The 42,974-nt window shown below is 69.9% G+C and carries 41 protein-coding genes and 1 pseudogene; 27 read left to right on the top strand and 15 right to left on the bottom strand.

The genetic code is table 11. The annotated features are described in order from the left end of the window. Nucleotides 1-801 precede the first annotated feature (801 nt). Together BQ8420_RS09035 and BQ8420_RS09030 are read right to left on the bottom strand one after the other, a co-directional pair. Nucleotides 802-1,056: a hypothetical protein gene (locus BQ8420_RS09035; RefSeq protein WP_143847165.1), complete on the bottom strand. Its 255-nt coding sequence runs from the start codon at nt 1,054-1,056 to the stop codon at nt 802-804. A gap of 64 nt (nt 1,057-1,120) precedes the next feature. Next, nucleotides 1,121-1,861, bottom strand: a complete 741-nt coding sequence (locus BQ8420_RS09030; RefSeq protein WP_304528886.1) for a GntR family transcriptional regulator — start codon at nt 1,859-1,861, stop codon at nt 1,121-1,123. A gap of 135 nt (nt 1,862-1,996) precedes the next feature. Between BQ8420_RS09030 and BQ8420_RS09025 the strand changes: the two genes are divergently transcribed. The 25 genes and pseudogenes from BQ8420_RS09025 (at nt 1,997) to BQ8420_RS08905 (ending at nt 28,053) form a co-directional block, all read left to right on the top strand. Then, nucleotides 1,997-2,998, top strand: a complete 1,002-nt coding sequence (locus BQ8420_RS09025) for a Gfo/Idh/MocA family oxidoreductase (RefSeq protein ID WP_087097380.1) — start codon at nt 1,997-1,999, stop codon at nt 2,996-2,998. A gap of 32 nt (nt 2,999-3,030) precedes the next feature. Further along, nucleotides 3,031-3,972, top strand: coding sequence for a 5-dehydro-2-deoxygluconokinase (gene iolC / locus BQ8420_RS09020; protein WP_087097389.1), 942 nt, complete (start codon nt 3,031-3,033; stop codon nt 3,970-3,972). Between the two features lie 22 nt (nt 3,973-3,994). Beyond that, on the top strand, nt 3,995-4,879 hold the full coding sequence (locus tag BQ8420_RS09015) for an aldolase (protein WP_087097388.1): 885 nt from the start codon (nt 3,995-3,997) through the stop codon (nt 4,877-4,879). Further along, a complete protein-coding gene (gene iolB / locus BQ8420_RS09010) occupies nt 4,876-5,763 on the top strand; it encodes a 5-deoxy-glucuronate isomerase (protein ID WP_087097379.1) in 888 nt (295 codons plus the stop codon). Before BQ8420_RS09015 ends, iolB begins: the two co-directional genes overlap by 4 nt. Further along, nucleotides 5,760-7,676, top strand: a complete 1,917-nt coding sequence (iolD, locus tag BQ8420_RS09005) for a 3D-(3,5/4)-trihydroxycyclohexane-1,2-dione acylhydrolase (decyclizing) (protein WP_087097378.1) — start codon at nt 5,760-5,762, stop codon at nt 7,674-7,676. Before iolB ends, iolD begins: the two co-directional genes overlap by 4 nt. 19 nt (nt 7,677-7,695) lie before the next feature. Beyond that, on the top strand, nt 7,696-8,646 hold the full coding sequence (locus BQ8420_RS09000; RefSeq protein ID WP_087097377.1) for a TIM barrel protein: 951 nt from the start codon (nt 7,696-7,698) through the stop codon (nt 8,644-8,646). A 41-nt stretch (nt 8,647-8,687) separates the two neighbouring features. Next, a complete protein-coding gene (locus tag BQ8420_RS08995) occupies nt 8,688-9,665 on the top strand; it encodes a substrate-binding domain-containing protein (RefSeq protein WP_087097376.1) in 978 nt (325 codons plus the stop codon). A 2-nt stretch (nt 9,666-9,667) separates the two neighbouring features. Then, on the top strand, nt 9,668-10,732 hold the full coding sequence (locus tag BQ8420_RS08990) for an ABC transporter permease (protein WP_087097375.1): 1,065 nt from the start codon (nt 9,668-9,670) through the stop codon (nt 10,730-10,732). A gap of 2 nt (nt 10,733-10,734) precedes the next feature. Then, nucleotides 10,735-11,568 carry an ATP-binding cassette domain-containing protein gene (locus BQ8420_RS08985; protein WP_087097374.1) on the top strand — a complete coding sequence of 278 codons (834 nt, stop codon included), beginning with the start codon at nt 10,735-10,737 and terminating at the stop codon, nt 11,566-11,568. A gap of 66 nt (nt 11,569-11,634) precedes the next feature. Continuing rightward, nucleotides 11,635-12,687 (top strand): LacI family DNA-binding transcriptional regulator, encoded by a 1,053-nt coding sequence (locus BQ8420_RS08980; protein WP_087097373.1) that lies wholly within the window; start codon nt 11,635-11,637, stop codon nt 12,685-12,687. A gap of 48 nt (nt 12,688-12,735) precedes the next feature. Next, a pseudogene (locus BQ8420_RS08975) lies at nt 12,736-13,382 on the top strand (zinc ribbon domain-containing protein). 253 nt (nt 13,383-13,635) lie between these two features. Beyond that, nucleotides 13,636-14,952 (top strand): extracellular solute-binding protein, encoded by a 1,317-nt coding sequence (locus BQ8420_RS08970; RefSeq protein WP_087097372.1) that lies wholly within the window; start codon nt 13,636-13,638, stop codon nt 14,950-14,952. Between the two features lie 65 nt (nt 14,953-15,017). Continuing rightward, the gene (locus BQ8420_RS08965) at nt 15,018-16,007 is read left to right on the top strand and encodes a carbohydrate ABC transporter permease (RefSeq protein WP_087097371.1); all 990 of its coding nucleotides are present in this window, start codon (nt 15,018-15,020) and stop codon (nt 16,005-16,007) included. Then, a complete protein-coding gene (locus tag BQ8420_RS08960; protein ID WP_087097370.1) occupies nt 16,000-16,839 on the top strand; it encodes a carbohydrate ABC transporter permease in 840 nt (279 codons plus the stop codon). The genes BQ8420_RS08965 and BQ8420_RS08960 overlap by 8 nt, the downstream gene beginning before the upstream one ends. A gap of 204 nt (nt 16,840-17,043) precedes the next feature. Beyond that, nucleotides 17,044-18,042, top strand: a complete 999-nt coding sequence (locus tag BQ8420_RS08955) for a substrate-binding domain-containing protein (protein ID WP_087097369.1) — start codon at nt 17,044-17,046, stop codon at nt 18,040-18,042. A gap of 49 nt (nt 18,043-18,091) precedes the next feature. After that, on the top strand, nt 18,092-19,612 hold the full coding sequence (locus BQ8420_RS08950) for a sugar ABC transporter ATP-binding protein (protein ID WP_087097368.1): 1,521 nt from the start codon (nt 18,092-18,094) through the stop codon (nt 19,610-19,612). A 14-nt stretch (nt 19,613-19,626) separates the two neighbouring features. Beyond that, the gene (locus BQ8420_RS08945; protein ID WP_087097367.1) at nt 19,627-20,637 is read left to right on the top strand and encodes an ABC transporter permease; all 1,011 of its coding nucleotides are present in this window, start codon (nt 19,627-19,629) and stop codon (nt 20,635-20,637) included. Between the two features lie 21 nt (nt 20,638-20,658). Continuing rightward, nucleotides 20,659-21,747 (top strand): zinc-binding dehydrogenase, encoded by a 1,089-nt coding sequence (locus BQ8420_RS08940; protein ID WP_087097366.1) that lies wholly within the window; start codon nt 20,659-20,661, stop codon nt 21,745-21,747. After that, complete coding sequence (locus tag BQ8420_RS08935; RefSeq protein WP_087097365.1) at nt 21,744-22,949, top strand: DUF4380 domain-containing protein; 1,206 nt, start codon at nt 21,744-21,746, stop codon at nt 22,947-22,949. The genes BQ8420_RS08940 and BQ8420_RS08935 overlap by 4 nt, the downstream gene beginning before the upstream one ends. 9 nt (nt 22,950-22,958) lie before the next feature. Continuing rightward, on the top strand, nt 22,959-23,714 hold the full coding sequence (locus tag BQ8420_RS08930) for an SDR family NAD(P)-dependent oxidoreductase (protein ID WP_087097364.1): 756 nt from the start codon (nt 22,959-22,961) through the stop codon (nt 23,712-23,714). A 25-nt stretch (nt 23,715-23,739) separates the two neighbouring features. Next, nucleotides 23,740-24,471, top strand: coding sequence for a FadR/GntR family transcriptional regulator (locus tag BQ8420_RS08925; protein WP_087097363.1), 732 nt, complete (start codon nt 23,740-23,742; stop codon nt 24,469-24,471). Then, entirely contained in the window at nt 24,468-25,613 is a 1,146-nt protein-coding gene (dgoD, locus tag BQ8420_RS08920) for a galactonate dehydratase (protein ID WP_087097362.1), read from the top strand. The genes BQ8420_RS08925 and dgoD overlap by 4 nt, the downstream gene beginning before the upstream one ends. 13 nt (nt 25,614-25,626) lie before the next feature. Further along, nucleotides 25,627-26,487, top strand: a complete 861-nt coding sequence (locus BQ8420_RS08915) for an SMP-30/gluconolactonase/LRE family protein (RefSeq protein WP_087097361.1) — start codon at nt 25,627-25,629, stop codon at nt 26,485-26,487. Further along, on the top strand, nt 26,484-27,464 hold the full coding sequence (locus BQ8420_RS08910; RefSeq protein WP_087097360.1) for a sugar kinase: 981 nt from the start codon (nt 26,484-26,486) through the stop codon (nt 27,462-27,464). The genes BQ8420_RS08915 and BQ8420_RS08910 overlap by 4 nt, the downstream gene beginning before the upstream one ends. Further along, the gene (locus BQ8420_RS08905) at nt 27,457-28,053 is read left to right on the top strand and encodes a bifunctional 4-hydroxy-2-oxoglutarate aldolase/2-dehydro-3-deoxy-phosphogluconate aldolase (RefSeq protein WP_087097359.1); all 597 of its coding nucleotides are present in this window, start codon (nt 27,457-27,459) and stop codon (nt 28,051-28,053) included. Before BQ8420_RS08910 ends, BQ8420_RS08905 begins: the two co-directional genes overlap by 8 nt. A gap of 17 nt (nt 28,054-28,070) precedes the next feature. Here the strand turns inward: BQ8420_RS08905 and BQ8420_RS08900 are convergent, their stop codons facing one another. The 5 genes from BQ8420_RS08900 to BQ8420_RS08880 all read right to left on the bottom strand — a co-directional run bounded on the left by BQ8420_RS08900 (nt 28,071) and on the right by BQ8420_RS08880 (nt 32,069). Further along, the gene (locus BQ8420_RS08900; RefSeq protein WP_087097358.1) at nt 28,071-29,168 is read right to left on the bottom strand and encodes a M20 family metallopeptidase; all 1,098 of its coding nucleotides are present in this window, start codon (nt 29,166-29,168) and stop codon (nt 28,071-28,073) included. A gap of 42 nt (nt 29,169-29,210) precedes the next feature. Next, a complete protein-coding gene (locus BQ8420_RS08895; protein WP_087097357.1) occupies nt 29,211-30,461 on the bottom strand; it encodes an AI-2E family transporter in 1,251 nt (416 codons plus the stop codon). A gap of 291 nt (nt 30,462-30,752) precedes the next feature. Further along, nucleotides 30,753-31,145: a VOC family protein gene (locus tag BQ8420_RS08890; RefSeq protein ID WP_087097356.1), complete on the bottom strand. Its 393-nt coding sequence runs from the start codon at nt 31,143-31,145 to the stop codon at nt 30,753-30,755. A 60-nt stretch (nt 31,146-31,205) separates the two neighbouring features. Next, nucleotides 31,206-31,415 carry a hypothetical protein gene (locus tag BQ8420_RS08885; RefSeq protein WP_087097355.1) on the bottom strand — a complete coding sequence of 70 codons (210 nt, stop codon included), beginning with the start codon at nt 31,413-31,415 and terminating at the stop codon, nt 31,206-31,208. Nucleotides 31,416-31,544: 129 nt separating this feature from the next. Then, entirely contained in the window at nt 31,545-32,069 is a 525-nt protein-coding gene (locus BQ8420_RS08880) for a pyridoxamine 5'-phosphate oxidase family protein (RefSeq protein WP_200815864.1), read from the bottom strand. Between the two features lie 165 nt (nt 32,070-32,234). Between BQ8420_RS08880 and BQ8420_RS08875 the strand changes: the two genes are divergently transcribed. Beyond that, the gene (locus tag BQ8420_RS08875; protein ID WP_235006011.1) at nt 32,235-34,805 is read left to right on the top strand and encodes a M14 family zinc carboxypeptidase; all 2,571 of its coding nucleotides are present in this window, start codon (nt 32,235-32,237) and stop codon (nt 34,803-34,805) included. 109 nt (nt 34,806-34,914) lie between these two features. Continuing rightward, a complete protein-coding gene (locus tag BQ8420_RS08870) occupies nt 34,915-35,376 on the top strand; it encodes a GNAT family N-acetyltransferase (protein ID WP_087097385.1) in 462 nt (153 codons plus the stop codon). A gap of 67 nt (nt 35,377-35,443) precedes the next feature. On the opposite strand, the gene BQ8420_RS08865 is transcribed toward BQ8420_RS08870, so the two are convergent. From BQ8420_RS08865 to BQ8420_RS08830, 8 genes are all read right to left on the bottom strand, one after another. Further along, nucleotides 35,444-36,076, bottom strand: coding sequence for an MBL fold metallo-hydrolase (locus tag BQ8420_RS08865; protein WP_087097354.1), 633 nt, complete (start codon nt 36,074-36,076; stop codon nt 35,444-35,446). Next, the gene (locus BQ8420_RS08860) at nt 36,073-37,158 is read right to left on the bottom strand and encodes an S-(hydroxymethyl)mycothiol dehydrogenase (protein ID WP_087097353.1); all 1,086 of its coding nucleotides are present in this window, start codon (nt 37,156-37,158) and stop codon (nt 36,073-36,075) included. Before BQ8420_RS08860 ends, BQ8420_RS08865 begins: the two co-directional genes overlap by 4 nt. A gap of 97 nt (nt 37,159-37,255) precedes the next feature. Continuing rightward, nucleotides 37,256-37,861, bottom strand: coding sequence for a response regulator transcription factor (locus tag BQ8420_RS08855; RefSeq protein ID WP_200815863.1), 606 nt, complete (start codon nt 37,859-37,861; stop codon nt 37,256-37,258). Next, nucleotides 37,858-39,012, bottom strand: coding sequence for a sensor histidine kinase (locus tag BQ8420_RS08850; protein WP_087097351.1), 1,155 nt, complete (start codon nt 39,010-39,012; stop codon nt 37,858-37,860). Before BQ8420_RS08850 ends, BQ8420_RS08855 begins: the two co-directional genes overlap by 4 nt. 124 nt (nt 39,013-39,136) lie before the next feature. Continuing rightward, nucleotides 39,137-39,958 (bottom strand): alpha/beta fold hydrolase, encoded by an 822-nt coding sequence (locus BQ8420_RS08845; RefSeq protein WP_087097384.1) that lies wholly within the window; start codon nt 39,956-39,958, stop codon nt 39,137-39,139. Between the two features lie 200 nt (nt 39,959-40,158). Beyond that, nucleotides 40,159-40,962, bottom strand: a complete 804-nt coding sequence (locus BQ8420_RS08840; RefSeq protein ID WP_087097350.1) for a peptidoglycan recognition family protein — start codon at nt 40,960-40,962, stop codon at nt 40,159-40,161. Nucleotides 40,963-41,239: 277 nt separating this feature from the next. Next, nucleotides 41,240-41,587: a DUF3817 domain-containing protein gene (locus tag BQ8420_RS08835; protein ID WP_087097383.1), complete on the bottom strand. Its 348-nt coding sequence runs from the start codon at nt 41,585-41,587 to the stop codon at nt 41,240-41,242. Between the two features lie 74 nt (nt 41,588-41,661). Then, nucleotides 41,662-42,974: transposase (locus BQ8420_RS08830; RefSeq protein WP_200815862.1), on the bottom strand; the 1,313-nt coding region annotated here is incomplete at its 5' end.

The following is a 42,974-nucleotide window of genomic DNA, read 5'->3' as shown; positions in this document are numbered from 1 at the left end:
GCGCTGGGAGGAAAGATCATACTCTGATTATATGCCAATGCCCCAAAGAATGGCAGTCCTACTCCCGGGTATATTACTTCCTTTTCTCAGGGCGCCGGCATACCTATCATGGAATGGCGTCCATTGCGGGTTATCCACAACCCCTCTTTCCTGCCATTCCCCCCACCGGTGCCGGCTACCGCTGGGACGCGGACCACCACCCGACCCACCTGTAGCGGGCCCTTCGTGACCCCACCGGTCACGTAGTGGCGACGCGCTCAACGAGACAACGAGACGGTGGGGTAGGGATTCGGCCGGCTGCGGCCGGACTGGGCGGAGCCCGGCGGCCCGTCAGGGCCCGGGCCGAAGGCCCGGAAGGGCTTTTGGGTCCCTGACCCCACTCCCCGCTTCCCCGATAGCCGCCAACTGCCGTCGTAGCGAAGCGGGTCAAGGTGGAGCGCTCTCTCGGCGAAGCCGCCCCAGCGACGACCTTGACGCGCGTAGTGGAGACGGCCACAATCACGCGGCGGGGAAGGGGGAGACCACCGCAACCGCGCCCGACAACCCCAAGGAACACGACCTCAGGCGCCCCACCAACACACCCCATCCCGCCCGACAACTCCAAGGAATTCGACCTTAGGCACCCCCCACACACACCCACCGTGCGAGACCACGAGAAGGCCCCCACCTCAGGCGCCCCCACCAGCACACCTGTAAAACATTCACCCACCGAGCCACGCAATTTCCGTCACCCGCCGTCACCCGCCGTCACCCGCCGGCACCCGCGCTTTCCGACACCCGCGCTTTCCGGCTCCCGTGGTTTCAGGACCAGGATTCGGTGAGGGCAGTGATGACGACGTCGGTGTCGATGATGACCACCGCCATCTCCCAGTGCCGGCCCCCGGCGAGGAAGTCGACGATGTGTACGTCGCCGAGCCGGTGTTCCCGCCAGGATGACGGTTCCCGTACGTCAAGCACCTCGGTGGGGGCGGGGGCCCGTAAGGGCTGCGCGTAGGTCCGGAACGGTCTCCAACGGCGCCACTTCAACCGCTCCTGCTCGGGAGCGGCCAAGTGCATGACGAACACCCCTTGGAAAAAGGCCCTTTCGTGGCGGAGGTGGGCGAGCTCGGGGTAGGACGGATCAGCCGGTGAGGGTGAGTTCGAAGGAGTACCGGGAGGCGCGGTAGACGTGGGAGCCCACTTCCACCACACGACCGGTGTCGTCGTAGACCACTCGCTCCATGGTGAGTAGCGGTGCGCCCGGCGGCTCGTCCAAGGCCTCGGCCTCGGTGGGGGTGGCGTTGCGCGCGCCGATGCTCTGCGAGGCCATCTTCAACGTGACTCCGGCGGCGCGCAGCAGGCGGTAGAGCCCCTGTGCGGAGAGCTCGCCCTCGTCCAACTCCACCAGGCCCAGGGGCAGGTGGTTGCGCATCAGGGCCAGGGGTTCGTCCTTGGCCAGACGCAGACGTTCGAGCACGTACACCTCGGTCCCGGGGGGTAGTTCCATCTGCGCCGCGACGGGGTCGGGCGGCACCTCCACGGCCAGGCGCAGCACCCGGGTGCGGGGTTCCTCGCCCACGCGCGCCAGGTCGTCGTAGAGGCTGGACAGCTCCACCGGGCGGCGTACGCGGGGGCGGATCACCTGGGTGCCCACGCCGCGTTTGCGCACCAGCATGCCGCGGTCCACCAGGTATTCGATGGCCTGACGCAGGGTCGGTCGGGACAGGCCCAGCCGTTCGGCCAGCACGAGTTCGTTCTCCAAGCGGGTGCCCGCGGGCATCTCGCCCGACATGATCCGTCGTTCCAGCTCCTGGGCGACCTGGAAGTAGAGCGGCACGGGGCTGCTGCGGTCCAGGTCGATGGACAGAGGGCTGTGGGTCACCGGTGCTACCTCGTGGACGGGGAAACGGAACATGAGGTTACTACATCAGTATGTCTAGACAAAGTATTGACATCGGGAAGAGTGAAGGGTGAGCATAAGTCCCTGATGTGATAGGCGCTACACCCAGGGAGCCACATGCGCATTGGCCTGGTCGGAACCGGACGCATCGGACAGTCACACGCCGCCGCCCTTCGAGCCCGCCCCGAGGTGGCCGAACTCCTGCTCGCCGACGTCGACGTCGACCGTGCCCGCGCCGTCGCGGCCAAGGTCGGTGCCCGGTCGGTCGAGGTTGACGCACTCCTTCGCCCCGGCGCCGTGGACGCGTTGGTGATCGCCGCCGCTACCCCCGCCCACCCCGCGCTGATCCGGGCCGGGATCGCCGCCGAGGTCCCCGTCTTCTGCGAGAAACCGGTCGCTCCCACGGTCGCGGAGACCGTCCGGATACTGGAGGAGGTCCAGCGCGCCAAGACCCCGGTGCACGTCGGCTTCATGCGCCGCTTCGACCCCGGGTACCTGCGCGCCCACAGTGCCGTCCGCGCGGGCGAACTCGGCGACCTGCATCGGGTCCACGCCCTGACCTGCGACATGGCGCCGCCACCCGCCGGATACATCGCCTCCTCCGGTGGGTTGTTCCACGACTGCCACGTGCACGACTTCGACATCCTGCGCTGGGTCACCGGACGCGAGGTCGAGGAGGTCTTCGCCTACGGGGCCAACCGGGGCGAGTCCTACTTCGCCGACCACGGTGACGTCGACACCTCCGCCGCGGTGCTGCGCCTGGACGACGGCACCCTGGCCACGCTCCAGGGGTCCCGGTACAACGGGGCGGGGTACGACGTCCGCATGGAACTCGCCGGCTCCCGCTCCACCCTGGTCGTCGGACTGGACGACCAGGTGCCGCTGCGTTCGGCCGAACCCGGGGTCGACTTCCCGGTGGGCGACCCCTGGGAGGTGTTCTGGCCCCGCTTCACCGCCGCCTACGAGGCCGAGATCGGTGCGTTCGTCGCCATGGTCGCCGATGACGCCCCCAGCCCGTGCACGGTCGCCGACGCCTTGGAGGCGGTGCTGATCGCCGAGGCCGCCGACCTGTCGCGTCGAGAACGCCGTCCGGTCCGTCTGACGGAGGTGCGGCCGTGAACGATCCGGACCCGCGGACCGAGGTGATCACCATGGGTCGGGTCGGTGTCGACATCTACCCGCAGCAGGTGGGGGTCGGCCTGGACGAGGTGGAGTCGTTCGCCAAGTTCCTCGGCGGCAGCCCCACCAACGTCGCGGTGGCCGCCGCCCGCCACGGGCGCGCCTGCGCCGTCATCACTCGCACCGGCGACGACCCCCTGGGTCGGTTCGTGCACCGGGCCCTGCACGGTTTCGGGGTGGACGACCGCTTCGTCACCGCCGTGCCGGGCACCGCCACCCCCATCACCCTGTGCGAACTCTTCCCGCCCGACGACTTCCCGCTGTACTTCTACGGCCGCGACCCCGCCCCGGACCTGCTCGTGGAGGCCGACGAACTCGACACCGGCGCCATCGCCCGAGCCGACCTGTTCTGGGCCACCGGCACCGGACTGTGCCGCGAACCAGGCCGCACCGCCACCCTCACCGCGCTGCGCGCACGCGAGCGCCGTCACCCCACCGTCCTGGACCTGGATCACCGCCCCATGTTCTGGGGCTCGCGCGAACAGGCGAGGCAGCACGTCTTCGAGGCGTTACCCCTGGCCACCGTGGCCTGCGGGAACCTCGACGAATGGGAGACGGCCGTCGGTACCCGCGACCCCGTCGAAGCCGCTCGCCGGGGCCGTGAGCTGGGCCTGTCCCTGGCCGTGGTCAAACAGGGCCCCGACGGGGTGTTGGCCGCCGACGACACCGGCCTGCACCGGGCACCGCCGGTTCCGGTGGAGGTGGTCAACGGGCTCGGCGCCGGGGACGCCTTCGGCGGGGCGCTGTGCCACGGCCTGCTCGCCGGGTGGCCCACCGAACGCACGCTCCGGTTCGCCAACGTCGCCGGCGCCATCGTCGCCTCCCGCCTGGCCTGTTCGGACGCCATGCCCACCACCGACGAGGTGCTCACCGTCCTGGAGACGACCGTGGAGGGGACGCCCCGTGTTCGATGACGCGGCCCCTGCCGGCCACACCATCACCCGAGAAGGCCTCCGGGAACTCACCCGCGCCCGGTTGTACCGTCCCGCCGCCATCACCGAGGCCGCCGACGGGCGAAGACGTCCCACCGGCCCGGTGGGCCCCTCGGGGCGGGCGCTCATCATCGCCGCCGACCACCCCGCCCGCGGATCCTTGCGCGCGGGGGAGCGCTCCCTGGCCATGGCCGACCGCGCCGACCTGCTCTCCCGCCTGTGCACCGCCCTGGCCCGCCCTGGAGTGACCGGGGTCCTGGGCACCGCCGACGTCTTGGAGGACCTGCTCCTGCTGGGCGCCCTGGACGGCAAGGTGGTGTTCGGATCGATGAACCGGGGAGGCCTGGCGGGCGCCTCCTTCGAGGTCGACGACCGTTTCACCGGCTACACCGCACACGGTCTGGCCCGCTCCGGTTTCGAGGGCGGCAAGATGCTGCTGCGCCTGGACTACGCCGACGACCGCACCGCCCGCACCCTGGAGCACTGCGCCCGGGCCGTGGCCGACCTGGCCGACAACGGACTGGTCGCGATGGTGGAACCCTTCGTGGCCCGGCGGGCGGACGGCCCCCGCGAGGGGCTGCGCAACGACCTGTCCACCGAGTCCGTCACCCGCGCCGCCACCATCGCCGCCGGACTCGGTTCCTCCTCGGCGCACACCTGGCTCAAACTCCCCGCCGTCGAGGACATGGAGCGTGTCGCCGCCGCCACGACACTGCCCACGGTCATTCTGGGCGGTGAGGTCGCCGCCGACCCGGACGCCGCCTATGCCCGCTGGGCCAAGGCGTTGGAACCACCGACCGTCATCGGACTGGCCGTGGGCCGGTCCCTTCTGTACCCGGCCGACGACGACGTCGAGGCCGCCGTCGACACCGCTGTGGGGTTGCTGTGAGCACCGAACACCACCTGTCCGCGCTGAGCACCGCCCAGCCGCCGTTCCGTACCGTCGTCACCCCCGACACCGCCGGTTGGGGATACTCGGGCCTGCGGGTGTTGGAACTGGCGCCCGGGCAGTCGGCCGAGATCACCACCGGGCACTCCGAGACTCTCGTCCTGCCGTTGGAGGGCGGGTGCACGGTCGCCCTGGACTCGGTGGTCTTCGAGGTGGAGGGGCGCGACGACGTGTTCTCGCGGGTGAGCGACTTCGTGTACCTGCCGCGCGGCGCCCGCGCCACCGTCGCCAGCCGGGGCGGAGGCCGCTTCGCCCTGCCCGCCTCGCGCTGCGACCGGGCCCTGCCGGCCCGGTACGGCGCCGCCGAGGACGTTCCCGTGGAGTTGCGCGGGGCCGGACAGAGCAGCCGCCAGGTCAACAACCTGTGCCTGCCGGGCACCTTCGTCGCCGACCGGCTCCTGGTGTGCGAGGTCCTGACCCCCTCGGCGAACTGGTCCTCCTACCCGCCGCACAAACACGACGAGGCCACCGCCACCGAGTCGGAGCTGGAGGAGATCTACTACTTCGAGGTCGCCGACGGACCGCACGGGCACGGCGTGGGTTACCACCGGGTGCACGGCACCGAACGGCGACCCATCGAGGTCATGGCCGAGGTGCGCAGCGAGGACGTGGTCCTGGTCCCGCACGGGTGGCACGGCCCGTCCATGGCCGCGCCCGGATACGACATGTACTACCTCAACGTCATGGCCGGCCCCGGAACCGAACGGGCCTGGAGGATCAGCGACCACCCCTCCCACGCCTGGGTCCGGGACACCTGGGCCGAACAGCCGATGGATCCGCGGCTGCCGTTGTGCTCGCATCGAGGCAGAGGAGGTCGGGCGTGAACCAGCCCGTAGCGACCGATCCCACCGACCCGGGCGACACCGTCCGGCTCACCACCGCCCAGGCCCTGGTGCGGTTCCTGGCCGTCCAGTACACCGAACGCGACGGTGAACGCCACCGCCTCATCGCCGGCGTGTGGGGCATCTTCGGCCACGGCAACGTCGCCGGTATCGGTCAGGCCCTGCTCCAGGCCGCCCTCACCGGCGAAGCGGACCTGCCCTACCACCTGGCCCGCAACGAACAGGCCATGGTGCACACCGCCGCCGCCTACGCCAAGGCCACCGACCGGCTGTCCGCCTACGCCTGCACCGCCTCCACCGGCCCCGGTTCCACCAACATGGTCACCGGCGCCGCCCTGGCCACCACCAACCGGGTCCCCGTCCTACTGCTGCCCTCGGACATGTTCGCGAGCCGCGCGGTCGACCCGGCCCTGCAACAGTTGGAGGACCCGCGCGCCGGGGACGTCACCGTCAACGACGCCCTGCGCCCCGTCTCCCGTTACTGGGACCGCCTCACCCGGCCCGAACAGCTCGTTCCCGCCGCCCTGGCGGCGATGCGGGTGCTCACCGACCCCGTGGAGACCGGCGCCGTCACCCTGTGCCTGCCCCAGGACGTCCAGGCCCAGGCGCACGACTGGCCCCTGGAGTTCTTCCGTGAACGCCTCTGGCATGTGGGCCGCCCCCAGCCCGAACCCGCGGCCCTGGCCCGCGCCGTCGAGGCCATCCGCGCCTCCCGCCGCCCTCTGCTGGTGGCCGGGGGAGGGGTGGTCTACTCGCGCGCCACCGCCGAGCTGCGCGACTTCGCCGAGGCCACCGGTGTCCCCGTCGCCGATACCCACGCAGGCAAGGGCGCCCTGCCCTGGGACCACCCCCGGGCCGTGGGCGGGCTCGGCGCCACCGGGGCGCGCTCGGCCAACGAACTCGCCCGCGAGGCCGACCTGGTGATCGGCGTCGGCACCCGCTACGGCGACTTCACCACGGCCAGCCGCACCCTCTTCCAACACCCGAACGCGCACTTCGTCAACGTCAACGTCGCCCGCTTCGACGCCGCCAAACTGGCCGCGACCGAGGTCGTCGCCGACGCCCGCGCCACCCTCACCGCGCTGCGCGAGGCCCTGACCGGGTGGCGGGTGGACCCCGACCACGAACACCGCTCCCGCGCCCTGGCGGCGGACTGGGTCACCGAGGCCGATCACTCGCGTCGCGCCGGCCTCCACGGCGGTCTGCCCGCGCAGAGCGCCGTCATCGGCACCCTCAACGACGTCCTGGACGACCGCGACGTCGTCGTCAACGCCGCCGGGAGTATGCCCGGCGACCTGCAAAAACTCTGGCGGGCTCGGGACCCCAAGGGCTACCACGTCGAGTACGCCTACTCGTGCATGGGCTACGAGATCGCCGCCGGCCTCGGCGTGAAACTGGCCGCCCCCGACCGGTCGGTGTTCGTACTGGTCGGTGACGGTTCCTACCTCATGCTCGCCCAGGAGATCGCCACCCTGGTCGCCGAACGCGTCGCGATCGTCATCGTCGTGGTCGACAACCAGGGCTTCGCCTCCATCGGCTCCCTGTCCGAGAGCGTGGGATCCCAACGCTTCGGCACCGGCTACCGCTACCGCGATCCCACCACCGGACTGCTGGACGGCGCCCCACTGCCGGTGGACCTGGCGGCCAACGCGGCCAGCCTCGGCGCGCACGTCATCCGGGTGGAGGACCCGGGCGACCTGCCCGGCGCCCTGCGCGAGGCCCGCGCCGCCCACACCACCACCGTCGTCCACGTACGGACCGACCCCCACGCGCCCGGACCGCCCACCACCGCCTGGTGGGACGTGCCCGTGGCCGAGGTGTCCACCCTCGACACCACCCAGCGCGCCCACCACGAATACGAGCGGCACCGGAGCACCCGCCGCCACCACCTGTGAGCCCCCGCGAGGAGCAGCCATGACCGACACAGCGGCACACACCGGACCCCGCACCGTCCACGACCACCTCGTCCTGGGCTCGGCCCCCGACTCCTGGGGTGTGTGGTTCCCCGACGACACCCTCCAGATTCCCTGGCCCCGGTTCCTCGACGAACTCGCCGACTCCGGTTACGGGTGGCTCGAACTGGGCCCCTACGGCTACCTGCCCACCGACCCCGCCCTGCTCGCCGACGAGGTCGCCCGTCGGGGTCTGCGCGTCAGCGGCGGCACCGTCTTCGGGGACCTGCACAACGCGCACAACCGCGAGGACACCTTCGCCACCGCCCGCACGGTCGCCGAGCTCACCGCGGCCGTGGGCGCCCATCACCTGGTGTTCATCCCACCCATGTACCGCGACCAGCGCACCGGGGAGTACACCGAGTCGCCCACCCTGGACGCCGACCAGTGGACGCACCTGACCCGCACCGCCGACGAGCTCGGCCGGATCCTGCTCGGCGAGTACGACGTGCGCCTGTGCCTGCACTCGCACGCCGACACCCACGTGCGCACCCAGGAGGAGATCGAACGGTTCCTGGACGCCACCGACCCCGACCTGGTGTCGCTGTGCCTGGACACCGGACACGTCGCCTACGGGGGCGGCGACGCCGTCGACCTCATCCGCCGCTACGCCGAACGCGTCGGCTACGTGCACATCAAGCAGATGGACCCCGAGATCCTCCGCCAGGTGGAGACGGAGGGGTTGAGCTTCGGTGAGGCGGTCCGGCGCGGGGTGTGCGTGGAACCCCCCGCCGGGGTGCCCTCGCCCGCCTCCGTGGTCGACGCCCTGGCCGAGGTGGACGCGCGCGTGTTCGTCATCGTCGAACAGGACCTGTACCCCTGCGGGTTCGACGTGCCCCGCCCCATCGCCGAACGCACCCGCCGCTACCTCAACGGGTGCGGTCTGGGCGCACGCCACCAGCGCCTGCCCTGAAACCACCGCACACCTATTCGACAGATCCCCCGGAGGCCACGATGCAACGCACACCCACCACCCGGGCCATGGCCCTGGGAGCCCTCGGCGCGCTCCTGTTCGCCACCGCCTGTAGCTCCGAGGGCGGCCGAGAACAGCCCGCCGACGACGCCGAGACCGTCGACCTGACCATCGCGATGATCACCCACCAGGTGCAGGGCGACACCTTCTGGGACATCGTGCGCAACGGTGCCGAGGCCTCCGCCGAGAAGAGCGGCGTCGAACTGGAGTACGCGGCCGACCCCGAGGCCGGCGAACAGGCGAGCCTGGTGCAGAACGCCGTCGACCGCGGCGTCGACGGCATCGCCATCACCCTGCCCAGCCCGGAAGCCATGGAGGGGGCCCTGGCCGCCGCCGAGGCCGCCGACATCCCGGTGGTGGCCCTCAACTCCGGCATCGAACAATGGCAGGACCTGGGCGTACAGCAGTACTTCGGCACCGACGAGCACCTGGCCGGCGAGGCGTTCGGCGAACGCCTCGACGAGGAGGGCCTGGAGAACGTCGTCTGCGTCATCCACGAACAGGGCAACGTCGGCCTGGAATCACGCTGTGAGGGCCTGGCCGAGGAGTTCGACGGCGAGTCCGAGACGCTCTACGTCGACAGTGCCAACATGCCCGAGGTGCGTTCGTCCATCTCCGCCCGTCTGGAGGAGTCCACCGACGTCGACCTGGTCGCCGCCCTGGGCGCTCCGGTCGCCATCACCGCCTTGGACGCCGTCGAGGACGCGGGCAGCGAGGCGGCCGTCGCGACCTTCGACACCAACGCCGAACTCGTGACCGCCCTCCAGTCCGGCGACGTGCTGTGGGCCGTGGACCAACAGCCCTACCTCCAGGGCTACCTGGCGGTGGAGTCGCTGTGGCTGTACCGCACCAACGGCAACACCTTGGGCGGTGGACAACCCGTCCTGACCGGCCCGGCGTTCATCGACGAGACCAACATCGACGAGGTCGCCGAGTACGCGGAGAGGGGAACGCGCTGACCATGGGCAGCACAGTGGCACCCAAGGTGCCTCCCGCCGCCGAGGGCGGGGAGAAGACACTGCGCGTGGGCCGCCGGGGCCCACTACGCCGCTTCCTGACCCGCCCCGAGGTCGGGTCGTTGCTGGGCGCCGTCGTCGTGTTCGCGGTGTTCTTCACCATCGCCGAACCCTTCCGCACGGGTTCGGCCATGGCCACCATCCTCTACGCGGGCTCCACCATCGGCATCATGGCGGTGGGCGTGGCCCTGCTGATGATCGGCGGCGAGTTCGACCTGTCCGCCGGCGTGGCCGTCATCACCTCGGCGCTGACCGCGTCCATGTTCGCCTGGTGGTTCTCGCTGAACGTGTGGGTCGGCGCCCTGTTCGCGCTCGCGATCTCCCTGGCCGTGGGGTTCCTCAACGGGTGGATCCTCACCCGCACCCGACTGCCCAGCTTCCTGGTCACCCTGTCGATGTTCCTCATGCTCCAGGGCATCAACATCGCGGTCACCCGCCTGGTCACCGGGGGAGTGTCCACCCGCGACATCTCCGACATGGACGGGTTCGAGTCGGCGCGGGCGGTGTTCGCCTCCACCTTCTCCCTGGGCGGGGTGTCGGTGCGCGTCACCGTCCTGTGGTGGCTGCTGTTCGTGGCCCTGGCCACCTGGGTGCTGGTGCGCACCCGCGTGGGCAACTGGATCTACGCGGTGGGCGGCGACGCCGAGAGCGCCCGCGCCGTCGGTGTCCCCGTCGCCCGCGTCAAGATCGGCCTGTTCATGACGGTGGGCTTCTTCGCCTGGTTCTCCGGCATGCACCTGCTCTTCGCCTTCAACACCGTCCAGTCCGGCGAGGGTGTGGGCAACGAACTGCTGTACATCATGGCCGCCGTCGTGGGCGGGTGCCTGCTCACCGGCGGGTACGGCACGGTGATCGGCGCCGCCATCGGCGCGTTCATCTACGGCATGACCCGCCAGGGCATTGTCTACGCCGGATGGGACAACAATCTGGTCATGTTCTTCGTCGGCGCGATGCTGCTCGCCGCCGTCGTGATCAACGGCTGGGTGCGCACCCAGGCCAACCGGAGGTGACCATGGGCAACGACGACACACCCCTGCTGGAGCTGCGCGGCGTGCACCGCCACTTCGGCAACATCCGTGCCCTGACCGGTGTCGACCTGCGGGTCCACGCCCGACGGGTCACCTGTGTGCTCGGTGACAACGGTGCCGGGAAGTCCACCCTCATCAAGATCCTCTCCGGCCTGTACGCCCCCACCGCGGGGGAGTACCTGGTGGACGGCGAACACGTGGCCCTCACCTCGCCGCGTCAGGCCCTGGACCGGGGCATCGCCACCGTCTACCAGGACCTGGCGCTGGTTCCGCTCATGCCGGTGTGGCGCAACTTCTTCCTCGGTTCGGAACTGCGCCGAGGCCGGGGCCCGCTGTCGATGCTCGACGTGGCGCGCATGCGTTCCATCGCCGACACCGAACTGCGCAAGATGGGCATCGACCTGCCCGACATCGACGCGTCCGTGGGCCACCTGTCCGGCGGGCAACGCCAGGTGGTGGCGATCGCCCGCGCCATCTACTTCGGGGCGCGGGTGCTCATCCTGGACGAGCCCACCGCCGCGCTCGGGGTCAAACAGTCCGGGGTGGTGCTCAAGTACGTCAACGCCGCTCGCGAGGCCGGGCTGGGCGTCGTGTTCATCACCCACAACCCCCACCACGCCCACCTGGTCGGTGATCACTTCACCGTGCTCAAGTTGGGTGCGGTGGAACTGGACGAGCCCCGCGAGAACCTGTCCCCGGAGGCGCTCACCCACCACATGGCCGGGGGCGCCGAACTCGACGCCCTGCAACACGAGCTCCAGGGCGGAACCGCCCCGCCCGTGGAACCGCTGCACGACGAACCGCGCTCCCAGGGGTGAGTCAGGGGTCCGCGCCCGGATACGGCCGAATCGGGTGTGGACCCCGGTCCCACTATCATCCCCCCTATGACGAGTGGGAACACGGGACGAAAGCGTCCCACGATCAGTGACGTCGCCAGACGAGCGGGCGTGTCCAAGGGCGCGGTGTCGCGGGCGTTGAACAGCGGCACCGGGGCCAGTTCAGACACCCGTGAGCGCATTCGTCAGGCGGCGGTGGACTTGGGCTGGAGCCCGAGTTACGCCGCACGAGCGCTCAATGGCAAGCCGCTGGGCACCATCGGTCTGGTGGTGCGCCGTTCCCCCGAGATACTCGACTTCGACGCGTTCTTCCCCTCGGTCCTGTCGGGTATCGAGTCGGTGCTCTCCGGCGAGGAGCACGCCACCGTCATCCGCTTCGTGCCCGACACCCGGACCGAGACCGCGACCTACGAGCGGTTGTTCAATGACCGCTTCGTCGACGGTTTCCTCGTCACCGACCTGCGGGTGGACGACGGCCGTCCCGAGTTGTTGCGCCGTGTGGGCGCGCCCGCCGTCGTGGTCGGTGTGCCCGAGGGCTCCACGGACCTCCCTTCCGTCACCATCGACTCCGAGGAGGCGATCCGCGGTCTCGTGCGGAGCTTCGTCGAGGCGGGCCATCGTCGTATCGCCCATGTCCAGGGCGCTCCCGACATGCTGCACGCGTTCCAGCGCAGGCGCCACTGGGAGCAGGCGGTCCGCGAGTTCGGGCTGGAACCGGGCCCGGTCGAGGAACAGGGGGGTTACACGATCGAAGGTGGAGCCCGGGCCACACAGCGCCTCATCGACCTGCACGTCGACGAACGCCCCACGGCCATCTTCTACGGCAGCGACATCATGGCCGTCGGAGGCTACTCGGTATTGGGGAAAGCCGGGCTGGTGGTTCCCGACGACATGGCTGTGGCCGGGTTCGACGACATTCCCCTGGCCTCGTTCGTCTCGCCGCCGCTGACGACCGTCCGTAGCAGGCACCGAGCATTGGGCAGCGCGGGGGCCCGCATTCTGCTGGACATGCTCAAGGGACAGGAACCGCCGCTGTCGACAGTGCTGACCGGTGGGCTTTGTCTGAGGGAGTCCTCCGGGCGGCCGGGTCCACTCGGGTAACGGTTCCACCCCCCGCGTCCTGGTCGGGGGTGGTCAGCGTGTTCGGTGATGAAGCTGGTGGTGCGGGTCAAGCTGCCGCCTTCGCCGGAACAGGCGCAGGCACTACAGGCGACCCTGCGTGCCTGCAACGAGGCCGTCTACCACGAGTTGAAAGCCAGGTTCGTCTTGTCGGCGCAGCCGACGATGCGGGTACTGGGCAAGGTGTGCGATGCCTACACCACCCGGCAGGCGAACCTGAAGGCCGGGAACCTGGGCCGGAAGGGCTCCCCGCGCCGTCAGCGGGCCACCTCCACCGGGGACCGGTTCGTCGGACGCCACCTGAACCGGCAGCGCAGGCAGCAGAACGAACTCCGCGCCAAACGGGTGTTGAAGCGTCTGCGTCGCCGGGAGGCGCGGCGGGCGCGGGATGTGAACCACACGATTTCCAAGCGCATCGTGGAGCGGGCCGAACGCACCGATCACGGGATCGTCCTGGGGGACCTTCGGGGCATCCGTGGCCGGCCTACACCTCTCAGACGTGCTCGGAGTGCGACCACACCAGCAGACGCAACCGGCCCACCAGAAACCGGTTCGTCTGCCGAAGCTGTGGTGTGGTGTTGCACGCCGATGTCAATGCTGCACGCAACCTCGCCCACCGAGGCGAAGTGGCGTGGATAGCGGGGCGTTGGTCAACCGCCCCAGCACCCTCCACATAGGAGGTGTGTCGGACGCGGGAGGTGGGATCCATCCACCAGGTGGGCGCCTACCCGCAAGCCCGTGGACTTCAGTCACGGGTAGTTGACAACCACCTCTCCTGTGTGCGTAAAATCCCATTTACACTTGCGAAGTAAACCGGTTTACCTGATTGGTCGGATGCCGATCGGAGAACACGTGGCCGGTCGATTCCCTTGCGCTTCGAACCGTCGGTGACGGGCGGGTGCGCATGACCAATAGGAAACGGAGACGGTCGTGAAGATTTCCGCCAGAGCGGTGTTGTCCGCTTCGACCGCGCTCGGACTCGTCGCCGCATTGACCGCCTGCGGTCCCGACGAAGGTTCCGAGGGCGACACCCTGACCTATTGGGCCAGTAATCAGGGCGCGAGTGTGGAGGAGGACCTGGAGGTCCTCCAGCCCGCGCTCGACCGCTTCACGGAGGAGACCGGAATCGAGGTCGAACTGGAGGTCGTCCCCTGGAGTGAGTTGTACAACCGCGTCCTCACCGCGGTCAGTAGCGGCAATTCGCCCGATGTGCTCAACATCGGCAACACCTGGGCGGCCAGCCTTCAGGAGACGGGTGCCTTCGTGCCCTTCGAAGGCGCGGAACTGGAGGCGGTGGGCGGAGAGGAACGCTTCGTCACCAGCAGCTTCGCCACGGGTGGCGCCGAGGGACAACCCCCGACGTCGGTGCCGCTCTACGGCCTGTCCTACGCGTTGTTCTACAACCCCACCATGTTCGAGGAGGCGGGCATCGAAGAGCCGCCCGCGACGTGGGAGGAGTTCGTCGACACCGCGAACGAGTTGACCCGTGACACCGATGACGATGGTGAGATCGACCAGTACGGATTCGGGCTGGAGGGCGGCAACGAGCGTCAGAACTCCCACATGGCCTTCATCCTCGGTCGACAGCAGGGCGGACACCTGTGGGCGGAGCAGGGGCCCACCTTCTCCTCCGACGAGCAGGTCGCCGCGGTCAAGCAGTGGGTGGACCTGATGGCCACGGAGGACGTCGTCGACCCCAGCAGCGCCGAGTTCAGCGACGGCACCCAGGCCATCAGCGACTTCGTCGATGAGCGCTCGGCCATGATCATCGTGCAGGGCAGCGCCCGTACCACCATGGCCGCTCGCGATTTCGACGACTACGAGATCGCCGAGGTGCCCGTACTCGACCCACTCCCGGGGGAGCCGGTGCAGAGCATCGCGGCCGGCATCAACATCAGTGTCTTCAACGACACCGACGACCAAGAGGGCGCGTTGCAGCTGGTCGAGCACCTGACCAGCCCGGAGGAGCAGGTCTACCTCTCGCAAGAGTTCCAGACGCTGCCGGTGGCCACCGAGTCCTACGACAACGAAGACCTCCAGGACGAGTCGATGGACACCTTCCAACGGATCCTCTCCGAACACTCCGAACCGATGCCGTTGATCCCCGAAGAGGGACAGATGGAGACGGTGCTCGGTGCGGCGATCGGTGGGATCTTCGCCGACATCGCGACCGGAAGCGAGATCACCGAGGCCGACATCCGTCAGGCCATGGAGGACGCCGAGGCCGAGATGGACGCCGCGAACTGAGCGCGGAGTACCCCGTCGGCCGTCTCGCCCACGAGGTGGGGCGGCCGACCGATGGAGGGCACCAGATGTCGTTCACCGAAGAACCGCGGTCCGGTGCCGTGCCCGAGTCCGGGTCCGCGCCCGAGTCCGGGTCCGGCCGGAAACGGTCGCGCCGACCGGGCTGGTTCCTGCCGTACGGCATGATTCTGCCGGCGGCGGTGCTGGAGTTATCGATCCACATCATCCCCATGCTCCTGGGGATCTACATCTCGTTCACCTCGCTGACGCAGCTGACCATCCGGCGATGGACGACGGCGCCGTTCGTCTGGTTCGACAACTTCGTACGCGGTCTCGATCCCGGGAGCGCCCTGGGCAACGCCCTGTTCGAAAGCCTGATCCGCACCATCGTCTACACGGTGCTGGTGGTGGGGTTGTCGTGGGCGCTGGGCATGGCGGCGGCCGTCGCGCTGAACACGAAGTTCCGGGGGCGCGGCGTGCTTCGCACGCTGTTCCTGGTGCCTTACGCGCTGCCGGTCTACGTCGCCGCCATTCTCTGGGCGTTCATGTTCAACCAGCGCGATGGCATGGTCAACCGCGTACTCGTGCAGGACCTGGGCCTGTTGGACGAACGTCCTTTCTGGCTCATCGGTGAGAACGCGTTCTGGGTGCTGGTGATCGTGTCGGTGTGGCGCCTGTGGCCGTTCGCGTTCTTGATGTTGTTGGCGGCGCTACAGAGTATTCCCGCGGACGTGTACGAGGCCGCCGCCATCGACGGCGCCTCGACCTGGAAACGGTTCACCAATATCACGCTTCCCATGATCCGACCGGCGAATCTGGTCGTCCTGCTCGTCATGGGGTTGTGGACGTTCAACGAGTTCAACATCCCCTATCTGCTCTTCGGTGATACCTCGCCCGAGAGCGCACGGTTGATATCGCCACTCATCTATGAGCATTCCTTCGTCAACTGGAACTTCGGGTTGGGCGCCGCGATGAGTGTGATGCTGCTGGTCGTGCTGATCGTCGCGTCGGCGATGTACGTCCGAATGGTGCTGCCCAAGGGGAGTGGCAATGATTGAGACCAAGGGGTTCCGTTGGTTTCGAAGGGTCGTTCTGACCTTTCTCACCGTGTTCACCGTGCTGCCGCTGTATGTGCTGGTGGTGACCTCGGTGAAGCCATTGGAAAACGTCCGGGGGACGTTCACGTGGTTCCCCGACCGGCTCACCTTCCAGCCGTTCGTGGACATGTGGACGACGATCCCCTTGGCGAGCTACCTCGTCAATAGCCTCATCGTCACGACCACGGCGACGGTCCTGTCGCTGCTGGTGGCGGTGCTCGCGGCCTATCCACTGTCGCGGCTGCGTTTTCGCGGCAAGAGGCTGTTCAGCATGACGGTGCTCTCGACGCAGATGTTCCCGGGCATCCTGTTCCTGCTACCGCTCTTCCTGATCTTCGTCCGGGTGGAAGACCTCCTCGGTATCGAGCTCACCGGTTCCTACCTCGGGCTGATCATCACCTATCTGACCTTCGCCCTACCGTTCTCGATCTGGATGCTGGCCGGGTACTTCAGCGCCATCCCCGAGGGGTTGGAGGAGGCGGCGATGATCGACGGCACGACCAGGGTCGGTGCCCTGGTCCGTGTCATCCTCCCGGTGGCCAGGCCCGGCATCATCGCGGTCGGTGTGTTCGCGTTCATCACGGCTTGGGGCGAGGTGCTGTTCGCTTCGGTGTTGACCGACACCGAGACCCGCACGCTCTCCATCGGGCTCAAGCTCTACACCAGCCAGACCGACACGCTGTGGAACCAACTCTTGGCGGCATCGCTGACCATCTCCCTGCCGGTGGTCATCGCCTTCATGCTGATCCAGCGCTACCTCGTGTCCGGGCTGTCGGCGGGCGCGGTGAAGTAGCGCGAGGAGGTGCTCCGGGGAGGCTCCCGTTCGGGGAGCCTCCCCGACGTGCGTTCAGGGCGGGGGTCACCCCCGCACGCACCCGTAAAATAATTAATTAGTATTTATTATTGACGTTACCTGGGTCACTCTGCGATGCTCATGCACAGTTGAGAAAGGCGTCCGTGCAGGTGAGCGGTGCGCCCTATGTCAAGGAGGACCCCCATGGGCAGACGACCGCCACGCCTCTCGGGCCGTGCGCTCGCCACGCTCGCCGCCGTCATGTGCGTGCTGACACTCGCCGGATGCGGCGCCCGGCTCGGAGAGGACGGCCGCATCGGCGTGGTCTACATGGACGCGCAGGGCTTCTACGCGGGAGTCCGTCAGGGCATGCAGAATCACGCCGAGAACTCCGGACGCGAACTCCAACTCCTGGAGCTCAACGCCCGCGGCGACGCCTCGGAGGAGAGCACCTTCGTCGACGTCGCCTCATCGGCCGACGTCGACGCCCTGGTGCTGTCACCGGTCTCGGCCACCGCCTCGATCCCGGCCCTGCGCCTGGCCCACGAGAGCGGCGTGCCGGTGATCTGCTACAACACCTGCATCGAGGACGAGGCCGCCCAGGAGTACGTGACCTCCTACATCCTCGGTGACCCCCACGAGTTCGGGCGGCTGCTCGGCGACTCCGCCGCGGACCACTTCGAAAGCGAAGGGGTGCGGGACCCGCAGATCGCCGTCGTCAACTGCGAGTTCGTCGAGGTCTGCGTGCAGCGACGCGAAGGATTCGAGGACGCGCTCTTCGACCGACTGCCCGACGCGCAGATCGTCGCCAACCAGGAGGGCGCCACCATCGACGAGGCCGTCGACGTGAGCGAACGACTCCTCACCGCCCACCCCGACCTGGACGCCTTCTACGGCGAAGCCGGCGGGGCCACCATGGGCGCGGTCCGCGCCGTGGGCAACCGCGGTGCGGAGGGCGAGGTCGTGGTCTTCGGCAGCGACATGTCCACCGACGCCGCCCGCGCGCTGTCGGACCACACGATCCTCAAGGCCAACGTCGACATCTCCGGCATCGAGGTGGGACTCCTGGCCGGTGAGACGGTCGAGAGCGTCATCGCGGGCGAGAAGTCCGACGAGTTCGTCACCCCGGCCCCGATCGACCTCTACACCACACCCGAGGACGGCGAGGAGTGGCTGGATACCCACCCGGAGGGCATCCCCTGACGACCCTTCGAGCCACCCGTCCCACCTTCGTCCCACCCATGGAGCACCCATGAGCGACAACCCCACCGAGGCGGCGCCCGCCACCGAGGTCGTGGCCCGCGTGCGCGGCGCGACCAAGAGTTACCCCGGAGTCACCGCACTGGACCACGCGGACTTCGAGGTCCGGGCCGGAGAGGTCCGCGCCCTGCTCGGCCGCAACGGAGCCGGCAAATCCACCCTGATCCGTCTGTTGTCCGGAGTGGAGACACCCGACGAGGGCGAGATCGAGATCGGCGACCTCCTCCTCGGCGACGGAGGGATCCGCCGTTCGGCGGAGCTCGGCGTGGGCACCGTCTACCAGGAACTCAGCCTGGTCCCGGAGCTCTCCGCCGCGGAGAACCTCTACCTCGGGTCCTGGCCCAAGGAACACGGACGCATCGACTACGCGGCCATGACGTCCGGTGCCGAGGAGATCTTCGCCGAACTCGGCGTGCGCATCTCGCCCGGCACCCGCGTCGGAGAGCTGCCCCTGGCTCGACAACAGCTCGTCGAGATCGCCCGCGCCTTCCGATCCAGGCCCCGACTCCTCATCCTGGACGAACCCACCAGCGCCCTGGCCGCGGCCGAGGCGGAGGCCGTCCTGGAAGCGGTCTCGCGGGTGGCCGAACGCGGGGTGGGCGTCATCTACGTCAGCCACCGCCTGGACGAGATCCGCCGCGTGGCCGACACCGTCACCGTCATGCGCGACGGCGCCATCGTGGAGACGGTGCCGGTACGGGGCGCCACCACCGAGCGCATCGTCTCGCTCATGCTCGGCGAACGCGCGAAGGAGGCGGAAGCGGCGCCACGGCGCCGGAGCCCCCTCTCGGACACGCCCCTGCTGTCGGTCCGCGACCTCGCGGTCCCTCCCAAGGTCGAGAGCGTCTCCTTCGACCTGCACCCCGGGGAGGTCCTGGGGCTGGGTGGTCTCATGGGATCCGGGCGCACCGAACTCCTGCGCGCGCTGGCCGGGTTCACCCCGTCCCGGGGCGCCGTGGCGGTCGATGGTGAGCCGGTGGCACGCCCCACCCCGCGCACCATGCGGCGTCTGGGAGTGGGCATCACCCCCGAGGACCGCAAGGGAGAGGGCGTGGTCCCCCTCCTCGGAGTCTCCGAGAACATGATCATGACCTGGTACGGAGGGGCCTCCCGGGCCGGGACCGTGCTCCCCTCGCGGGTCTCCTCCCTCGGACGCGACCTCATCGACCGCCTGTCCATCAAGGCGGCCACACCCGAGACACCCATCGTCAACCTCAGCGGCGGCAACCAGCAAAAGGCCGTCATCGGCCGTTGGCTGCACGCCGGAAGCCGCATCCTGCTCCTGGACGAACCCACCCGCGGCGTGGACGTGGAGGCCAAGGCCCAGATCTACGCGATCGTCCGTGAACTCGCGGAGCAGGGCGCCGCGGTCCTCTTCGTCTCCAGCGAACTGGAGGAGCTGCCGCTCGTGTGCGATCGCGTGCTGGCCTTGCGCGCAGGACGCCTCGAAGGCGAGTTCACCGGCGAAGACATCACCCTGGACAACATCATGGCCGCCGCGATGGCGGCGTGAACGGCGAGGTAGAAATGACCACCACGACCAAGGTCACCGGCGAAGCGGTCTCCGCCCGCGGCGACTTCATCGGCCGCTACGGCCACCGCCTCAACGAGATCGGCCTCCTGGCCGCCATCCTCCTCCTCTACGTCATCCTCGGGTTCTCCGCTTCCGGGTTCCTGAGCATGGACAACCAACTCGGCCTCCTGCGCAACGCCGCGACGATCGGCATCGCGGCCTGGGGCGTCACCCTGGTGATCATCGCCGGGGAGATCGACATCAGCATCGGCCCGGCCGTCGCCTTCGCCTCGGTCATCGTCGCCAAGGGCGCCACGGAGTGGAATCTGGGCGTGCTCGGCGCCATCCTGCTCACCCTGGCCATGGGTCTGCTGTGGGGCGCACTCGCCGGGTGGCTCAGAGCCCGGTTCAACGTGCCCTCCTTCATCACCACGTTGGGCCTGTGGAGCGTGTTGGGCGGCCTGGCGTTGTACATGACCGACGCGCTACCCGTGCCGCTGCCCGAGAGCGCCGTGTTCGACGTGCTCGGCGGATCCATCCTGGGCGTGCCCACCGCCGCGCTGGTCATGCTCGTGCTGTTCGCGGTCTTCGCCTACGTCGCCAAGTACACCGCCTACGGGCGGTCCGTGTACGCCACCGGCGGCAACGCGGCGGCCGCACAGCTGGCCGGGCTCAACGTGGCCCGGGTGCGCATCCTGCTGTTCGCCACCACCGGGCTGCTCGCCGCCATCACCGGTGTGCTGCTCGCGGCCCGTCTGGGCTCGGGCAACGGCGGCGCCGCGGCGGGGCTGGAGTTCGACGTCATCGCCGCCGTCGTCATCGGGGGCACCGCGCTCGCCGGTGGGCGCGGCTCGCTCGGCGGTACCTTCCTCGGCGTCGTCTTCATCACCGTCATCGCCAACGGCCTGGTACTGCTCGGAGTCAACTCCTTCTTCCAGGACGTGGTGCGCGGCCTCATCATCGTCGGGGCCGTCCTGATCAACGTCATCATCAGCCGGCGCAGCGCCGCCAACCGACTCGCCTGACCCGAACGGGGGAACACCGACATGAACGCCAAGGACCCGAACACTCCGCCCCGGACCATGCGCGGGGTGCGTCTGCCCGGCGACTCCACCGCGGTCGTGGAGACCCTGCCCGTGCCCGAGCCCGGACCGGGACAGGTCCTGCTGAAGGTCGGGGCCTCCGGCATCTGCGGCAGCGACATCGGCTACATCTACCACGAGCACAAGACCCACCGAGGCGTCGACGGGCCCGCCTACCGCGGCGTCATCGCCGGTCACGAGCCCTCGGGGACGATCGTCCAGGCCGGCCCGGGCTGCCGCAGGTTCGGTCCGGGCGACCGGGTCATCGTCTACCACATCGCCGGTTGCGGGCTGTGCGACAACTGCCGCCGCGGCTACATGATCAGCTGCACGGACCCGGGTCGGGCCTCCTACGGCTGGCAGCGCGACGGCGGCCACGCCCAGTACCTGCTGGCGGAGGAGTCGACCTGCGTCCCCCTGCCCGACGAGCTCACCTTCGTGGACGGGGCGCTCATCGCCTGCGGGTTCGGTACCGCCTATGAGGGCCTGCGGCGCATCGGGGTCGACGGCGACGGAGACCTGCTCGTCGTCGGCCTGGGGCCGGTCGGCCTGGCCGCGGGGATGATCGGCCGGGGCATGGGCGCCACCCGCGTCATCGGGGTGGAACCCAACGAGCGGCGCCGTGAATGGGCCGCCACCCTGGACGTCTTCGACGTCCTGGCCGCCCCGGAGACGGCGGCCGAGGAGATCGGCCGGGCCACCTCCGGCCGGGGCGCGGCGACGGTCATCGACTGTTCGGGATCGCGCGCGGGTCGATCCCTGGCCTTGGAGAACGCGGCCGAATGGGGTCGGGTCTCCCTGGTCGGCGAGGGCGGCACGTTGGAGACCGAGGTCTCCGACACCCTCCTGCACAAGCAGCTCACCCTGTACGCCTCCTGGGTGACTTCGCTGCCGGCCATGGCCGAGTTGTCGGTGAACCTGGTCCGCTGGGGGCTGTCCCCGCAACGTGTGGTCTCCGACCGCTTCGACCTCACCGAGGCCGACACCGCCTATCGGCTCGCCGCCGGCGAGAGCCGGGGCAAGGTGTGCCTGATCAACCGGGAGGAAGGATGATCGACCCCGTCGAGATCCGGCTCCAAGGCGTGGGCACGTGCGAGCGGATCGAGCTCGACAACGGTGTGATCCGACTGGTCGCGGCCCCCGGGCTGGGCGGACGGGTGCTCTCGGTGCGCCATCGTGGACGCGAGCACCTGTACCGCAACCCCCGTCTGCTGGACGAGGACCTGCGGCCCGTGGAAGGCGTGGCGCTCGGTCCGGTGGACGGGCCGATGAGCGCCTGGAACAACGTCGGCGGTGACAAGACCTGGCCCGCGCCCCAGGGGTGGGACGGCCCCGAGGAGTGGGCCGGTCCGCCCGACCCCGTCCTGGACTCGGGCCACTACGCCGCCGAGACCGCCTCCGCCCCGGACGGTTCCGTCACGCTCACCCTCACCAGCGCCGACGACCCGAGGTCGGGCCTGCGCCTCCGTCGCCGGCTGACCCTGGAACCGGGCGCCGCCGGCTACCGGCTGGACCTGGAGGCGCTCAACGTCTCCGACACCGTCCGCCGGTGGGCGCTGTGGAACGTCACCCAGATCGATGGAGCTCCCGGCGCGAGGCGGGACACCGGTGGCGTCTTCGTGGGCGTGGAGGGGGACGGTCCCCACACCGTCGAACTCGTCGCGGGCAACGGGAATCCGCGGGTCGAGGAACACACGCCCCGAGTGATGCGGGTGCCCTCTCCGGAGGTCGTCGGCAAGGTCGGCTTTCCCACGGCGTCCGGGTGGCTGGCCCATGTGGGCGCCGCGGGCACGCTCACCCAGCGCTTCGACGTGAGCGAAGGCGCCGACTACCCGGATTCGGGGTCCCGGGCCGAAGTCTGGTCGGAAGTGCCGGTGGAGCGACCGCTGGAACACCTGGGCGGACTGTGCCCAGTGGACCGGGTGACCGAGGTCGAGGCCTTGGGCCCGCTCACCGAGCTCGCGCCGGGAGAGCGCGCGACCCTGGGCATCGAGGTCGGCTTCGGCGCGGGGACGGAAGCGGTGACCGAGGTGACCCCCGACGGCTTCTGGAGCGAACCGCCGCACTGGGTCGGGTTCGATTCCGGGGGAGGGCGGCTGGCCGGGGCCTTCACCGCCCTGCGCTCCGGCGCTCTCGTCCACCGGGCCTCCGGGCACATCGTGGCCCAGGCCGAACCGGGGGAATCGACGCGCTGGGCGAGCCCGGTCCCCGGAGCCGACGAGCACACCGCGACCGACGTCGAGTTCGTACCGTAAGGGAGAGACATGACCAAGAGCAGGCACGACGGGGTGACCGCCGTGGTCACCGGCGCGGCACAGGGCATCGGCGAGGCCACCGCGCGCCGTTTGGCCGCCGAGGGGGCCGCGGTGGTCCTGACCGACCTGTCCCCGCGCCTGGAGGGGGCCGCCGAGCGCATCCGCGCGGAGGGCGGACGCGCGCTGGCGGTGCGGGCGGACGTGAGCGACGAGGCCTCCTGGGACCGTGTCGTGGCCGAGGCCCGCGGCGCCTTCGGACCGGTGGGCGTCCTCGTCTCCAACGCCTTCACGTTCGAGGAGGCACCTGCCCACGAGACCACCCTCGCCTCCTGGGAACGCCAACTGGCCGTCAACCTCACCGGGGCGTTCCTGGGGGTGCGCGCCTGCCTGGACGACCTGATCGCCAACGAGGGCAGCGTGGTCGTCACCTCCTCGGTGCACGCCTGGTTCGGGCTGCCCGGCCGACCGGCCTACGCCACCGCCAAGAGCGGTCTCACCGCCCTGACCCGCCAACTCGCCGTCGAGTACGGGCCGAACGTGCGCGTCAACTGCGTGCTGCCCGGACCCGTGCTCACCGCCGCCTGGGAGGGGGTGGGGGAGGAGGACCGTCGCGCCAGCGTCGCTCAGACCGCCGCGGGCCGTTTCGGGGACCCGGCCGAGGTCGCCTCCGTCATCTCCTTCCTGGCCTCCGAAGAGGCCTCCTACGTCACCGGGGTGAGCGTCCCGGTGGACGGAGGGTGGAGTATCTACAAGGCGTCTTCGTGATCCGGCGCCTGGAACGGAGGAAGTGATGGCGGCCTACTCGGGACGCGGTGTGCACGGCCAGACGGTGCGGTTGTTGGGTGAGCGACTGCTCTCCGGCGGGTTCGGCGAGGGGGAGACGATCGACCTGGTCGCGCTCAGCGAGGAGCTCGACCTGAGCCTGACCGCGCTCCGCGAGGCGATCAAGGTGCTGGCGGCCAAGGGGTTGGTGGGCTCTCGGCAGAAGAAGGGGACGTTCGTGCGTCCGCGGGGCGACTGGAACCTGCTCGACCCGGACGTGGTCCGGTGGCGGATCGCCGCCGGGGCGGGCGACGTCTTCTTCGAAGAGCTGGCCGAACTGCGCGACGCCCTGGAACCCGCAGCCGCCCGGCTCGCGGCCCGGCGCCGAGGAGACACCGACGTCGTCGAGCTGCGCGCCGCGCTCGCCGACATCGCCGCCTCGGTCCAGGGTCCCGCCGAAGCGGCCGTGCGGGCCGACCTGCGCTGGCACAGGGCCCTGCTGGACGCCACGCACAACGAGCTGTTCACCCGCACGGACGTCTTCTTCGCCGCGGGACTGTCCGAACGCGACCGCCTGGTCCACGGGGGTGCCCACGACGACCCGGTGCCCAGCCACGGCGCGGTCACCGAGGCCGTCATCGCCAAAGACCCCCTCGCCGCCGAGTCCGCCATGCGCTCCCTGCTGGCCCAGGCCAGGGCGGACCAGCTTCGCGTCACCGAGTACGACGCGTCCGAAGATCGACTGGAGAGACCACAGTGAGAATCACCCGTATCGAGACCTTCCTGGTCCCGCCCCGGTGGCTGATGTGCCGGGTGGAGACCGACGCCGGGATCGTCGGCTGGGGCGAGCCCGTGGTGGAGGGGCGGGCGGAGACCGTGCGGGCCGCGGTGGAGGAGCTGTCCGAACTCCTTCTGGGTCAGGACCCCGCACCCATCGAGTACCACTGGCAGCGACTCACCAAGGCCGCCTTCTACCGGGGCGGACCGGTGCTGTCCAGCGCGGTCGCCGGGCTCGACCAGGCGCTGTGGGACATCGCGGGCAAGAGCCTGGGCGTCCCCGTGCACCGACTCCTGGGCGGACCCGTCCGCGACAAGGTGCGCGTGTACGGCTGGGTCGGCGGCGACGACCCGGCGGAGTTGGCGGACTCGGTCGCCGCGCGCGTGGAGTCCGGTCTGACCGCCGTGAAGATGAACGCCTCGGGGGTGGTGGGCCGCTCGGCCACCGTCCGCGAGATCGACGGCATCGTGGAACGACTGGCCGGAGTGCGCGAGGTGCTGGGCCCGGACCGGGACGTGGCCGTGGACTTTCACGGGCGCTTCAACGCCGCCACCGCACGCCGGGTCCTGCCTCTGCTGGAGCCACTGCGCCCCATGTTCGCGGAGGAACCCGTGCTCCCCGAGTACGGGCACCTGTTGGCCGACGTCGTGCGGAGCAGCCCCGTGCCCATCGCCACGGGGGAGCGCCTGTTCAGCCGGACCGACTTCCTCCCCGCGCTCCAGGCGGGCATCGCGGTCGCCCAACCCGACCTGTCCCACGCGGGAGGGATCTCCGAGGTGCGCAGGATCGCTTCCCTGGCCGAGACCTACGACGTCCTGCTGGCCCCGCACTGCCCACTCGGGCCCCTGGCCCTGGCGGCGAGCCTCCAGGTCGCCTTCGCCACCCCCAACTTCCTCATCCAGGAACAGAGCATCGGCATCCACTACAACCGCGACGCCGAACTGCTCGACTACGTCCTGGACACCGAGGTCTTCGCCTTCCCCGACGGGCACATCCACCGCAACGACGCCCCGGGGCTGGGCGTGGACGTGGACGAGGACGCCGTGCGCAGGGCGGACCGGAGGGGCCACCGCTGGCGGCCCCCGCTGTGGACCCATGACGACGGCTCCTTCGCGGAGTGGTGAGGAGGTGACGCACATGCGAAACGAAGCGTGGAGCACGGACCGTTTCGAACTGGGGGAGGGACTGCGCCTTCAAGGCCCGAACCTGCTCATGGTGGACATCCTCACCGGCAGGCTTTTGCGACTCGACCCTCGTCTACCGGGGCCGGCCGAGGTGCTCGTCGACCTGGACGTACCCCTGGGCGCCGTCGCCCCGGTACGGGACCGGCCGGGGACTTACGTCGCCGCGGCGGGCACCGGGGTGGCGCTGATCGCCGCGGGCGACCGGCCCCGGTGGCTGGCCCGACCCGAGGACGGCGCGGCCACGCCGATGAGGATGAACGACGGCTGCTGCGACCCCCGGGGCAGGTTCTGGGCGGGGTCGATGGCCTATGACGGCACACCCGGCGCCGGTTCGCTCTACCGAGCCGACCCCGAAGGCGGGGTCACACGGGTCCTGGAGGGCTACACGATCCCCAACGGGCCCGCCTTCACCGCCGACGGCGCCCGCATGTACCTCGCCGACAGCGCCGCGGGCAGGATCGACGCCTACGAGGTCTCCGCCACGGGTGAACCCGCGGCCCGGTCCGTCTTCGCCCACGTCGACGGGGGCAACCCCGACGGGATGCAGGTCGACTCGGAAGGACACCTGTGGGTGGCGGTCTGGGGCGCGGGAAGGGTGCACCGCTACGACCCCGACGGGACCCTGGAACGCGTGGTCGCCCTGCCCGCCGCCCAACCCACGAGCGTGTGCGTCGTCGACGATCCGGAGCCACGGCTGTTCGTCACCTCCGCCACGATCGGCCTCAGCCGCCCCGGACCCTTCGACGGCGCGCTCTTCTCCGTCCCCGTGGACGTCGGGGCCCCACCGGTCCGGCACTTCGGAGGGAACCGATGACCCCACAGGTGACCTGTGTCGGTGAGACCATGCTGCTGCTCACCGCGACCGAGCCGGTCCCCCTGGACCGGGCGCCGCACCTGAGCATGGGTGTGGCGGGGGCGGAGTCCAACGTCGCCTGTGGACTGGCGGCCCTGGGCCATCGTGCCGCCTGGCCGAGCGCCGTGGGCGACGATCCCTTCGGGCGGGCCCTCACGCGGAGCCTGGGGGAGCGGGGCGTGGACGTGTCCGGTGTCCGTATCGACCCCGACCGGCCCACGGGCCTGATGGCCAAGGATCCCTCCCCTTCGGGGAGCACGGTCCACTACTACCGTGCGGGATCGGCGGCCTCGGCGCTGGGCCCCGAACTCGCCGATCACCCTCAAGTCCGGTCGGCCGGGACGGTGCACCTGTCGGGCATCACCCCGGCGCTGTCCCCTTCGTGCGACGCCCTCGCCGAACGGCTGCTCACCGACCCCGAGCTGAGAGTGAGCTTCGACGTCAACCACCGGCCTCGGCTGTGGCCGGCCGGGCGGGCGGCCACCCGTCTCCTGGAACTGGCCCGACTCGCCGACCTCGTCCTCGTCGGCAGGGACGAGGCCGAGGAGTTGTGGGGCACCGCCACCGCACGCGACGTGCGCGCACTCCTGCCCGACGTGGCCCGCCTGGTGGTCAAGGACGCCGAACACGGGGCCACCGAGTTCGGTGGCGGCACGGAACGATACGTGCCCGCGCCGGCGGTCGAGGTCGTCGAACCGGTGGGCGCCGGAGACGCGTTCGCCGCGGGTTACCTGGCCGGTGAGCTGCGCGGCCTCGACTCCCGGGGGCGCCTACGACTGGGTCACCTGTGCGCCGGACGTGTCCTACGGGTGACCGGCGACCTCGCCGACCCGCCCCCTCCAGAGCAGGTGGAAGAACTGTTCGCGGTCCCCGACGAGCGGTGGACCGCCCGAGCCTCCGCGGCCATGGCCGCGATGAGAGGAGACGACCATGAGTGATGAGGGACTGGACGGCCTGTTCGGCGGACACAGCGTGCTGGCGATCCTGCGCGGGATGCCCGTGGATACCACCGTCGCGTTGGCCGAACGAGCCTGGGACCTGGGTGTCACCGCGATCGAGGTGCCCGCCCGGGACGAATCGGGGCTGGAGGCGCTGCGTGCGACGGTCAGGGCCGGGGCCGAACGCGGTCACCCCGTCGGCGCGGGCACGGTGATCTCCACCGAGCAGGTCCACGCCGTGGCCCGGGCCGGCGCCGCCTTCACGGTCGCACCCGGCTTCGACACCGAGGTGATGGCCGCCTCGGAGACGGCGGGCCTGCCCCACTTGCCCGGAGTGGCCACCCCGAGCGACGTCCAAGGGGTGCTGAAGGCGGGCGGGCACTGGGTGAAGGCCTTCCCCGCCACGGTGCTCGGCACGGAGTGGTTCCGTGCCATGCGCGGACCCTTCCCCGACGTACGGATCGTCGCCACCGGAGGCATGGACGCCCACAACGCGCGGGAATACCTCGGTGCGGGGGCACGGATGGTGGCGGTCGGCTCGGCGTTGGCCGACCCCGACCAGATCCCCCTCCTGGCCGAACTCGTCTGAACCGGCGACTCCGTGGGTCAGGTACGGATCGCCCTCACCAGATCGGCGGCCAGCCGCGCGCGCTCGACCATGGAGTCCACCACCAGGTACTCGTGGTCGGCGTGCGCGCCGCCCCCGACCGCGCCCAACCCGTCCAACGTGGGCACGCCCGACGCGGCGGTGAAGTTGCCGTCACTACCACCGCCCACCGCCACACCCTCGACTCCCGGCAACGACCTTCGGGCCTTCGCCAGCAGCTCCGCCGCCGCCTCCGGCGGCATCGGCGGCCGGTTCACCGAACCCGTCACCGTGAGTTCCGCGCCCGCCAGGACCGGGCTCAGGTTCGCGAACGCCGTCTCCACCCGGTCCTTCTCCGCCGCGGAGGGCACACGCACGTCCACCACGATCGTGGCCTCCGCCGGCACCACGTTGTCGGTGGTCCCCGCCGCGGCCACGGTCGGCGTCACCGTCGTGCCCACCTCCGGGCGACCCAACGCGGCGATCGCCAGGACCTGGTGGGCCGCCTCCACCAGCGCGTTCACACCCGCCTCGGGTTCCAGCCCGGCGTGCGAGGCCAGACCGCGCACCGCCACCTCGAACGTTCCGCAGCCCTTGCGGGCGACCTTCAGGTGCCCGTCCTCGGTGGCGCCCTCGAACACCAGCACCGTGCCGCACGCCCGCGCCCGCTCCTCGATGAGCGCCCGCGAGTGGTGCGAGCCGACTTCCTCGTCGGCGGTCACCAGCAGTTCCACCCCGGACAGGTCCGCCAACGTGGCCAGACCGTGGACCGCCTGCACCAGGCCGCCCAGCATGTCGTAGACCCCGGGGCCCGTGGCGTGGCCGCCCTCCACCCGGAACGGGCGGTGCTCCAGGGCGCCCAGGGGAAAGACCGTGTCGTGGTGGCCGAGCACCAGGACCCGGGGCGTACCCCCGCCCGACCAGCGCACGTGCGTCCCGGCCGGGCCGTCCACGAGCGTGGCGTGTCCGCCCAGACGGTGCTCGACCAGCGCGGCCACCGCCTCGGCCGACCTCCGCAGAGCGGCGAGGTCCCGGGAGGGGGACTCGACCTCCACGAGCGTCCGCAGGTCCCGGAGCATGGCGTCGACGTCGAGGTCGGTACCTTCGCGCTTGAGCATGGGGCCAGATTACGCGTCCGCCACCGAACCCGCTTCGGTGCGCTAGGGCGAAGACGTGCTCTCGGGGGCATCGTGGGGTTCCGTGTCGGGTTTGGACACGGGACGTTCGCGCAGTAGCGCCGCCAACACCGCGGCGACCGGGGTGGCCAGGAACAACCCCGCGATGCCGCCGAGGAAACCGCCGACGGTGAGCGCGATCAACACCACGGCGGAGGGCAGGTCCAAGGTTCGACCGTAGACGCGCGGCGCGAAGACGTTGCTCTCCAACTGCTGTACCAGCAGCACGACGCCGAGGATGATCAGTGCCACGATCCAGCCTTCGGTCACCAGTCCCACCAGGACGGCCAGGAGACCGCTCAGGAACGCGCCGATGACCGGCAGGAACGCCCCGACGAAGGTGAGCACGATCAGCGGGATCGCCAGGCTGGTGTCGATCAGCAGGACCAGCGCGATACCGACGCCCACCGCGTCGAACAGGCCCACCAGCGCCACCCCCCGAACGTAGTGGCCCATGACGTCCCAGGTCACTCGGGAGGAGTGGCGCAGGACCGGGCGGGAACGGGGCGGCAGCAGTCGCGCGATCCACTCCATGAGCTTGTCGCCCGAGTGCAGGAAGTAGATCGTCAGGACGAGGATCAGCACGATCCCGAGCACGATCCGGGACACGGCGGTGGTCGCCGTCCAGGCGCCGCTGAGGATCTGGTCGGAGTTGTTCGAGATCAGGGATCTGGCCTGGTCCCAGGCGTTGTCGATGGCCTGGGTGAGCAGGGCCGGATCGAGCCCGAACGGCAGCTGTACCTCGCTGATCCGGGTGATGGCCTGGGTGACGCTGTCCACCAGGTCGCCGAAGCCGGCGACGGCGGGCGTCACGATCAGGACGACGGTCGCGCTGTAGACGATCAACGCCACGAACAGGGTGAGGGTCGTGGACGTGCCCCGGCCGAACCCCGCGCGTCGGATCATGTTGGGCCGACGCAGACGGTTGGCCAATGGCATCAGCAACGCGGTCAGGAACACCGCGATGATCACCGGGAGCGTGACCACGGACAGGTGGACCACTCCGTAGACCAGCAGACCGGCGACCACGCCGATGACCAGCAGCCGCCAGCACGTGTCGCTGGCGACGCGCAGGAGGTCACCGGCGCTGGTGTCGTCCCGTGCCTCGGCGTCCTCGTCGACGGGGACGTTCTCCGCCCGCTCGGTTTCCCGCTGCCGGTCCTCTTCGGCGCGGGCTCGGCGGGTCGCGTTCCACCTGTTGACAAGTGCCCCTACTCCCGGCCACTCGGATCGCACATGGACTCCGTTCTCTGCATGGTGTCGTCGTTCGCGGGGACGCGGGAGGAGAGGGGAGGTCCTCCGGGCCGGCGAGGGGCGGCACCGGACGGTAAAGAGTCTGCCCGTGCCGGACGGGTCGGTGACGGAGCGTGACGCGGCGTGTCGTCGCGAAGTGGAGTCCGGGCCACGTCGGGGCCGCCGCGCGGGAGAGTTCACCGCGCGGCCGGATGTTCTCGACCGCGTGGCGCGGGAGGGGACACCAGTGACGGGGGCCGACGGAATCGGGTTCGACGGCCCCCGGTAGAGGGATCAGAACTCGCGCTGGTCCCGGCGCAACGGGTGGTGGTCGGGAACCTGGACCAGGACGATGCGGACCCCGTCCGGGTCGGCGATCCACGCCTCGATCAGACCCCAGAACTCCTTCTGCGGGGGACGCAACCCCCGGGCGCCCAGGGCTATCACCCGCGCGTACTCGGCGTGCACGTCGCGTACCTGCAACCACAGCGACATCGACGGCACCCCAGAGGATTCGGCGTGCCCGGACACCTCCAGCAGGCCGTTGCCGAGGAAGAACACGGTTCCGGGGGCGTCGGGTGGCCCGAACTCGCGATGCACGCCGAGTTCGAGCACGTCACGGTAGAAGGAACGGCTGCGCTTCGGATCGGTGGGGTGGATCATCACGCGGCTGCTGAGAACATCCATAACCGACATCCTGCCTGTTACGGAAGCGCGGCCCCAAACGGCACCCCGTTTCGTGGCCCCTCACTCCGAGGGCTGGGGGACCGTCGGGCACTCGACGGTCGGGTTGACCCCGACGTAGTTGAGCGGGCCGACGAAAACAGTCACCACGGTGCTGCTCAGCGTCGAACAGTTGGTGTCCGCCGGACTGAAGTAGCCGCGTTGGAAGGCCGCGATCACACCGATCACCAACCACAGCACGACGAGGACGGAAAGAACGATACTGATGCGCACTACTGCCTCCCGGGGGTGGGGCTGTTGCGATCGTCGGGGTCTCGAACTCTTCGGAAGACCTACCCCGCGATCCCCGGTCCTCACCTACAAGCCCCGCCACTCAGGGGATGAGGGTGTCCACGACCGTGGTCATGGGCCTTCCGGCGGGGCGAACCGCCAGCGAGTGGGGCCGTGGGCGGTCGCGTCGGTGGGGAAGGCGTACACGGTGCGCGGCGAGACCGAGTACACCGCGTAGGGCGGGGGACCGGCGGTGGGAGCGCCGTCCGGGCCGACCAACAGGTCGCCCTCGGGCAGCGGCGCCCATCCGTGGACCACCGGGTAGGTCTCGGCGACCGCTCGGACCCGTTCAGGGTCGCCCACCCGTTCCACCCGGCCCTCCACCACCACGTCCCAGCGGCCGGTGGACACGGCAAGGCTCACCGGCGCCCCCTCGCCCAGCAGCCGCGCCTTCGTCGTGTCCGGACCGCACACGAAGTGGGGGAGACCGCGCGACCACACCGCGAGCAACGGCCGGGTGTGCGGGGCGGAGCCGGTACGAGTGACGGTCAGCCAGTAGGTGACGGCCGTCTCCGAGAGCTCCCGCAGCACCGCGGCCCAGTCCCCGGCGGGGGCGTCGATCAGCGCTTCGGTGCTGGTGGGGAGATGCTCTGTCATGGGTGAGCTCCTGATCCGGGCCGGGGTGCGGGTCCTGGTGCGCACCTTAGGCCTGGACACCGACATTCCGGTGGAGGTCACGGGTGAGTGTGGAAAGTCGACTCTGGGCGTCTTGTGGCCTGCCCGGCGGAAAGGTAGGAACGTCGAAGACCACAGGAGGAGTCCGTGCACATTCCCCCCGATCCGAGACCGGACCGTAGCCGCACCGCCCGTCCCGTAACGCTCGCCGGAGCCACCGCCGCGTTCGTGGCCGTCTCCCTGATGGCCGCACCCGCGCCCGCCCTCGCCGAACCCCGCGACGACGCCAACGGCTCCGAGCGCAACGAGATCGCCGCCGACGCGGAGTCCCTGACCGCCGAACCCCTGGCCGCGCCCCCGTCCGTGCCCGGGATCGAGGCGGACGCCGCCTACCCGCGCCGGAACGACCTTCCAGTCCCGCCCGAGGACCCCGACGACCATTCCGTCAAACTCGGGCTGGCCCCCTTCCACGACATCGCACCGACCCTCAACGACCTACAGGAGACCTCCGACCGGGTCAGCGCCGAGATCATCGGTGAGTCGGTGCAGGGACGCGACCTGTACCTGGTCACCCTCACCGAACCCGAGACGCGCGCCGAGTCCCGGCACCAGCGGCGCATGCGCGAGCTGATCGCCGAGAACCCCGACCGGGCCGCCCGCGACCACACCCTGATCGACCGGTACAAGACCCCCGTGCACGTCAACGCCAACATCCACGGCAATGAGTGGGAGGGAACCGACGCTTCGCTGCGCATCATCGAGGAGTTGGCCACCGCCGAGGACGAGCGGACCGAGGAGTTGCTGGGGTCCTCACGCCTGTACTTCACCGTCACCGCCAACCCCGACGGTCGGGTGGCGGGCACCCGCGCCAACGGTGCCGGATTCGACCTCAACCGCGACTTCGTCACCGTCTCCCAGCCCGAGTCCGCCGCGATCCGCCAGGTCATGATCGATACCCAGCCGGTGGTGATGATCGACCAGCACGGGTACGTCAACGGCACCCTCATCGAACCCACCACTCCACCGCACGGCCAGAACTACGAGTACGACCTGTTCATCAAGCACACCTACGCCAACGCCATCGAGATGGAACAGGCCGTCCTCGACCTGGGGTACAGCCCCGAGGACGACGGGGTGGAACCCCCGCAGATCCCCTTCCGGGACTGGGAGGACGGTTGGGACGACTGGCCGCCCATCTTCACCCCCATGTTCGCCCCCTACCAGGGTGCGGTCGCCGCGGCCACCATCGAGTTCCCGATGCGGGTCAACAACGCCGACTACGACCTGCCCGAGGAGGAACTGCGGCGGCGCAGCGCGATCAACACCGACATCTCCGCCGCCACCATCGAAGCCACCCTGGACTACGCCCACGACAACCACGAAGAACTGGTCGGTGACCAGATCGAGGTGTTCCGTCGCGGGGCGAACGGCGAGGAACAGATCGTCCCGCCGAAGGACTGGGTGCCGGGCTTCGGCCCCGAGGACGTGTACACCACCGACTTCCCGCGCGGATACGTGATCCCCGCCGGGGAGGAACAGAGGTCCGCGCCGGCCGCCGCCCGCCTGGTCGACTTCCTCGTCGCCAACGACGTGCGCGTCCAGCGCGCCGACGAGGGGTTCGAGCTGGACGGCATCGCCTACCCGGCCGGGTCCTACGTCGTGGACATGCATCAGCCCAAACGCGGCATGGCCAACGTCCTACTGGAGGACGGACGCGACATCAGCGACGACGTGGACGCGATGTACGACATCTCCGGGTGGAGCCACGGACGCCTGTGGGGCGCCACGGTGACCGCCACCGAGTCCGAACCGCCCGCCGGCACCGCCGTGGCGGTCGCCGACCCCACTGGAAGGGTGGACGGCGACGGTGACTGGAACCTGCGACTGGACGACGCCGCCGACGTCGCCGCGCTCAACGACCTGGTCGAGGCCGGGGTGGAGCCGGTCCACGCAGATCAGGGAACGGTGTGGGTGCCTTCCGAGGCCGCCGACACGGTGGCCGAGGTCTCCGAACGCCACGGCGCGGTGTTCACCGCCGCCGACACCGAACCGGACGGTCCCGTTCTGGGGCAGGTCCGGGCGGCCGTGGCCGGGGCCGCGGACGAGGTCTTCACCCTCGGTGAGCTGGGATTCGACGTCACCACGGTGTCGACCTCCGTGCTCAACGACGGGTTCGACTGGTCCGACATCGACGTGCTGTACGTGTCCAGCGGTCTGGTCCACGGTGACCTGAACGAGGACGCGCGAGCCGCCCTGGACACGTTCCTGGAGCGGGGCGGGGTCGTGGCGCGCGGCGCGACCGGGGCCCGTTTCAACGACGCGGCCGGCCTGTTGGACGCCACCCGCGACGCGGGTCGATCCGACGCCAACGGTGTGGTGCGCGTGGACGACGGCAATGGGGTGCTGGGCGGGACCGGCGGGTACGGGTTCGTGTACTCGCCCGGCTGGTTCACCGACCTGGGCCCCGATGTCACGGTCGAACAGTCCTACGCGACCGAGAGTCCCTTGGTCGCCGGGCACTGGCGGCCCGGAGCCGATGGCACGGGAGGTCAGCAGGACGCGGCCGGACAGGCGTCCGTGGTCAGCGGGGTCGCCGAACCCGGCGCGGCGGTGGTGCTGTTCGGTACCGAACCGCTGTTCCGCAACCACCCCAAGGGCCTGTTCGGTCAGGTCGGGCAGGCCCTGCACTGGTCGGCCGCCGTCGACGGCGCCGCCTGATCCTCGGCACGAAGAGGTGCGCCCCGGGACCGCCCGGTCCCGGGGCGCACCCGTGTCCGGGCGCGGAAAACGGGTGGGAACCGTCGGGGTGGACCTCTACGGTGTCCGGATGAGCAATCCCCCTCTCCAGGCCGTGGAGATCACCCCCGACAACGTCGAAGCCGCCATGAAGGTGAAGGTCCGAAAGGACCAGAACACCTTCGTCGCCCCCGTCGTCACCTCCTTGGCCGAGGCCTACGCCTCCCGCGAGACCGTGTGGACCCGCCTGATCCTGGACGGCGACCGCCCCGTCGCCTTCGTCATGGCCGACTTCGCCCCCGACGAGGACGAACCCGATTTCCAGTGCGGTATCTGGCGGCTCAACGTCGCCGAGGGGGAACAGGGAAAGGGATACGGAAGTTTCGCGGTGCGGGCCTTTCTGGAGGAGGCGCGCGGTCGCGGGAACAAGCGGGTCACCGTGATGTGGGTGCCGGGGGAGGGCGGCCCGGCGGAGTTCTACCGCAAACTCGGCTTCCACGACACCGGCCGGGTCTTCGACGGCGAGGTCGTCGCCGAACTGTTCCTGGACTGAACAGAGAACGCCGGAGCCCCGCACACGGACGGAACGGTGCGGGGCTCCGGGAATGCCGGACCGGGACTCAGTTCCCCCGGTCGATCCACTCCTGAAGGTGCGGGGCCTCCGCACCGATCGTGGTGGAGTCACCGTGTCCGGTGTTGACCACGGTCTCCTCCGGCAGGGACAGCAACCGGTCCCGGATGGAGGCCACGATGGTCGGGAAGTCCGAGTACGACCGACCCGTCGCCCCCGGGCCGCCCTGGAACAGGGTGTCCCCGCTGAACAGCACCCCCGCCCCCGGCGCGTACAGGCACACCGCGCCCGGTGCGTGCCCCGGGGTGTGGATGACCCGCAGTTCGGTACCGGCCACCTTCACCACCTGGCCGTCGGCCAGCTCCCCATCGGGGGCGCGGTCGGGGTGGGTCATGTCCCACAGCACCCGGTCCTCCGGGTGCAGCAGGATGGGTGCGTCCACCGCGTCCGCCAGGGCCGGAGCGGCGTTGACGTGGTCGTTGTGGCCGTGCGTGCACACCACCGCCACCACCCGGCGCCCGTTCACCGCCGAGATGATCGTGTCGGCGTCGTGCGGGGCGTCGATGACCACGACCTCATCGTCGTCACCGATCAACCAGACGTTGTTGTCCACCTCCCAGGAACCGCCGTCCAAGGCGAAGACCCCGGACGTGGTCAGGTGTTCCACTCGCGCTTGACTCACAGCCGCACCACCGATCGCAGAACGTCGCCTCGCTCCATGCGAGCGAAGGCCTCCTCGATGTCACCGATGCCGATCTCCTCGGTGACGAATCCGTCCAGGTCCAGTCTGCCCTGGGTGTAGAGGTCGACGAGCATCGGGAAGTCGCGTGAGGGCAGGCAGTCGCCGTACCAGGACGACTTGAGCGATCCGCCACGACCGAACACGTCCAACAGCGGCAGCTCCAGTTTCATCTCCGGAGTGGGCACCCCCACCAGCACCACGGTGCCGGCCAGGTCACGGGCGTAGAACGCCTGCTCGTAGGTCTTGGGGACCCCGACGGCGTCGATCACCACGTCCGCGCCGAACCCGCCGGTGAGTTCCCGGATCGCCTCGACCGGATCGGCCTGGGAGGCGTTGACGGTGTGGGTGGCGCCGAAGCCGCGCGCCCAGTCCAGCTTGCGGTCCTCCAGGTCCACCGCGATGATCCGGTTCGCTCCGGCCAACCGGGCCCCGGCGACGGCGGCGCTGCCGACCCCGCCGCAGCCGATGACCGCCACCGAGTCACCGCGGGTGACTCCGCCGGTGTTGACGGCCGCGCCGATTCCGGCCATGATCCCGCAGCCGAGCAGCCCCGCCGCGGCCGCCGAGGCGGTCGGGTCCACCTTGGTGCACTGGCTGGCAGCCACCAGGGTCTTCTCGGCGAACGCGCCGATGCCCAGCGCGGGCGAGAGTTCGGTGCCGTCCTCCAAGGTCATCTTCTGCTTCGCGTTGTGGGTGTCGAAGCAGTACTGGGGGCGACCCCGGGCGCACGCCCGGCATTGGCCGCACACCGCCCGCCAGTTCAGGATCACGTAGTCGCCCGGTTCGAGGCCGGTGACGTCCTCACCGACCGATTCCACCGTCCCGGCCGCCTCGTGGCCGAGCAGGAAGGGGAACTCGTCGTTGATCCCACCCTCGCGGTAGTGCAGGTCGGTGTGGCAGACCCCGCACGCCTGAATCCGCACCACAGCTTCGCCGGGCCCGGGGTCGGGGACGACGATGGTGGTGAGTTCCACCGGCGCTCCCTTGGCGCGTGAGATGACACCTTGCACTCGTTGGGGCATGTGAGCTCCTGTCCATCATGGCTGACCTGCGGCACTTCTCGTACCGCTCATCGCACACCATTCCACATCCGTCCCACCGGTAACCCGCCGGTCCGGTTCAGAGCCATCCTTTGTCCCGGGCGGCTCGGGCGGCCTCGTTCCGGTTGCTCGCACCGATCTTGCCGATGGCGCGGGACAGGTAGTTGCGGATGGTGCCCTCCGAGAGCCGGAGCGCCGCCGCGATGGAGGTGGCGCTCCCACCTCCCTCCGCTTGGCGTAGGACCGCGCGCTCCCGGCTGGTGAGGGGGTTGGGGCCGGACTCCAGGGAGGCCACGGCCAGCTCGCCGTCGACCACCAGGGCGCCGCCCACCATCTGCCGGATGAGGCCGGCCAGCAGGTCCGGGTGGGTGTCCTTGAGGACGAACCCCCGAGCCCCGGCGTCCATGGCCCGGCGCAGGTAGCCGGGGCGTCCGAAGGTCGTGACGATCATCGACAGGGTCTCGGGGGTGTCCGTGTGCAGCCGCTCCGCGACCGAGATTCCGTCCAGGCCCGGCATCTCGATGTCCAGCAGCGCCACGTCCGGCCGTTCCCGCAGCGCCAGTTCCACGGCCTCGGTGCCGTCGGCGGCCTGGGCGACCACCTCGAAGTCGGGTTCCAAGTCGAGCAGTGCGGCCAGGGCGCCGCGCACCAGGTGTTGATCCTCGGCGATGAGAAGCCGGATCACCGTTCCTCCAGGGGGAAGTGAGCGTGTAGGACGAAGCCCGGTGGGCCTGGTTCGATCTCCAGGTACCCGCCCTCGGCCACCACTCGTTCGTGCAGCCCGGACAGGCCCAGACCCCATGGGAGGGGACCGGGTGGTCGCTCGTCCTGATCGGGGCCGTCATCGGCCACCCACACCGATGTGCCCGTGTGCTCGGAGGAGATCCGGATGGTGCAGGTCCGGGCGCGGGAGTGGCGGACCACGTTGGTGACGCCCTCGCGGACCAGCCAGGCGGCGCACGTGTCCAGCCGGTCGCTCAACGGGTCACCGGAGATCTCCCGCACCAGAGTGATCCCGGCACCGTCCAGCAGCGCCTCGGCCGTCTCCAGTTCCCCGTGCAGTGAGGGTGACCGGTACCCGCTCAGGGTCCGACGCACCTCGCCCAGGGTCTGCCGGGTCACCCGTGAGACCTCCGTCAACACATCATCGGCCCGGTCCGGATCGGTGCGCAACAGTCGACGCGCCAGCTCGCTCTGCAGGGAGAGTTGACTCAGCCGTTGGCCGAGGACGTCGTGCATGTCCCGGGCGATACGGAGTCGTTCCTCGGTGGCCGCCGCCCGCACCAGGCGGGCTCGCACCGCGATGACCTCCTCGTTCAACCGCACCATGCGGTAGGCCGCCATCATCAGCAGGCCGAACACCCCGATCTGTGCCAGGACACCGGGCAACCGGTCGGGGGAGTCCAGCACGTACATCAGGGCCAGGGCATCACTCGCGAGGACCGCGCCCAGAACCACCGGCCACCAACGGGCGGACAGGGTGAGCACCCCCACCGCCACCAGGACGTAGGAGGCGGTGAGCAGCCACACCGGGCCGATCACCGGAACCAGGGCGATCGCGATGACGACCAGCACCACCAGGGCCGATGGTGCGCGGGCGCTGTGCGGGGAGCCCATGTTGTGGTGCAGTACCAGCGCCAACAGGGCGCCGAACAGGGTGAGGCCGGTGAGCCCGACCGGTACCGCCCAGGAGACCGCCGGCTCCAGTACTAGGGCGATCCCCGGCCACAGCAGGAACAGGACCGGGGCCCACGTGGCCATGAGTCGGACACGTGGGCCCAGGGCGGGGGAGGTGAGGTGGCCGGGACGGTCCGTTCTCTGGGGGGTGGGGTTCATGCTTCGATGCTCGCTGGGAGCGGTGACCACCCACAAGTGCGGTATCGACGCACTTTCCGATGACAGCTGTCACACGCACTGCGGATCGCCCGGCGCGGTGCGGGTCCGGTCGGTTCGGCGGCGGTCAGTCCTGGAGGAAGTCGAGCAGGGCGGCGGTGAGCCGGGCGGGGGCGTCCAGTTGGACCAGGTGACCGGCGCCGTCGATGGGGCGGGTGAGCACGCCCGGGATCAGCCGTGCGAGTTCGTGGTCGCGCTCCGGTGGGATCCAGGTGTCCTCCTCACCCCAGGCCAGCATCACCGGCAGGTCCAGGTCGGGGTACAGCCCCTGGATCTCATCGGTGTGCGCCTGGTCGGCCTGTTGGATCTGCCGATAGAACGCGGGCTGTCCCTCCGCGCCGGTCCAGGGGTCCACCAGCGCGTCGAGGGTGCGCGGCAGCAGTCCGACGGCGCTCGCCGAGCTCACGTACTCGGTGACCAGGGCACGGTGCAGGGCCGGTGGCAGCTGCTCGAACACCTCGGTGTTCTCGCCCACCAGGCGGAAGAACGGCGATCCCCAGGGGGCCAACGCCACGGGGGAGACCAGCGCCAGCCGGGAGTAGGCGGCGTGGTGCAGCAGGTGGGCGCGCAGCGCCACCGCCCCGCCGAAGTCGTGCGCCACCACCCGGGGCCGGTCCAGCCCCCAGTGGGCGAGCAGTTCGGTGAACACCCGCCCCTGCGCGGCCAGGGACACCTGTTGGCTGGCGCGTTTCTCCGAGGCGCCGTACCCGGGCATGTCCCAGGTGTGGACCCGGTACCGGTGGGACAGGGCGCCGGCGATCTCCCGCCACACGTAGGACGAGAACGGGGTGCCGTGCAGCAGCACCACGGGTTCTCCCGAACCGATCACCCGCCATCGCACCGTGCCCTCGGTGGACGTGAACTCCTCCGTCGGCTCCTCGAACACCATCTCCGGTTCCCCTTCCACGCCTTCCACTTCCACCAATGTCGAGCGCTCCGACACTAGCGGGACCCACCGACGGAAAACGGGGGTGTCCGACGCGGGCACGAAGAAGGGGGCGGCGCCTTTCCGGTGGCGCCGCCCCCTGTCACCCGCGAGGGTTCACGGGCGTGTGTCGACGACGAGCGGGGAGTCGTCGCGTTCGGTGGTCAGCGGGTGAAGTCGTCGGCTCCGCGGCCGGGACCGTGGAAGAACTCGCGCTGGGGCTCGTCCTCGGGGACCGGCGGGTAGGTGGGACGGTCCTCGGCCGGCACGCGGGCGGTGCCGATCTCCATGCCCTGGGTGGCCATCAGGCCGCCCACCGCGTTGCGCAGCTCCGGCAGCATCGCGTAGAGCTGGTCGCCCGGGCACGCGGTGGAGTTGAAGTCGCGGTGCCCCACGATGGCCTGCTGCGGGTCCAGACCATAGGTGCCGCACAGCCAGGCGAGGGTTTCGATGAGCTTGTCGGTGAGCTCCTGGGTGGGGCCCTCCTCCATGTAGGTGCCCTCGTTCTCGATGCCCACGGTGGTGCCGTTGTAGTCGGCCACGTGGGTACCGACGCAGTGGGTGCCCTCACGGACGGCCACGACGGCGAGGTTGCGGCCCTCCATCAGGTGGCCGCCGCGGCTGATGGTGAACTGCTGGCCCGCGTCGATCCAGCCCTGACTGTCCATGTGGTAATTCTGAATCGATCTGGACAGCGCCAGGGCGTGGGCCTCGGAGTAGTCGGTGCTGTTGGGGGTCGCGGTGTGGTGGACCACCACGTGGGTGGGCGGGGCCGCCAGGACCTGGACGGGGCTCGACGGGGGCCGGGCGTTCCAGTCGGCGCGGAAGTACATCGATGGTTCGGCCGCCGCGGCCCGGGTCTCGGCGTTCGCGGTGGCCACGCCGGTGCCCGCGAGCAGGGCGGCGCCGGACGCGACGGCCGCTCCCTGTAGGAGCGTGCGGCGTGCGGGTTCGTGTTGCTCACACATGCGGGGGAGGCCCTTCTCGGTTCGGGGGTTACTTGCCGGTCACAACAGAACATGGATCCCACCCGGTACGCAAAGGGTCCAATGAAAGTTTCTGTTGTCCGTTACCGGTCATCATGTAGATCTTTTACACCCCTTCTCGGGAAGACCATTCTGAGGTAAGGGAGTGGCCTCCTGTGGCTGAAGCGACCCGTGGGATTCATGTGTTCATCGGAAACAACAAAAACGGGTCACGAAGAGAATCGTGACCCGTTCGGGGCTTCGTTTCACATGGTGGGGATCAGGCCACCGGTTCCGGCGTGCGGACGGTCTCCGCGCGCTCGGGGTCCAAGCGTCCGGTCCGGTGCAACCACCAGTCCGCGAGGAGGGTGCCCAGCGGAGGAACCGACGCGGCCAGGGCCACCAGGGTCGGCCAGGCGCCCCACCGGAATCGGTAGGCGGCCAGCAGGGCGACCAGTCCGTACGCCACGAAAGCCCCGCCGTGCAGCGGGCCGAAGATCTGCACCCCGAGCTCGCTGCCGTTGCCCAGGTACTTGAAGTACATGCCGACCAGCAGTCCGACCCAGGTGAAGGCCTCGAAGACGGCCACCACGCGGAAGGCCAGGGCGGACAGGGAGTTGAAGTTCAAGGTGGTTCCTCGGGTTCGTGACACGGCTCGACGTGGTCCTGGGGGCGGCCTCCAACAGGTTAGGTCACCGTTCCTCAGCAGTGTGCAGGGGAGGCATCCGATGCCGCCCCTGGTACTGCGCGCGTCCCGAACGGTGTTGGATGCGCTGGTCCTCCGCGTTCGTCTTCCCCCAGGGTCGGGGTGCGCGCATCGTGTGCGTGTTCCCAACCGGGGTGGCGGATTCCCTCACGCCCATGAGCGCCCGGTTCGGCCTGGACGATCCGAGGCCCGCATCCATCGCTCTGGTGGGTGCGGGGCGGTGTCGTCCGTCGCCGGATCGGGTGTCCTTGGGCGCGTCGCCCGATCGCGATGCTCGCCGCATCATGACCGGAGGTCTTCCTTCTCTTGGTGGTGGTGGGTTTTTGCCAGTGCTGGGCGCCCAACCTGGAGGTGTAGGCCGCGTCCACGGCGATGATCGTGACCGCGGTGGCATCGGCCATCGAGGTCAGCCGAGCACGCAGCTTGGCGGTGGGCATACCGGAGATGAGCTGCCGGAACCTTTTCCTACGGCCGTGCCTCTCTCGGGTCTTGGAGGTGGTGAAGTCCAGGTCTTCGACCGCGATCGCTTTCACCCCGCACCCGTGCGCCCAGCGCAACAGCCGGGTCAACGCGTGCCTGACCTGGGCATCGCGATGCGAGGCGCTGCCGGACAACTGGTAGTCGAAGCGGCGCGGGTCCCCGATGGGGTTGCCGTGGGTGTCCAAACGCCAAGCGGCCAGATGGTCGGCGTTCATATCCACCCCGATCACCCCCTCGGTGAGGGCGGCCCGAAGAGGGGTCTGCGTTGGCGCCGCGATCTGCCATGAGGCGGTCAGATACCAGCGTCCCTGTTCCGCGCCCAGGTGCACCCGGTAGGCCACCGCCCGATTCGCTTTCACCCGCTCGGTCCACTCCCGGCCCCGGTGTGCGAAGGCGGCCGCGCCGGAGAGCACATATCGGCCATGCGGTGCGTTCGCCCACCCGACCAAAGGCCGAGGGAGTTTAATCGACACCTCACCCTCAGGACTGACGCGGATCGTCTCGTTACCGAACCGCTTCCCCGTTTCCCCATCGGCTTGGAGGAACCAACGAGCCGCTTCCCACCGCTCACGCCACTGAGATCGATCCAACCCCGTGGCGTCCAAGTGGTGGCGGTTGCGGGCCACGTGCCTACCGCCACGCACCACGGAGACTTTCCCGGCCTCGAAGTCGGCGCGCACCGTAGTGAGCCGGTCTTGAAGGGCGGCCAGGCGCCGGGACTTGGCGTGCCACTCCCGCTTACTGCGGTAACCGCCCGGCGTCTTCCTGGTGCCATTGGTCCCGACCGGCAACGACAACCGGTGACGGATCGTCGCGACCACGGCTTCCA

Source organism: Nocardiopsis sp. JB363 (genome assembly GCF_900143625.1).
In the GTDB taxonomy this organism is placed as follows: domain Bacteria; phylum Actinomycetota; class Actinomycetes; order Streptosporangiales; family Streptosporangiaceae; genus Nocardiopsis.
The sequence above is the reverse complement of the archived record's forward strand: the minus strand, read 5'-3'. Positions and strand labels throughout refer to the sequence as shown.

Bases quoted from the DNA above. Each gene is read 5' to 3' on its own strand.
- BQ8420_RS09035 (WP_143847165.1), bottom strand. From the start codon at position 1,056: ATGCACTTGGCCGCTCCCGAGCAGGAGCGGTTGAAGTGGCGCCGTTGG.
- BQ8420_RS09025 (WP_087097380.1), top strand. From the start codon at position 1,997: ATGCGCATTGGCCTGGTCGGAACCGGACGCATCGGACAGTCACACGCC.
- iolC (WP_087097389.1), top strand. From the start codon at position 3,031: ATGGGTCGGGTCGGTGTCGACATCTACCCGCAGCAGGTGGGGGTCGGC.
- BQ8420_RS09000 (WP_087097377.1), top strand. From the start codon at position 7,696: ATGACCGACACAGCGGCACACACCGGACCCCGCACCGTCCACGACCAC.
- BQ8420_RS08995 (WP_087097376.1), top strand. From the start codon at position 8,688: ATGCAACGCACACCCACCACCCGGGCCATGGCCCTGGGAGCCCTCGGC.
- BQ8420_RS08990 (WP_087097375.1), top strand. From the start codon at position 9,668: ATGGGCAGCACAGTGGCACCCAAGGTGCCTCCCGCCGCCGAGGGCGGG.
- BQ8420_RS08985 (WP_087097374.1), top strand. From the start codon at position 10,735: ATGGGCAACGACGACACACCCCTGCTGGAGCTGCGCGGCGTGCACCGC.
- BQ8420_RS08980 (WP_087097373.1), top strand. From the start codon at position 11,635: ATGACGAGTGGGAACACGGGACGAAAGCGTCCCACGATCAGTGACGTC.
- BQ8420_RS08965 (WP_087097371.1), top strand. From the start codon at position 15,018: ATGTCGTTCACCGAAGAACCGCGGTCCGGTGCCGTGCCCGAGTCCGGG.
- BQ8420_RS08960 (WP_087097370.1), top strand. From the start codon at position 16,000: ATGATTGAGACCAAGGGGTTCCGTTGGTTTCGAAGGGTCGTTCTGACC.
- BQ8420_RS08955 (WP_087097369.1), top strand. From the start codon at position 17,044: ATGGGCAGACGACCGCCACGCCTCTCGGGCCGTGCGCTCGCCACGCTC.
- BQ8420_RS08950 (WP_087097368.1), top strand. From the start codon at position 18,092: ATGAGCGACAACCCCACCGAGGCGGCGCCCGCCACCGAGGTCGTGGCC.
- BQ8420_RS08945 (WP_087097367.1), top strand. From the start codon at position 19,627: ATGACCACCACGACCAAGGTCACCGGCGAAGCGGTCTCCGCCCGCGGC.
- BQ8420_RS08940 (WP_087097366.1), top strand. From the start codon at position 20,659: ATGAACGCCAAGGACCCGAACACTCCGCCCCGGACCATGCGCGGGGTG.
- BQ8420_RS08935 (WP_087097365.1), top strand. From the start codon at position 21,744: ATGATCGACCCCGTCGAGATCCGGCTCCAAGGCGTGGGCACGTGCGAG.
- BQ8420_RS08930 (WP_087097364.1), top strand. From the start codon at position 22,959: ATGACCAAGAGCAGGCACGACGGGGTGACCGCCGTGGTCACCGGCGCG.
- BQ8420_RS08925 (WP_087097363.1), top strand. From the start codon at position 23,740: ATGGCGGCCTACTCGGGACGCGGTGTGCACGGCCAGACGGTGCGGTTG.
- BQ8420_RS08915 (WP_087097361.1), top strand. From the start codon at position 25,627: ATGCGAAACGAAGCGTGGAGCACGGACCGTTTCGAACTGGGGGAGGGA.
- BQ8420_RS08910 (WP_087097360.1), top strand. From the start codon at position 26,484: ATGACCCCACAGGTGACCTGTGTCGGTGAGACCATGCTGCTGCTCACC.
- BQ8420_RS08905 (WP_087097359.1), top strand. From the start codon at position 27,457: ATGAGTGATGAGGGACTGGACGGCCTGTTCGGCGGACACAGCGTGCTG.
- BQ8420_RS08900 (WP_087097358.1), bottom strand. From the start codon at position 29,168: ATGCTCAAGCGCGAAGGTACCGACCTCGACGTCGACGCCATGCTCCGG.
- BQ8420_RS08890 (WP_087097356.1), bottom strand. From the start codon at position 31,145: ATGGATGTTCTCAGCAGCCGCGTGATGATCCACCCCACCGATCCGAAG.
- BQ8420_RS08880 (WP_200815864.1), bottom strand. From the start codon at position 32,069: ATGACAGAGCATCTCCCCACCAGCACCGAAGCGCTGATCGACGCCCCC.
- BQ8420_RS08870 (WP_087097385.1), top strand. From the start codon at position 34,915: ATGAGCAATCCCCCTCTCCAGGCCGTGGAGATCACCCCCGACAACGTC.
- BQ8420_RS08860 (WP_087097353.1), bottom strand. From the start codon at position 37,158: ATGCCCCAACGAGTGCAAGGTGTCATCTCACGCGCCAAGGGAGCGCCG.
- BQ8420_RS08850 (WP_087097351.1), bottom strand. From the start codon at position 39,012: ATGAACCCCACCCCCCAGAGAACGGACCGTCCCGGCCACCTCACCTCC.
- BQ8420_RS08845 (WP_087097384.1), bottom strand. From the start codon at position 39,958: ATGGTGTTCGAGGAGCCGACGGAGGAGTTCACGTCCACCGAGGGCACG.
- BQ8420_RS08840 (WP_087097350.1), bottom strand. From the start codon at position 40,962: ATGTGTGAGCAACACGAACCCGCACGCCGCACGCTCCTACAGGGAGCG.